At 68.9% G+C, this 55,169-nt stretch carries 56 protein-coding genes and 1 other RNA gene (2 of these 57 cut by a window edge); 16 read left to right on the forward strand and 41 right to left on the reverse strand.

What is annotated here, in order from left to right; genetic code table 11:
• From BLQ77_RS03580 to BLQ77_RS03590, 3 genes are all read left to right on the forward strand, one after another.
• Positions 1-603: the 3' portion of an adenylosuccinate synthase gene (locus BLQ77_RS03580; protein ID WP_008886173.1), read on the forward strand. It extends 693 nt beyond the left edge of the window; only the last 603 of its 1,296 coding nucleotides appear in the window; its start codon lies beyond the left edge, outside the window; the stop codon is at positions 601-603.
• Positions 603-818 (forward strand): DUF2842 domain-containing protein, encoded by a 216-nt coding sequence (locus BLQ77_RS03585; protein WP_008886148.1) that lies wholly within the window; start codon positions 603-605, stop codon positions 816-818. The genes BLQ77_RS03580 and BLQ77_RS03585 overlap by 1 nt, the downstream gene beginning before the upstream one ends.
• Positions 819-1,154: 336 nt before the next feature.
• On the forward strand, positions 1,155-2,456 hold the full coding sequence (locus BLQ77_RS03590) for an MFS transporter (protein WP_089955527.1): 1,302 nt from the start codon (positions 1,155-1,157) through the stop codon (positions 2,454-2,456).
• A 76-nt stretch (positions 2,457-2,532) separates the two neighbouring features.
• On the opposite strand, the gene BLQ77_RS03595 is transcribed toward BLQ77_RS03590, so the two are convergent.
• Positions 2,533-3,144, reverse strand: a complete 612-nt coding sequence (locus BLQ77_RS03595; RefSeq protein WP_089955531.1) for an inner membrane-spanning protein YciB — start codon at positions 3,142-3,144, stop codon at positions 2,533-2,535.
• Positions 3,145-3,527: 383 nt separating this feature from the next.
• Positions 3,528-4,889, reverse strand: a complete 1,362-nt coding sequence (gene ftsY, locus BLQ77_RS03600; RefSeq protein WP_089955535.1) for a signal recognition particle-docking protein FtsY — start codon at positions 4,887-4,889, stop codon at positions 3,528-3,530.
• 202 nt (positions 4,890-5,091) lie between these two features.
• On the opposite strand from ftsY, the gene BLQ77_RS03605 reads away from it, so the two are divergent.
• Together BLQ77_RS03605 and BLQ77_RS03610 are read left to right on the forward strand one after the other, a co-directional pair.
• A complete protein-coding gene (locus BLQ77_RS03605) occupies positions 5,092-5,961 on the forward strand; it encodes a lytic transglycosylase domain-containing protein (protein ID WP_242661624.1) in 870 nt (289 codons plus the stop codon).
• A 476-nt stretch (positions 5,962-6,437) separates the two neighbouring features.
• Positions 6,438-6,833, forward strand: a complete 396-nt coding sequence (locus BLQ77_RS03610; RefSeq protein ID WP_008885517.1) for a hypothetical protein — start codon at positions 6,438-6,440, stop codon at positions 6,831-6,833.
• Between the two features lie 69 nt (positions 6,834-6,902).
• On the opposite strand, the gene xseA is transcribed toward BLQ77_RS03610, so the two are convergent.
• Positions 6,903-8,375, reverse strand: a complete 1,473-nt coding sequence (gene xseA / locus BLQ77_RS03615; protein WP_089955538.1) for an exodeoxyribonuclease VII large subunit — start codon at positions 8,373-8,375, stop codon at positions 6,903-6,905.
• Between the two features lie 104 nt (positions 8,376-8,479).
• Positions 8,480-8,710 (reverse strand): hypothetical protein, encoded by a 231-nt coding sequence (locus BLQ77_RS03620; RefSeq protein ID WP_089955544.1) that lies wholly within the window; start codon positions 8,708-8,710, stop codon positions 8,480-8,482.
• A 135-nt stretch (positions 8,711-8,845) separates the two neighbouring features.
• Between BLQ77_RS03620 and purD the strand changes: the two genes are divergently transcribed.
• Entirely contained in the window at positions 8,846-10,108 is a 1,263-nt protein-coding gene (gene purD, locus BLQ77_RS03625; protein WP_089955841.1) for a phosphoribosylamine--glycine ligase, read from the forward strand.
• Between the two features lie 330 nt (positions 10,109-10,438).
• Here purD and dps read toward each other — a convergent pair whose 3' ends face one another.
• The 3 genes from dps to mgtE form a co-directional block, all read right to left on the reverse strand.
• A complete protein-coding gene (gene dps / locus BLQ77_RS03630) occupies positions 10,439-10,924 on the reverse strand; it encodes a DNA starvation/stationary phase protection protein Dps (RefSeq protein ID WP_008885160.1) in 486 nt (161 codons plus the stop codon).
• 113 nt (positions 10,925-11,037) lie between these two features.
• On the reverse strand, positions 11,038-11,601 hold the full coding sequence (locus BLQ77_RS03635; RefSeq protein WP_008884440.1) for a 5-formyltetrahydrofolate cyclo-ligase: 564 nt from the start codon (positions 11,599-11,601) through the stop codon (positions 11,038-11,040).
• Positions 11,598-12,995 (reverse strand): magnesium transporter, encoded by a 1,398-nt coding sequence (gene mgtE / locus BLQ77_RS03640; RefSeq protein ID WP_008883697.1) that lies wholly within the window; start codon positions 12,993-12,995, stop codon positions 11,598-11,600. Before mgtE ends, BLQ77_RS03635 begins: the two co-directional genes overlap by 4 nt.
• Positions 12,996-13,135: 140 nt before the next feature.
• Between mgtE and guaD the strand changes: the two genes are divergently transcribed.
• Positions 13,136-14,431, forward strand: a complete 1,296-nt coding sequence (gene guaD, locus BLQ77_RS03645; RefSeq protein ID WP_089955547.1) for a guanine deaminase — start codon at positions 13,136-13,138, stop codon at positions 14,429-14,431.
• An 18-nt stretch (positions 14,432-14,449) separates the two neighbouring features.
• Here guaD and BLQ77_RS03650 read toward each other — a convergent pair whose 3' ends face one another.
• From BLQ77_RS03650 to BLQ77_RS03670, 5 genes are all read right to left on the reverse strand, one after another.
• Entirely contained in the window at positions 14,450-14,983 is a 534-nt protein-coding gene (locus BLQ77_RS03650; RefSeq protein ID WP_089955549.1) for a CAP domain-containing protein, read from the reverse strand.
• A 111-nt stretch (positions 14,984-15,094) separates the two neighbouring features.
• Positions 15,095-15,571: a CAP domain-containing protein gene (locus BLQ77_RS03655; RefSeq protein ID WP_242661625.1), complete on the reverse strand. Its 477-nt coding sequence runs from the start codon at positions 15,569-15,571 to the stop codon at positions 15,095-15,097.
• A gap of 93 nt (positions 15,572-15,664) precedes the next feature.
• Positions 15,665-16,999: an 8-oxoguanine deaminase gene (locus tag BLQ77_RS03660; RefSeq protein ID WP_089955552.1), complete on the reverse strand. Its 1,335-nt coding sequence runs from the start codon at positions 16,997-16,999 to the stop codon at positions 15,665-15,667.
• Between the two features lie 84 nt (positions 17,000-17,083).
• Positions 17,084-17,884 carry a histidinol-phosphatase gene (gene hisN, locus BLQ77_RS03665; RefSeq protein WP_089955554.1) on the reverse strand — a complete coding sequence of 267 codons (801 nt, stop codon included), beginning with the start codon at positions 17,882-17,884 and terminating at the stop codon, positions 17,084-17,086.
• 55 nt (positions 17,885-17,939) lie between these two features.
• Entirely contained in the window at positions 17,940-18,311 is a 372-nt protein-coding gene (locus tag BLQ77_RS03670; RefSeq protein ID WP_089955557.1) for a helix-turn-helix domain-containing protein, read from the reverse strand.
• A 306-nt stretch (positions 18,312-18,617) separates the two neighbouring features.
• Here BLQ77_RS03670 and BLQ77_RS03675 point away from each other — a divergent pair, with 306 nt between their 5' ends.
• Positions 18,618-19,583, forward strand: a complete 966-nt coding sequence (locus BLQ77_RS03675; protein WP_089955559.1) for an NADPH:quinone oxidoreductase family protein — start codon at positions 18,618-18,620, stop codon at positions 19,581-19,583.
• A 25-nt stretch (positions 19,584-19,608) separates the two neighbouring features.
• Here the strand turns inward: BLQ77_RS03675 and BLQ77_RS03680 are convergent, their stop codons facing one another.
• Positions 19,609-20,481, reverse strand: coding sequence for a LysR family transcriptional regulator (locus tag BLQ77_RS03680; protein ID WP_089955561.1), 873 nt, complete (start codon positions 20,479-20,481; stop codon positions 19,609-19,611).
• A gap of 125 nt (positions 20,482-20,606) precedes the next feature.
• Between BLQ77_RS03680 and BLQ77_RS03685 the strand changes: the two genes are divergently transcribed.
• Together BLQ77_RS03685 and BLQ77_RS03690 are read left to right on the forward strand one after the other, a co-directional pair.
• A complete protein-coding gene (locus BLQ77_RS03685) occupies positions 20,607-20,837 on the forward strand; it encodes a DUF1127 domain-containing protein (protein ID WP_008883780.1) in 231 nt (76 codons plus the stop codon).
• Between the two features lie 164 nt (positions 20,838-21,001).
• On the forward strand, positions 21,002-21,742 hold the full coding sequence (locus tag BLQ77_RS03690) for a Bax inhibitor-1/YccA family protein (protein ID WP_089955564.1): 741 nt from the start codon (positions 21,002-21,004) through the stop codon (positions 21,740-21,742).
• A gap of 106 nt (positions 21,743-21,848) precedes the next feature.
• Here the strand turns inward: BLQ77_RS03690 and BLQ77_RS03695 are convergent, their stop codons facing one another.
• From BLQ77_RS03695 to BLQ77_RS03735, 9 genes are all read right to left on the reverse strand, one after another.
• Positions 21,849-22,508, reverse strand: coding sequence for an aminotransferase class IV family protein (locus BLQ77_RS03695; protein ID WP_089955565.1), 660 nt, complete (start codon positions 22,506-22,508; stop codon positions 21,849-21,851).
• Positions 22,469-23,614, reverse strand: a complete 1,146-nt coding sequence (locus tag BLQ77_RS03700; protein ID WP_089955568.1) for an aminodeoxychorismate synthase component I — start codon at positions 23,612-23,614, stop codon at positions 22,469-22,471. Before BLQ77_RS03700 ends, BLQ77_RS03695 begins: the two co-directional genes overlap by 40 nt.
• Before the next feature lie 95 nt (positions 23,615-23,709).
• Positions 23,710-23,877, reverse strand: coding sequence for a 50S ribosomal protein L33 (gene rpmG, locus BLQ77_RS03705; RefSeq protein ID WP_008885060.1), 168 nt, complete (start codon positions 23,875-23,877; stop codon positions 23,710-23,712).
• 115 nt (positions 23,878-23,992) lie between these two features.
• Positions 23,993-24,399, reverse strand: an RNA gene (gene rnpB / locus BLQ77_RS03710) — RNase P RNA component class A.
• A 43-nt stretch (positions 24,400-24,442) separates the two neighbouring features.
• Complete coding sequence (locus BLQ77_RS03715) at positions 24,443-25,153, reverse strand: alpha/beta fold hydrolase (protein ID WP_089955571.1); 711 nt, start codon at positions 25,151-25,153, stop codon at positions 24,443-24,445.
• A gap of 311 nt (positions 25,154-25,464) precedes the next feature.
• Positions 25,465-26,481, reverse strand: coding sequence for an ester cyclase (locus BLQ77_RS03720; RefSeq protein WP_089955848.1), 1,017 nt, complete (start codon positions 26,479-26,481; stop codon positions 25,465-25,467).
• A gap of 371 nt (positions 26,482-26,852) precedes the next feature.
• Entirely contained in the window at positions 26,853-27,290 is a 438-nt protein-coding gene (locus BLQ77_RS03725; RefSeq protein ID WP_008883682.1) for a VOC family protein, read from the reverse strand.
• Position 27,291: 1 nt separating this feature from the next.
• Positions 27,292-27,894 (reverse strand): histidine phosphatase family protein, encoded by a 603-nt coding sequence (locus BLQ77_RS03730; RefSeq protein WP_089955572.1) that lies wholly within the window; start codon positions 27,892-27,894, stop codon positions 27,292-27,294.
• A complete protein-coding gene (locus tag BLQ77_RS03735) occupies positions 27,891-28,643 on the reverse strand; it encodes an alpha/beta fold hydrolase (protein WP_089955574.1) in 753 nt (250 codons plus the stop codon). The genes BLQ77_RS03730 and BLQ77_RS03735 overlap by 4 nt, the downstream gene beginning before the upstream one ends.
• Before the next feature lie 312 nt (positions 28,644-28,955).
• On the opposite strand from BLQ77_RS03735, the gene BLQ77_RS03740 reads away from it, so the two are divergent.
• On the forward strand, positions 28,956-29,303 hold the full coding sequence (locus tag BLQ77_RS03740) for a hypothetical protein (protein ID WP_089955850.1): 348 nt from the start codon (positions 28,956-28,958) through the stop codon (positions 29,301-29,303).
• Between the two features lie 198 nt (positions 29,304-29,501).
• Here the strand turns inward: BLQ77_RS03740 and BLQ77_RS03745 are convergent, their stop codons facing one another.
• The 3 genes from BLQ77_RS03745 to BLQ77_RS03755 form a co-directional block, all read right to left on the reverse strand.
• A complete protein-coding gene (locus BLQ77_RS03745) occupies positions 29,502-30,242 on the reverse strand; it encodes a YebC/PmpR family DNA-binding transcriptional regulator (RefSeq protein ID WP_089955577.1) in 741 nt (246 codons plus the stop codon).
• A gap of 136 nt (positions 30,243-30,378) precedes the next feature.
• Positions 30,379-31,476 (reverse strand): transporter substrate-binding domain-containing protein, encoded by a 1,098-nt coding sequence (locus BLQ77_RS03750; RefSeq protein ID WP_008885825.1) that lies wholly within the window; start codon positions 31,474-31,476, stop codon positions 30,379-30,381.
• A gap of 19 nt (positions 31,477-31,495) precedes the next feature.
• Positions 31,496-33,202, reverse strand: coding sequence for a hypothetical protein (locus BLQ77_RS03755; RefSeq protein WP_089955579.1), 1,707 nt, complete (start codon positions 33,200-33,202; stop codon positions 31,496-31,498).
• Positions 33,203-33,550: 348 nt separating this feature from the next.
• Between BLQ77_RS03755 and BLQ77_RS03760 the strand changes: the two genes are divergently transcribed.
• Complete coding sequence (locus BLQ77_RS03760; protein WP_089955582.1) at positions 33,551-34,285, forward strand: glutamine amidotransferase; 735 nt, start codon at positions 33,551-33,553, stop codon at positions 34,283-34,285.
• A 152-nt stretch (positions 34,286-34,437) separates the two neighbouring features.
• Here BLQ77_RS03760 and BLQ77_RS03765 read toward each other — a convergent pair whose 3' ends face one another.
• The 7 genes from BLQ77_RS03765 to BLQ77_RS03795 form a co-directional block, all read right to left on the reverse strand.
• Positions 34,438-34,752, reverse strand: coding sequence for a hypothetical protein (locus BLQ77_RS03765; protein ID WP_089955585.1), 315 nt, complete (start codon positions 34,750-34,752; stop codon positions 34,438-34,440).
• A gap of 7 nt (positions 34,753-34,759) precedes the next feature.
• A complete protein-coding gene (locus BLQ77_RS03770; protein ID WP_089955587.1) occupies positions 34,760-35,182 on the reverse strand; it encodes a helix-turn-helix domain-containing protein in 423 nt (140 codons plus the stop codon).
• A 116-nt stretch (positions 35,183-35,298) separates the two neighbouring features.
• On the reverse strand, positions 35,299-35,802 hold the full coding sequence (locus BLQ77_RS03775; protein WP_008886266.1) for a hypothetical protein: 504 nt from the start codon (positions 35,800-35,802) through the stop codon (positions 35,299-35,301).
• A 68-nt stretch (positions 35,803-35,870) separates the two neighbouring features.
• Positions 35,871-37,649, reverse strand: coding sequence for an SLC13 family permease (locus BLQ77_RS03780; protein ID WP_008884214.1), 1,779 nt, complete (start codon positions 37,647-37,649; stop codon positions 35,871-35,873).
• Between the two features lie 247 nt (positions 37,650-37,896).
• Positions 37,897-38,709: a TIGR00282 family metallophosphoesterase gene (locus tag BLQ77_RS03785; protein ID WP_089955590.1), complete on the reverse strand. Its 813-nt coding sequence runs from the start codon at positions 38,707-38,709 to the stop codon at positions 37,897-37,899.
• 136 nt (positions 38,710-38,845) lie between these two features.
• The gene (locus BLQ77_RS03790; RefSeq protein ID WP_089955593.1) at positions 38,846-39,532 is read right to left on the reverse strand and encodes a hypothetical protein; all 687 of its coding nucleotides are present in this window, start codon (positions 39,530-39,532) and stop codon (positions 38,846-38,848) included.
• 68 nt (positions 39,533-39,600) lie between these two features.
• Positions 39,601-39,924, reverse strand: coding sequence for a 2Fe-2S iron-sulfur cluster-binding protein (locus BLQ77_RS03795; RefSeq protein ID WP_008883776.1), 324 nt, complete (start codon positions 39,922-39,924; stop codon positions 39,601-39,603).
• A gap of 243 nt (positions 39,925-40,167) precedes the next feature.
• On the opposite strand from BLQ77_RS03795, the gene BLQ77_RS03800 reads away from it, so the two are divergent.
• Positions 40,168-40,692: a peptidoglycan-binding domain-containing protein gene (locus BLQ77_RS03800; RefSeq protein WP_242661626.1), complete on the forward strand. Its 525-nt coding sequence runs from the start codon at positions 40,168-40,170 to the stop codon at positions 40,690-40,692.
• 88 nt (positions 40,693-40,780) lie between these two features.
• Positions 40,781-41,722 (forward strand): hypothetical protein, encoded by a 942-nt coding sequence (locus tag BLQ77_RS03805; protein ID WP_089955598.1) that lies wholly within the window; start codon positions 40,781-40,783, stop codon positions 41,720-41,722.
• 89 nt (positions 41,723-41,811) lie between these two features.
• On the opposite strand, the gene BLQ77_RS03810 is transcribed toward BLQ77_RS03805, so the two are convergent.
• Positions 41,812-43,290 carry a DegQ family serine endoprotease gene (locus BLQ77_RS03810; protein WP_089955600.1) on the reverse strand — a complete coding sequence of 493 codons (1,479 nt, stop codon included), beginning with the start codon at positions 43,288-43,290 and terminating at the stop codon, positions 41,812-41,814.
• Between the two features lie 236 nt (positions 43,291-43,526).
• Between BLQ77_RS03810 and BLQ77_RS03815 the strand changes: the two genes are divergently transcribed.
• A complete protein-coding gene (locus tag BLQ77_RS03815; RefSeq protein WP_089955603.1) occupies positions 43,527-44,990 on the forward strand; it encodes a methyl-accepting chemotaxis protein in 1,464 nt (487 codons plus the stop codon).
• Between the two features lie 75 nt (positions 44,991-45,065).
• On the opposite strand, the gene BLQ77_RS03820 is transcribed toward BLQ77_RS03815, so the two are convergent.
• The 5 genes from BLQ77_RS03820 to rpiA all read right to left on the reverse strand — a co-directional run bounded on the left by BLQ77_RS03820 (position 45,066) and on the right by rpiA (position 50,049).
• Positions 45,066-45,257 (reverse strand): DUF2065 domain-containing protein, encoded by a 192-nt coding sequence (locus BLQ77_RS03820; RefSeq protein WP_008884965.1) that lies wholly within the window; start codon positions 45,255-45,257, stop codon positions 45,066-45,068.
• Complete coding sequence (hflC, locus tag BLQ77_RS03825; RefSeq protein ID WP_089955606.1) at positions 45,254-46,339, reverse strand: protease modulator HflC; 1,086 nt, start codon at positions 46,337-46,339, stop codon at positions 45,254-45,256. The genes BLQ77_RS03820 and hflC overlap by 4 nt, the downstream gene beginning before the upstream one ends.
• Positions 46,340-46,342: 3 nt before the next feature.
• Positions 46,343-47,494 (reverse strand): FtsH protease activity modulator HflK, encoded by a 1,152-nt coding sequence (gene hflK / locus BLQ77_RS03830; protein WP_008884167.1) that lies wholly within the window; start codon positions 47,492-47,494, stop codon positions 46,343-46,345.
• Positions 47,495-47,619: 125 nt separating this feature from the next.
• Positions 47,620-49,071: an FAD-dependent oxidoreductase gene (locus tag BLQ77_RS03835; RefSeq protein ID WP_089955608.1), complete on the reverse strand. Its 1,452-nt coding sequence runs from the start codon at positions 49,069-49,071 to the stop codon at positions 47,620-47,622.
• Positions 49,072-49,266: 195 nt separating this feature from the next.
• Positions 49,267-50,049 (reverse strand): ribose-5-phosphate isomerase RpiA, encoded by a 783-nt coding sequence (gene rpiA, locus BLQ77_RS03840; RefSeq protein WP_089955611.1) that lies wholly within the window; start codon positions 50,047-50,049, stop codon positions 49,267-49,269.
• A gap of 197 nt (positions 50,050-50,246) precedes the next feature.
• On the opposite strand from rpiA, the gene BLQ77_RS03845 reads away from it, so the two are divergent.
• On the forward strand, positions 50,247-51,620 hold the full coding sequence (locus tag BLQ77_RS03845; RefSeq protein ID WP_089955613.1) for an L-serine ammonia-lyase: 1,374 nt from the start codon (positions 50,247-50,249) through the stop codon (positions 51,618-51,620).
• A 153-nt stretch (positions 51,621-51,773) separates the two neighbouring features.
• Here BLQ77_RS03845 and BLQ77_RS03850 read toward each other — a convergent pair whose 3' ends face one another.
• The 3 genes from BLQ77_RS03850 to BLQ77_RS03860 all read right to left on the reverse strand — a co-directional run.
• Positions 51,774-53,066 (reverse strand): DEAD/DEAH box helicase, encoded by a 1,293-nt coding sequence (locus BLQ77_RS03850; RefSeq protein ID WP_008886161.1) that lies wholly within the window; start codon positions 53,064-53,066, stop codon positions 51,774-51,776.
• A gap of 380 nt (positions 53,067-53,446) precedes the next feature.
• The gene (locus BLQ77_RS03855) at positions 53,447-54,841 is read right to left on the reverse strand and encodes an amidase family protein (protein ID WP_089955616.1); all 1,395 of its coding nucleotides are present in this window, start codon (positions 54,839-54,841) and stop codon (positions 53,447-53,449) included.
• 36 nt (positions 54,842-54,877) lie between these two features.
• On the reverse strand, positions 54,878-55,169 hold the 3' portion of the coding sequence (locus BLQ77_RS03860; protein WP_089955619.1) for a 2-hydroxyacid dehydrogenase. 614 nt of this gene lie beyond the right edge of the window; only the last 292 of its 906 coding nucleotides appear in the window; its start codon lies beyond the right edge, outside the window; it ends in the stop codon at positions 54,878-54,880.

Genomic DNA, 55,169 nt, shown 5'->3' on the forward strand with positions numbered 1-55,169 from the left:
GATTTCGGGACCTACCCCTTCGTCACCTCGTCGAACGTGATCGCGGGTCAGGCCGCCACCGGCACCGGCATCGGCCCGGGCGGCATCGACTTCGTGCTCGGCATCGTGAAGGCCTACACCACCCGCGTCGGCGAAGGCCCCTTCCCGACCGAGCTGGATGACGACGACGGCCAGCGCCTCGGCGAGCGTGGCCGCGAGTTCGGCACCGTGACGGGCCGCAAACGCCGCTGCGGCTGGTTCGACGCGGTGCTGGTGCGCCAGACCTGCGCCACCTCGGGCATGAACGGCATCTCGCTGACCAAGCTCGACGTGCTGGACGGGTTCGAGAAGATCAAGATCTGCACCGGCTACCAGCTCGACGGCGAGATCCTCGACCACCTGCCGATCGCCACCGAGCAGCAGGAACGCTGCGTGCCGGTCTACGAGGAGATGGAAGGCTGGAGCGAGTCGACCGAGGGCGCGCGCTCGTGGAACGACCTGCCCGGCGCCGCGGTGAAATACGTGCGCCGCATCGAAGAGCTGATCGGCTGCCCGGTCGCCATGCTCTCGACCTCGCCCGAGCGCGAGGACACCATCCTCGTCACCGACCCGTTCGAGGACTGATGGCACTCAAGCACAAGACGCGGAAGCGGCTCTCGCTGCTTCTGCTCGTGGTCTGGCTGCCGCTCTATATCGTGGCGGCAGTCAGCATCGTGAACGCTCTCGACCGGCCGCCGATCTGGGCGGAACTCCTCGTTTACGTGGCACTCGGGTTCCTCTGGGCCGTGCCGTTCCGCTTCGTCTTCAAGGGCGTCGGCCGCGAAGACCCCGACGCCTGAGCGCATGGCCCCCGCGGCCAAAGGGTCCGGCAGAGGGCCTTGCCGAGAGATAAATGTCGCCTTGCGGCGGCGACAGGGCCTTTGCGAAGGCCCTTCATCTTTCTGATAACGCTCAAAAAAACACGCCCTTTCCCGACATGATCAAGGCGTGACTGGCCCTGCGGCCAGCTCACTCCGCCCCAGGAAGCGGCGCGCTGGCGCGACCGGGCCATGCGCCATGGGCATGGCGGGGCTGTCAAATCAACAGGTGCACGCCCGCTGACTCCGCCCGCCGTTCGCGTTAACGGAACCTCTCGAAAAAATAAGTGTCTCAAGCGCGAACGGAAAAGTAATAAAATGACTGACAGCACCGCCGATTTTGAAACGGCGGCCTCAAAGGGCCAGCCGGTTCTCAACTCCCCCGCCAAGGTTCTGACTGCGAGCCTCGTCGGCACCACCATCGAGTTCTTCGATTTCTACGTGTATGCCACGGCGGCCGTGCTGGTATTCCCCGCGCTGTTCTTCCCCAACAGCGATCCGATGACGGCGCTGCTGGCCTCCTTCGCGACCTTCTCCATCGCCTTCTTCGCGCGCCCGCTCGGCGCCGTGGTCTTCGGCCACTTCGGTGACCGCATCGGCCGCAAGGCGACGCTGGTCGCCGCCCTGCTCACCATGGGCATCTCGACCGTCGTCATCGGTCTGCTGCCCACCTACGAGCAGATCGGCGTCGTGGCGCCGCTGCTGCTGGCGCTCTGCCGCTTCGGCCAGGGCTTCGGTCTTGGCGGCGAATGGGGCGGCGCGGTGCTCATGGCGACCGAGAACGCCCCCGAGGGCAAGAAGAACTGGTACGGCATGTTCCCGCAGCTCGGCGCTCCGGTCGGCCTCTTCCTGTCGTCAGGCCTGTTCTGGATCCTGCTCCAGTTCATGCCGCAGGAGACCCTCCTGAGCTGGGGCTGGCGCATTCCCTTCGTCGCCTCGCTGGTGCTGATCATCGTCGGCCTCTGGGTGCGCCTGTCGATCACCGAGACTCCGGACTTCCAGAAGGCCATCGAGAACGAGGAGCGCGTCGCCGTCCCGGTCATCGAGCTCTTCGCCAAGCACAAGGTCTCGATCGTTCTTGGAACCTTCGTGGCGCTGGCGACCTTCGTGCTGTTCTACATCTCGACCGCCTACCTGCTCAGCTACAACGTCAAGGTCGTGAAGATCCCCTTCACCGACGCGCTGGCGATCCAGATCTGGGGCTCCATCGTCTTCGGCATCTTCATCCCGATCGCCGGCCTCTCGGCGGAACGCTTCGGCCGCCGCGAGGTGCTGATCGCGACCACCCTCGCCATCGCCGCCTTCTCGTTCCTCGTGCCGGTGCTGATGGTCGCGAACGAGGCCCGCATCCTTGGCTTCGTGACGCTGGGCATGGCGCTGATGGGCATGACCTACGGCCTGATCGGCACCGCGCTGGCCGCCCCCTTCCCGACCCGGGTGCGCTACACCGGATCGTCGATCACCTTCAACTTCGCGGGCATCTTCGGGGCCTCGCTGGCGCCCTACATCGCGACCTGGCTGCAGGCCAACCACGGCATCGCCTACGTCGGCTACTACCTCTGCGCCGCCGCGCTGATCACCCTGCTCTGCATCTTCGCGAGCGCCCGAGGCAAGGTCTGAAGACCGGCCTGTCCCGAGAAACGAAAGCGGCGGACCCGAGGGCCCGCCGCTTTATTCTGTCCGGTGCTCAGGGGGGCTATTCCGCCTTCCCCTCGGCCTCTTCGATGCCGTAGCGCTTGAAGAGCTTGCCCTGCGTCATGAAGAAGGCAAACACCGCGGCGGTGAGGCCGAAAGTCTTGAAATAGACCCAGCTCTCGGTGCTCATCGTGCGCCAGATCACCTCGTTCAGCAGCGCGAGCCCGAAGAACAGCGCCGTGACGCGCCTGGTGAGGATCATCCAGCCCTCGCGCTTGAGCGGCATCACCCCCTCCATCACGGTCCGCAGGTAGCTTTCGCCCCGCAACAGGCCGATGCCGAGCGCAGTGCCGAAGAGCAGGTAGATCAGCGTGGGCTTCATCTTGAAGAAACGGTCGTCGTTGAGCCAGACCGAGAGCCCGCCGAAGACCACGATCAGCACCGAGGTGACGATCTGCATCGGGCTCAGGTGACCGGTGAGCTTCCAGAGCGCCGCGGTGCAGGCCAGCATCAGCGGGATGAAGCCTGCGGTGACGAGGATGAAGCCCTGATACTCGGTGCCGCCGAGAGTGAAGGTCCGGTCCTTCAGGAGCAGGTAGGCGGCGAAGAAGACGAGGATCGGGCCGATCTCGAGCGCCGACTTCAGGAAAGGGTTGATCTGTTTCGCGGCCATGCGGCTCTCCCGTTGTTTGCACGAGAGATAGCCGCGGCGGCGCCGGTTCTCAATGGCAGGCGGTGCACTGTCGGAGGTGGCGGGATGCCTCCGGCGGGAGTTTATCTTGCAAGATGAAGGAGCGGGGGCTGGTGCGGAGTGCCGGTGCGCGATGACGGGCGCTTCGCGGGCGGAGGCGGCAGGACGCCTCCGGCGGGAGTTTATCTGGCAAGATGAAGGAGGGGGTGCTCCTTGCCGAGGGGCGTGCCTGTGTTGGCGGTCCGTGTGCCGTGGTCGCTTGGGGCGCGGCGCATGGGAGGAGGAGGTTTGGCGGCGCCGCTCGGGCGGTGTGTCCGAGCGGTGTGAGGGGCCGGGCGCGCATTTGGGCGCGCGCCCGGGCCCTGTCAGCCGTTGTCGAGGCCAGTGAGGGCCGCGGCGAATTCCTCGGGATCGAAGGGGGCGAGGTCGTCGATCTGTTCGCCCACGCCGATGGCGTGGATCGGCAGGCCGAAGCGGTCGGCCAGCGCCACCAGCACGCCGCCCTTGGCGGTGCCGTCGAGCTTGGTCATGACCAGCCCCGAGACGTCCGCCACCTGCCGGAAGATCTCGACCTGGTTGAGCGCGTTCTGGCCGGTGGTGGCGTCGAGCACCAGGAGCGTGTTGTGCGGGGCGTCTGGGTCCTTCTTGCGGATCACGCGGACAATCTTGGCCAGCTCCTCCATCAGGTCCTGGCGGTTCTGCAGGCGGCCTGCGGTGTCGATCATCAGCAGGTCCGCGCCCTCGGCCTGGGCCTTGCTCATGGCGTCGAAGGCGAGGCTCGCCGGGTCCGAGCCCTCGGGCGCGGTCAGCACCGGCACGCCGGCGCGCTGGCCCCAGACCTGAAGCTGCTCGACGGCGGCGGCGCGGAAGGTGTCACCGGCCGCGATCACCACCGACTTGCCCGCAGCACGGAACTGCGAGGCGAGCTTGCCGATGGTCGTTGTCTTGCCCGAGCCGTTCACGCCGACCACCAGCACCACCTGCGGCTTTTTGGGGTAGAGCGGCAGCGGCCGCGCCACCGGCTCCATGATCCGGGCGACCTCGCCGGCGAGCGCCTGCTTGATCTCCTGCGTCGAGACGCGCTTGCCGAAGCGCCCCTCGGCGATGTTGGCGGACACCCGCAGCGCCGTGTCGACGCCCATGTCGGCGGCGATCAGCAGCTCCTCGAGGCTTTCCAGCATCTCGTCGTCGAGCACGCGGCGCACCACAGGGGCGCCCGCCGGTTCGCGGCCGAAGAGGCGCCCGAGGAAGCCGCTGCGCGGGGTCTCGGTCGGAGTCTCGGTCGGGGTCTCGACCGGCGGGGACACCGGTTCGGGGTCGCGCGGCACCGGCATCTCGAGCGGCGGCGGCGGTGCGATCTCGGGCGCGGGCGCGGGCATCGGATCGGCGGGCGGCGTCGCGTCGGGGCCCGGAGCCGGGGTCCCGGCCGGGGTCGGCGCGGGATCGGACGGGGGAACGATCTCGCCCGGGGTCTGCGGCGGCGTCTCGCTGGGCGTGGGCGCCGGCGTCTCGACCGGGGGCTCGGGCGTCTCGGCGGGCGGCGGCGGCACGTCCGCCGGGGCGGGCGTCGGGGTCGCCGGTTGCGGCGTGGGCGTCGGCGTCGGCGTCGGCGAGGACGGCTCGGGCGCGTCCTCGGTGCCGCCCTCCTGCATGATGGCGTCGAGCCCTTCCTCGAGTTTCGAGGAGGACTTGAAGAGCTTGTTCTTGAGCTTGCCGAAGAAGGACATGGACGGGACCCCTGATCTGCCGTTCCCCCTCAGATAGAGCGTTTCGGGCGGAAGCTAAAGCACCCGGCGGCGGTTTGTGTCTTAGATGCCGTTCAGCACCCGCGCGGGGCCGCCCGCGACGAAACTGTGAGTTGACCTCCGGCGGCGGGCGCGGCCAAGTGACGGCATGTGGCGGGTGGTGCTCCTCTTCGGATTTCTGGCCATGGCCGCCCCGCTGCGGGCCGGCCCCGAGGCGCCACTTCCCGAGCCCGGCACCCTGTGCTCGCCCGGCACCTTCGGGCCCGTCGAGTGCATCCGGCCGAGCCAGGTCGTGCACGACACCTGCCAGGCCATCGAGCATTTCGCCCTGCGTAACGGGCTCGAGCCCGGCTTCTTCGCGCGGCTGCTCTGGCAGGAGAGCCGCTTCGATCCCAACGCGCTGAGCCACGCCAACGCGCAGGGCATCGCGCAGTTCATCCCCTCGACCGCGAGGCTGCGCGGGCTCCACGACCCGTACAATCCCGCCGAGGCGATGGAGTATTCCGCCGAGTACCTGGGCGAGCTGGTGCGGCGCTACGGCAACCCCGGGCTTGCGGCGGTGGCCTACAATGGCGGCGAGCGCCGCGCCGAGGCGCTGATGGCGCAGGACGCCGCCCTGCCCCGCGAGACCGTCGATTACGTGCGCATCGTCACCGGTGTCGATGCCGGGACATGGGCCGAGGATCCGCCCGAGGCGCATGACTACCGCTTGCAGCCCGGCGTGCCCTTCGCAGAGGCCTGCCACGATCTCGCCCGCAACCGCCGCCTCACCGCCTATCCCGAGCCGGAACCGGCGCGGGCGCCGTTCGGGGTGCAGATGGCTTACGGCACCACCAAGGCGCGGGCGCTCGAACAGTACCGGGTGCGGGTAAGGTCCTGCGCCGCGCTGGTGGCGGAAGAGGATCCGGAGCTGGTCTGGCAGAAGAGCCGCGCCAGCCCGCGCGGCGGCTACTGGATGGCAAGGATCGGCCGCGACAGCCTCGCAGAGGGCTGGCGCTACTGCACGAAGCTCAAGGCGCGGGGCTGCGCCTGCGCGGTCTACGCCAACGGTTGAGCGCCTGTGCGTCGCCGCGTGGCCTGACGTTTGGTCGGCACGGGATTGGCGTAACGCATGGTCGGCGCAGGACGGTCTGTTGCTTGATAGGCGCAGCATGGCCTGCCAATCGGTGGAAGCGGCATGGCGTGACACGGCGGTCGCCGCGGCGCCGCCCGTCTCGAGGTCAGGCGGGCGTGAACCGGCGCAGGACAGGGGCAGGCGGCGGGCGCGACGACGCTGCCGGAAATGGTGCGCCGGAGGCAAAGGCGTCGAGGACGGGCGAGCGCTGCGTCGCGGCCCCGCACGACAGCCCCTGATCGCGTTGGCGAGCTTACCTGCATTCCAAAACCGTGGCAGCGGATGACAGCCCGGTGCGCGTCAGGGCCGACCCGGGCCGGAGCTCTCGCGGGCCGCTCCGGATGTTTCCAAATCCCACCCCTCGGCGCGGGGCCTGCGCCCTTCCCTCGGGGGGCGAGGTCTGGCAGGGTGCTGGCATGCGTGCGCTGCTGCCCCTCCTTCTGACCGTCCTCGCGTCGCCCCTCGCGGCGGCGCAGCCGATGTCCGCCTCCGAGTTCGAATCCTACGTGCAGGGCAAGACGCTCTACTTCGGCCAGGAAGGCACCGCCTACGGGGTCGAGGAATACCTGCCCGACCGGCAGGTGCGCTGGTCGTTCCTCGACGGCCAGTGCAAGGACGGGTTCTGGTACGACGAGGCCGGCATGATCTGCTTCGTCTACGAGGACCAGCCGGCACCGCAGTGCTGGAGCTTCTTCCGCGAGGGCGGCAAGCTCCGCGCGGTGTTCGAGAACGATCCCGACAGCACGGTGCTCTACGAGGCGCAGCAGGACGACCAGCCGATGATGTGCCTCGGCCCGGACGTCGGCGTCTGAGCCCACCCCCACAAGCGCACGGCGCGGGCAGCGCGCTTTTCCCGACGACCTACGCGCATGAACAGGCGCTCAGAGCAGGCTGCCCTGCTCCGGCGCCGGTGTGTCCTTGCGCTTGGGACGGGCCTTGCCGCCCAGCGTGAAACGGCCGTCGCTGAACTCGATCTCGAGCCCGGCGGCGTTCTGGGCTGCGGCCTTGTGGGTGAGGATCGTGCCCTCGGCACTGCGCACCACCGCGTAGCCGCGCGCCAGCGTGCCCTTGTAGCTCAGCGTCTCGAGCAGCCGCGACAGCCCGTCGAGCTTGCGGGCCGGATCGTCGAGCCGGCGGGTGGCACTTTCTTCCAGCCGGCGCGAGAGCGTGGCGAGCCGGTCGCGGCCCTGCGCGATCTCGCGCTCGATCGGGCGCAGCGACAGCCGGTCGGTGCGCCGTCCCAGCGATTCGCGGCCATGGGCGATGACCCGGGTCAGCAGCGACGGGCGCAGGGCGCCGGCCACATCGGAAAGCGCCACGCGCCGCTGCTCGGTGCCGCGGATCAGCGCGCGGGGCAGCCGGTCGCCCAGCAGGTCGAGCCGCTGACGCGGCTGGTCGAGCAGGGTCTCGGCGCGCGGCAGGGCGCGGGAGAGGTCGCGCAGGCGCTGCGAACGCACCTCGATCCGCTGGCCCATGGCGCGGGTCATGCGGACGCCCGCCTCGCCGGTCCAGGACAGCAGCTCCATGCGCACCGGCACCGCGATCTCGGCGGCGGCGGTGGGCGTGGGCGCGCGCCGGTCGGACACGAAGTCGATGAGCGTGGTGTCGGTCTCGTGCCCCACCGCCGAGATCAGCGGGATCTGCGAGGCGGCGGCGGCGCGGGCGACCGCCTCTTCATTGAAGCCCCAGAGATCCTCGACCGAGCCGCCGCCACGGGCCACGATCAGCAGGTCCGGGCGCGGCAGGGCGCCGCCGGGGCTGAGCGCGTTAAAGCCCTCGATGGCGCGCACCACCTCGGGGGCGCAGTTCTGCCCCTGCACCGCCACCGGCCAGATCAGCACCTTGCGCGGGAAACGGTCGCGCAGCCGGTGCAGGATGTCGCGGATCACCGCCCCCGAGGGCGAGGTCACCACGCCGATCACCTCGGGCAGGTAGGGCAGCGGCCGCTTGCGGGAGGCGTCGAAGAGCCCCTCGGCCTGCAACAGCGCCTTGCGCTTCTCGAGCATCGCCATCAGCGCGCCGAGGCCCGCCGGGCGGATGTCCTCGATGACGATCTGGTACTTGGACTGGCCGGGGAAGGTGGTGAGGCGCCCGGTGGCCACCACCTCCATGCCCTCCTCGGGCTGGGTCTCGAGCCGGGCGGCGACGCCCTTCCAGACGATGCCGGCGATCACCGACCGGTCGTCCTTGAGGTCGAGGTAGATGTGCCCCGAGCGCGGGCGCGACACGCGGCCGACCTCGCCCTTGACGCGGACATGGCCGAACTCGCCCTCGATCACCCGCTTGACCGCGCCCGAGAGCTCGGAGACGGAGAATTCCGGGGTGTTGCCGCTGTCGTCGTCGAGAAGGTCCATGCCGCGGTGCCTCGTGCCTCATATGCTCTTGCCCCGATGGTAACGGGCGGCGGCGGCAAGGGAAAGGCCGCGGCGCAGCGGCGACCACGCCTTGGCGAAACGCCTCAGGCGGCCTCGGACTGCGCCACGTTGCGGCAGCGCGGGCAGCACAGCGCGCAGGCCTCGACCGCGCGGAAGCGCTCGCGGGCGGCGTCCATCGCCGGGGCGCAGCGCTCGAAGGCACCGAGCCGGTCGAGCCGGGCCCGGTCGGGCAGCACCTGGCAGTCCTCTGTATGCACGAAATGCAGATCGTCGAGATCCTTGTCGCGCGTCACGAGATAGCTCTTCTCGATCATCGGGACGGGTCTCCTGTTGCCGTTGCGGGCAGAACGTCCCCCGAAGCGAGCGGTTCCGGCTGTTGCGCAGTTCCCCTGCCCCCGCTAGAGACCGGGGCGAGACACGGGCGGGCGATGGCGAAAGGTGGCACGACGATGAACATTCTCATTCTCGGCGGCGGCGGGCGCGAACACGCGCTGGCATGGGCGGTGATGCAGAACCCCAAGTGCGACAAGCTGATCGTCGCGCCGGGCAATGCCGGCATCGCGCAGATCGCGGAATGCGCGGCGCTCGACACCGAGGACGGCGGCGCGGTGACCGAGTTCGCGGGCGAGCACGCCATCGACCTGGTGATCGTGGGCCCCGAGGCGCCGCTGGCTGCGGGCGTCGCCGACCGGCTGCGCGAGGCGGGCTTCCTGGTCTTCGGACCGTCGCAGGCGGCAGCCGAGCTCGAGGCCTCGAAGAGCTTCACCAAGGCGATCTGCGACGCGGCGCACGCGCCCACCGCGGCCTATGGCCATTTCACCGACGCCGAGGCCGCCAAGGCCTATGTGCGGGCGCAGGGCGCGCCCATCGTGGTCAAGGCGGACGGGCTCGCGGCGGGCAAGGGCGTGATCATCGCCGAGACGGTCGACGAGGCCTGCGCCGCCATCGACGACATGTTCGGGGGCGCCTTCGGCGGGGCCGGCGCCGAGGTGGTGATCGAGGAGTTCATGACCGGCGAGGAAGCCTCGTTCTTCGTGCTGGTCGACGGCGAGGACGTGCTGCCCATCGGCACCGCGCAGGACCACAAGCGCGTGGGCGAAGGCGACACCGGCCCCAACACCGGCGGCATGGGCGCCTATTCCCCGGCCCCGGTGCTGACCGACGAGATCGCGCAGAAGGCGCTCGACCGCATCGTCAAGCCGACCATGGCCGAGATGGCGCGGCGCGGCACGCCCTATTCCGGCGTGCTCTACGCCGGGCTGATGATCGAGAACGGCGAGCCCCGGCTGGTCGAGTACAACGTGCGCTTCGGCGATCCGGAATGCCAGGTGCTGATGATGCGGCTGGGCGCGCAGGCGCTCGACCTCATCCACGCCTGCGCCGAGGGCCGTCTGGCGGATGCGCGGGTGGACTGGGCCGAGGATCACGCGATGACCGTGGTGCTGGCCGCCGAGGGCTATCCCGGCAGCTACCGCAAGGGCACGGTGATCGGCGGCCTCGACGGGCTGCCCGAGGACAGCTTCCACCAGATGTTCCACGCGGGCACCGCGCAGCAGGACGGCAAGGTCGTGGCCACCGGTGGCCGCGTGCTCAACGCCACGGCGCGCGGCGCGACGCTGGCCGAGGCCGCCGAGCGCGCCTATGCGCTGGTCGATGCGGTGGACTGGCCCGAGGGCTTCTGCCGCCGCGACATCGGCTGGCGGGCGCTCTGAGCCCAGTTTCGCGACGGTCCCTGACTCTGGCGGGCTGAGGCCTGGCCCGCCATGGCTCCGGGAAGGTGTCGCGATCCCTGCCAGGCGGGTACGGGCGACGGCGAACGCCTCTCCGGGACCAACCAAGGGGGTATCCTCCGAGACCAACCGGCAGCGTCCGCCCCGCTGGCAGAAGCCTGCCCCGCAAACGCGACAGGTCCTGCTCAAACCGGACGCCTCCCTCACCAACGCGACGGGACCCCAGAAAACCGAACCCATCCCCGCAAACGCAACGCGGCGCCCCCGCAGGGACGCCGCGCGTGTCTGTCACTGGTGTGAGCCGGTGTCGGCTCAGGCGGCCTTGGCACTGTTCGAGCCGATGAACCACGCGTCCTTCTCGGCGGTGCGGCTCACTTCGGTGAACAGGTCGGCGCTGTCCTCGTCTCCGGCCTCGTCCGCAGCCTCGATGGCCTTGCGCACGTTGGTCGAATACTCGTTGAAGCGCTTCACCAGCTCTTTCACGTGATCCTCGACCGACACGATATCGGTGGGATAGGCGGTGAGCGAGGACTTCTCGGCCACCGTCTCCGAGGTGCCCTGGGCCATTCCGCCCATCATGGCGACGCGCTCGGCCATCATGTCCGCACCGTCGCGCAGGTGCGCCGCCACGTCGTCGAGCAGCTCGTGCACGCCGATGAAGCCGACACCCTTGAGGTTCCAGTGCGCCTGCTTCACGGCGTTGGTCAGGTCGATGGTGTCGACCAGACGCTCGTTGAGAAGCGCGATCATGTCCTTGCGGGCGTTTTCCTTGAGGAAGGGAACGAAGTTCTGCGGCATGTCTCTCTCCATTCTTTCTTGCAACATAAAGGCGCGGCCTTGCCGGCCCGCGCCGCCCGGGAGTTCTGTCCGGGTTTCAGCAAAAGAACGTCCGCATGCCCGCGCGGGTTCCGTCACTGAGGAGAAATCACCTCGGACTCGGTGACGATGAGATCGAGTGGCTGGTCGTTGGGATCGTGCGGCAGCTCGGGGGCCTCCTGCGCGGCGTAGGCGAAGCCGATGGCGAAGACCGGCCCCCTGCCCCGCAGCGCCTGAAGCGTGCGGTCGTAGTAGCCGCCGCCGTAGCCCAGACGGTGGCCCGCTCGGGTGAAGGCCACCAGCGGCACCACGACGATCTCGGGGGTCACGAACTCGGGCCGCTCGGGGATGCGGGCGCCGAACGGGCCCGGGACCAGCGCCATGTCGGGCTCCCACAGGGCGAAGCGCAGAGGCGTCGCCTCGGCCTCGATCACCGGGACCGAAACCGGGCCATAGGCCGAGGCCTCGGCCATCGCCGGCAGCGGGTCGATCTCGGAACGGATCGGCACGTAGCCCGCCAGCGGCACGCCGCGATGGCCCGCCAGCAGCTCGGAGAGGCGCCCGGCGGCGCTGCCCGCATCGGCGGCATGGGCGGCGGCACGGCGGGCATAGGCGGCAGTCCGTGCCGCCTGCTTGGCGGCGGCCAGCGCGTCGCTCACAGCAGCACCGCCGAGGCAAGGCCGAGGAAGGCGAAGAAGCCCACCACGTCGGTCACCGTGGTCACGAAGGTGCCCGAGGCCAGCGCCGGGTCGACGCCGAAGCGTTCCAGCACCACCGGCACCCCGATCCCGGCAAGCCCCGCGATCACGAGGTTGATGATCATCGCGATGGCGATCACCAGCCCCAGCACCGGTGAGCCGAACCAGATCAGCGCGAGAATGCCCATCACCACGGCGAAGCAGAGCCCGTTGATCAGCCCCACCGTCAGTTCACGCAGGATGATGCGCCAGACGTTGCTCGAGGTCAGGTCCTTGGTGGCCAGCGAACGCACCGCGACGGTCAGCGCCTGCGTGCCGGCGTTGCCGCCCATTGAGGCCACGATGGGCATCAGCACCGCCAGCGCCACCACGGTGGCCAGCACGTCCTCGAACTGCGCGATGACCAGCGAGGCCAGCACCGCGGTCGCAAGGTTGACGGCAAGCCACGGCAGGCGCTGCCGCACCGTCTCGACCGTGCCGTCCGAGAGGCGGCTCTCCTCGCCCACACCGGCGAGGCGCAGGATGTCCTCCTCGTGCTCCTCGTCTAGCACGGCCATGGCATCGTCGATGGTGATGACACCGACCAGCCGCTCGTTCTCGTCCACGACGGGCGCCGAGATCAGGTGATACTGGTTGAAGGCATAGGCCACCTCGCCCTCGGGGCGGGTCACCGGGAAGACGTGGAACGTGTCCGAGATGATCGAGCGCAGCAGCACCTCGCGGCGCGATGCCATGAGCCGCCCCAGCGCCACGTTGCCGATGGGCCGCAGCTTCGGGTCGACCAGCACGATGTGGTAGAACTGGTCCGGCAGGTCCTCGGTCGAGCGCAGGTAGTCGATGGCCTCGCCCACGTTCCAGTGCTCGGGGGCCATGACCACCTCGCGCTGCATGAGACGGCCGGCGGAGTATTCGGGATAGGTCAGCGACTGCTCGACGGCGACCCGGTCGCTGTCCTCGAGCACCTCGAGGATGGCTTCCTGCTGGGCCTGGTCGAGGTCTTCCAGAAGGTCGACCACGTCGTCCGATTCGAGCTCGCGCACGGCCTCGGCCAGAACCGCCGGATGCAGGGCGCGGATCACGTCCTCGCGGATCGATTCGTCCAGTTCGGACAGGATCTCGCCGTCGAATTCCTTGTCGTAGAGCTTGATCAGACGCATCCGGTCGAAGGCGTTGATCTGTTCGAGAAGGTCGGCGATGTCGGCGGCGTGAAGCGGCTCCATCAGCTCGACGAGCTTCTCCCGGTCGCCGACGTCGACCGCATAGAGGATGGCCGCCACGCTCTTGGGCTGGAGCGCGTAGGCGTCTTCGTCGTCGCGGGTCTCTTCGACCACGGCGTTTTCGGTGTCTTCGGTCATGCCTGCTCCGCGGTCTTGCCTTCGCCTCAGAGTTTAGGGCATCGCGGAAAGATGCAACAGGGCGCATTGAGTTTCGCGGCCCGCATCGCCATTCTGGCGCGCGGCCACAACCGGCCCGACGCGCGGACAGGGAACAGGACATGGCGACGCTGCATCTCGGACAGATCCTGAGCTTCGACGGCTCGCCCTTCGACGAGGGCCACGACGCCGTCTGGCACGAGCGGCGCGGCGGGCTGGCGGTCGAGGATGGCAAGGTTCTGGCGCTCGGCCCCGCCGACGCGATGCGCGCCTCGCACCCGCAGGCCGAGGTGGTGGATCATGGCGAAGGGCTGATCCTGCCGGGCTTCGTCGACGCCCACGCCCACTACCCGCAGACCGGCATGATCGCGAGCTGGGGCAAGCGGCTGATCGACTGGCTGAACCACTACACCTTCCCCGAGGAGATGCGCTTTGCCGACCCCGCCTACGCGCGGGACGTGGCGGCGCGGTACCTCGACCTGCTGCTGGCCCATGGCACGACCTCGGTCTGTTCCTACTGCACCATCCACCCGGCCTCGGTCGACGCGCTCTTCGAGGCCGCCGAGGCGCGCGGAATGCGGGTCTTCGCGGGCCGCACCTGCATGGACCGGGACACCGCGCCCGAGGGGCTGCGCGACACCGCCCAAAGCGCCTATGACGAAAGCCTCGCGCTGCTGCGGCGCTGGCACGGCACCGGCCGCGCCTCCTATGTCATCACGCCGCGCTTCTCGCCCACCTCGACCGTGGCGCAGCTCGAGGCGCTGGGGGCGCTCTGGGCCGAGCATCCGGATTGCCTGATGCAGACCCACCTCAGCGAGCAGACCGACGAGATCGCCTGGGTGAAGTCGCTCTACCCCTCGGCCCGCGACTACCTCGACACCTACGAGGCTCACGGGCTGCTGGGTGCCGGTGGGCTCTACGGCCATGCCATCCACCTCGAGCCGCGCGAACGCGACCGGCTGCGCGAGGTGGGGGCGGCGCTGGTGCATTGCCCGACCTCGAACACCTTCATCGGCTCGGGGCTCTTCGACATGGACGGGCTCACGAAGGAGGGTCAGGTCATCGGGCTTGCCACAGACACCGGCGGCGGCTCGTCCTTCTCGATGCTGCGCACGATGGCCGCAGCCTACGAGATCGCGCAGCTGCGCCATCGCCCGCTGCACGCCTCGGAACTTCTCTGGCTGGCGACGCAGGGCTCGGCCCGGGCGCTGCGCTGCGACGACCGCATCGGCAACCTCGCACCCGGCATGGAGGCGGATTTCGTGGTGCTGGACCTCGCCTCGACGCCCGCCATCGCGCAACGCGTGGCGCAGGCAGACACCATCTGGGAAGCGGTCTTCCCGACCATCATGATGGGCGATGACCGCGCCGTTGACTCGACCTGGGTGGCGGGACGCAAGGCCGCGCCGCTCGGCTGACGGCCTTGCGGCGGGCGCTTACTGTGAGCGGCCCACCATCAGCACCCAGTACTGACCCGAACGCGCCAGACCGTACTGGTCGACGTCGCGCAGCTGCAGGGTCTCGCGGTGGCTGGGCGAGTCGTCCCAGACCTGCATCACCGTCGGGAAGCCGCGCGCGGTCCAGGCGACGTTCTCGGCAATGCGGGCATAGCGGTAGCCCTCGGCGCGCGCGCGGTCGCCGATGGAGCTGCCGTCCGAGCCGGTGTGGGTGACCTTGCCCATGCGCGCCACGTCGCGGGCGTGGCCCTGCGCGGCAGCGGTGAGCTTTTTGGATTTCCTCAGCTTCGAAAGCCCGTGCGCGGTGCGGTATTCGTTGAGCGCCGTGCCGGGATCGACATTGGCATCCGCCGGCGTACTGGCCGAGCCATACTGGTAGAAAAGCCCGTCGCTCTTGGTGCCGCTGCGGGCCGATGAACTGGCGGCGGGCGTCGCCGCGGCATCGCTCACGTCGACCTCGAGGCATCCCGCAAGCGGAAGGATCAACAGGGCGGCAAGGCTTGCGAGTTTCATGGCGTCTCCGGCGGTTTCAGTCTTTCGCAGATCGAACACCAGATAGCACGAGCTGCGCAAGTCACCAGACGCCCGGCCCTGCCACGGCGCGTTTCAGCCGAGGCGCGGCGCTCAGCGCCGGCGCGCAACGACCAGCGCGTAATAGTCGCCGTTTCGCGCCATGCCATAGTGCGTCACGTCCTTGATCAGCATATTGCGGCGGTGCGACGGCGAGTTGATCCATAGATCCATGACACGGTCCGGGCCGCGCCCGGTCTCGGCGATGTTCTCTGCCACGCGGCCAAAGCGGTAGCCCTGTTGCAGCACCCGGTCCGAGACCTCGCTGCCGTTGGAGCCGCGGTGCGTCATGCGGCCCATCCGCGCCATATCGCGGGCGTGGGCCTCGGCGGCGGCCTGCAGTCGCGGCGAGCGCTTCAGCGCCTGGCGGCCGTTGGTGGTGCGGAAGTCGTTCAGTGACACGGAGGGGGCCGGGGCGGCGGCAAGCCGCAGGGTCCCCTGCGATTTCCCCTGCGATGCAACTTCGGGGGTCGAGGTCGATACGGCACATCCCGCGGCCATGAGGCCCGCGGCCAGCATCATCCAACGCATGGTTCGTCTCCTGGTCGTTCTGGTCCTGTCACCGCGCCTTGTCTTCCGGGCCTTTGCGGCGCGTTTCGGAAGATCGTGTGGCAAGGCGGTGCATTACTGCGATAGTTGTAGAGCTAACGTGTTCTGACGCGATATGGTTGCATCCAGATCGATCGTGGCGAGCAACCCGTCGCGCACCACCTGCCTTCCCTCGACGAACAGGTGCCGCACCCGCTGCGGTCCCGCGAGCAGCAGCGCGGCGCGGTCCCAGCTCCCGGCGCTGTCGATGCCGCTCACGTCCCAGAGCGCCAGATCGGCGCGCTTGCCCACCGTCACCTGCCCGCAATCGTAGCGGCCGAGCACCTCGGCGCCACCACGGGTCGCCAGCCGCAGCGCCTCGCGCGCGCTCATGGCGTCGGCGCCGCGGGTCACACGCTGCAGCAGCATCGCCTGCCGGGCCTCGGCCACGAGGTTCGAGCCGTCGTTGCTGGCCGAGCCGTCCACCCCCAGCCCCACCGGCACGCCCGCGTCGATCATCGCCCGCACCGGCGCGATGCCCGAGCCCAGCCGGCAGTTGGAACAGGGGCAATGGGCGACGCCGGTCCGGGTGTCGGCGAAGAGATCGATCTCGGCGCCGTCGAGCTTCACGCAATGGGCGTGCCAGACGTCGGGGCCGGTCCAGCCCAGCTCTTCGGCGTATTGCCCCGGGCGGCAGCCAAAGGTCGCGAGCGAATAGGCGATGTCCTCGTCGTTCTCGGCGAGGTGGGTGTGCATCATCACGCCCTTGTCGCGGGCCAGCAGCGCCGCGTCGCGCATCAGCTCGCGGGTCACCGAGAACGGCGAGCAGGGGGCGACGCCTATGCGCACCATGGCGCCCTCGCGCGGGTCGTGGAAAGCGTCGACGACGCGGATGCAGTCCTCGAGAATCGCCTCCTCGCGCTCGACCAGCGAATCCGGCGGCAGGCCGCCGTCGCTTTCGCGGATGCTCATGGCGCCGCGGGTGGCGTGGAAGCGCAGCCCGATCTCCTGCGCCGCGTCGATGGTATCGTCGAGCCGGGCGCCGTTGGGATAGAGGTAGAGGTGGTCCGAGGTCAGCGTGCAGCCCGAGAGCGCCAGTTCGGCCAGCCCGGTGAGGGCCGAGATCCGGATCTCCTCGGGGCCGAAACGCGCCCAGATCGGGTAGAGCGTCTTGAGCCAGCCGAAGAGCAGCGCGTCCTGCCCGCCCGGCACGGCGCGGGTCAGCGTCTGGTAGAGATGGTGGTGGGTGTTCACCAGCCCCGGCGTCACCACGCAGCGCGAGGCGTCGACCACCTCGCCCCCGGTCCGCAACCCGCGCCCGATGGCCGCGATGACGCCGTCGCGCAGCAGGATGTCCGTGCCCTCGAGCTCGCGCCCGTCGTCATCCATGGTGAGGATCGTCTGGGCGTTGCGGATCAGGGTTTCCGGCATGGCGGTCGCTCCGTCTGGGGTCGCCGAAAGCGTGGCCCGGCCCGCGCGGAATGAAAAGCCCCCGCGCGACGGGGCCGGCGGGTCTCAGCCGTTGAGCAGCCGCAGCGCCTCGGCATGCAGCGCCGGGTTGGCCGCCGCCAGAGCCCGTCCGCCGTTGTGCGCCGGGCCGCCCTCCCAGTCGGTGACCACGCCGCCCGCGGCCTCGATCACCGCGATGGGCGCCTGGATGTCGTAGGGGTGCAGCCCCGCCTCGACCACGAGGTCGATCTGCCCTGCCGCGACCAGCGCGTAGGCGTAGCAATCCATGCCGTAGCGGGTCAGCCGCGCGGCGTCGCGCACCCGGCCAAAGGCCGCACGGTCGGCCTCGGTGCCGATCTCGGGGAAGGTGGTGAAGAGGATCGCCTCGTCAAGCCCGCGCGGCGCACGGGTCCTGAGGCCACGCGGTCCCAGCGGGCCGGTCATGTCGGCGCGCCCGAGCCCGCCGCAGAACCGTTCGCCGGTGTAGGGCTGGTCGATCACCCCGAGCCGCGGCCCGGTCTCGTCGGAAAGCGCGATCAGCACGCCCCAGGTGGGCGTGCCGGCCAGGAAGCCACGGGTGCCGTCGATGGGGTCGAGAACCCAGGTCAGGCCGCTGGTGCCAGCGGCGTTGCCGAATTCCTCGCCGAGGATGCCGTCCTGCGGCCGCATCTCGGCCAGCACGGCGCGCATCGCCTCTTCGGCGGCGCGGTCGGCGACGGTGACCGGGTCAAAGCCCTCGGCCAGCTTGTTCTCCGCATTCAGTCCCGCAGACCGGAAGTGCGGAAGAATCGAAGCACGCGCGGCATCTGCCAGCGCGTGCGCCGTAGTCCAAAGCTCTTCAGAAAGCTTGTCCGAAAACTCGGCCATGGTGCCCGCCCCGCTTGTTGATCCGAGGATCGCCTAGCGCAGCGGGCCGTCAGGCTCAAGCCACGTCGGACAGGACGCGCGCCAGTTCGAACAGGCGGCGACGCTGGTTTTCCGGAATCGCGTAATAGGAGCGCACCAGGTCCAGTGCTTCCTTGTCGCCGAGGATGTCGGACGGCATGGCAGCGGCGGAGTCAGGGGCGTCCTGTTCGGTTTCGAGTCCTTCGAAGAAGAAGCTCACGGAGACGTCCAGGGCGTCGGCGATGTCCCAGAGACGGGAAGCACTGACGCGGTTTGCACCGGTTTCGTACTTCTGGATCTGCTGGAACTTGATCCCGACCTGTTCGGCAAGTTGCTGCTGAGTCATGCCCACCAGCCAGCGGCGGTGACGAATGCGTTTGCCAACATGGACGTCGACGGGATGCGTCATCGGTTGTTCCTTCTACCACACCCCTTTTGGGGGTGACTTCTTGTATATGTTATTGACAACGGCGACGCCTGAACAAATGCAGAACGCATACCTGTCACGAGTAAGCCCCAGCTCCCGGATGACGGGACGCTACATCGCTAGCGCGCCGGAAATCAAGCTTTTTGCGCCCGGAGGCGTAGACACAGTTAACTGAATGCACTCATCGGTTGAAACAAACCACGGTAATTTAATAGCTTTTTTCGGATACTTGACTTTTCGCGACGTTGCGGCAAGCCCTTCACGAATATGTCACCCCGGAGGAGAACAATGCGCGCACTGCACCTTACGTCACATGAGTCGCCCCCCGCCCTGAGCGAACTGCCCGTGCCGCAGCCCGGACCGGGGCAGATCGGGGTGCGGATCGGGGCCTGTGGGCTGAATTTCGCCGATCTCCTGATGATGCAGGGCCGCTACCAGGACACCCCGCCCCTGCCCTTCACCCTCGGGATGGAGATCGCGGGCACCGTCGAGACCCTTGGCGAGGGCGTCACCGGGCTTGCCCCCGGCGACCGGGTCGCGGTCTACGGTGGCCGCGACGGGCTTGCAGAGTATGGCGTCTTCGATGCCACGCGCGCAGTGCGGATGCCCGAGAGCATGAGCCTCGAGGATGCCGCGGCCTTCCAGATCGCCTATGGCACCAGCCACCTCGCGCTCGACCACCGGGCGCGGCTGCAGCCGGGCGAGACGCTGCTGGTGCTGGGGGCCGCGGGCGGCGTCGGTCTGACCGCGGTCGAGATCGGCAAGCTGATGGGCGCCCGCGTCATCGCCTGTGCCCGCGGCGCCGAGAAGCTCGAGGTCGCGCGGGCGGCCGGGGCCGATCACCTGATCGACGCCCGCTCCCAAGACATCCGCGAGGCGGTGCTGGCGCTCGGCGGCGCCGACGTGGTCTATGACGCGGTGGGCGGCGACCAGTTCACCGCCGCCTTCCGCTCGGCGAGGCCCGAGGCGCGGATCCTGACCATCGGCTTCGCCAGCGGCGAGGTCCCGCAGATCAAGGCCAACCACCTTCTGGTGAAGAACCTGACGGTGATGGGGCTCTACTGGGGCGGCTACCTGAGCTTCCGGCCCGAGGCGCTGACCGGCTCGCTGGCGACGCTCTTCGGCTGGTACGCCGAGGGGCGGATCAAACCGCACATCAGCCACGTGCTGCCGCTCGACCGGGCGATGGAGGGCATGGAACTGCTGCGCTCGCGCGCCTCCACCGGCAAGGTGGTCATCCGGATCCCGGGCTGACGCGCACCCGTCAGGACCCGGTGCCCTACTGCGCGGCCAGGTCGCTGCGGCCGCGCAGGGAGCAGAACTCGTTGCGCAGCATCTCGACCAGCGGCTCGACGATGCGCGGCCGGGCGCTGGCGGCGTAGAGGCAGATCTTCTGCATCCCCAGCTCCGGCAGCACCCCGTTCGGCACCAGCTCGAAATGCGCCGGCGCATGGCCCTCGAGGACCGGCGTCACCGCGAGATCGGCCGAGACCGAGACCTCGATGGTGCGGTCGCTCTCGGAATCCACCGACAGCTCCCAGTCGAACTGCTCGCGCTCCATCAGCGCGATGGCCACCGGGCGGAACCCGCAACGGCGCGAAAACGCGATGCGCAGCGGCCGGGTCTTCCACGCAGTGCCGTTGGGCGCGCCATACCAGCGCAGCGGCACGTCGAGCAGCCCCTCGCCGCCCTCGCCCGGCTCGGCCTCGGTTGTCAGGATCACGTCGACGGCGCCTCGGGCGAACAGGTCCTTGAGCTCGGACGTATAGGAGCTGAGCAGCTGCAGCCGCACCCGCGGGAAATCGCGCTGCATCTTCTTCATGATACGCGGGATCACCGGGTAGACGATGTCATGCGGCACCCCGAGGACGATCTCGCCCTCCCAGTCGGTCATGGTGAGCCGGGAATAGATCTCGTCGTTGAGATCGACCATCCGGCGGGCATATTTCAGCAGCTGCTCGCCAGCAGGCGTGAGGCTCACGCCGCGACCGCTGCGGTCGAGCAGCGCCAGCCCCAGCATGTCCTCGAGCCGCTTGAGCTGCATCGAGACCGCCGACTGGGTGAGGTTGAGAAAGCCCGCAGCCCGGGTGACGCCGCCGGCATCGGCGACCGCGACGAAGGAACGGAGCGTGGTGATGTCGAGATTGCGCATGAATCGGATTTCGTGATGGAGGGCTTCAGGGATATTCGTTTTACAGATCGGTCGCTGGCCAGCATACCAATCACACAAGACGATGAAAACGAATAATTCCATCACGACCTGTGAAGGAGGCCATCATGCCCCGTGACACTGCACAGACCTGCGCCGCCCCCGTCGCGATCCGCCGCCCCCGTGGCGCACGCGCGCTGCTGACCCGGCTCCTCGATCTTCAGGCGCTCTGGCGCCAGCGCCGCCGGCTGGCCGAGCTGGACGACGCCGCGCTGCGCGACATGGGTCTCACCCGCTCGGAGGCGCTGCACGAGGCGCGCCGGCCGGTCTGGGACGCCCCCGCGCACTGGCGAAACTGACGCGTCCGGGGCGCCGCATCCCGCTGCGATCCCGCAACCCCGTGCAAGCGCGCACGAAAAGCGTCGGAATCGCGCTCTCGGCTTCTTGAATTGCCTCTTGGCTCTGCCAATATGGGAAAGGAAAGTGTATCATTTCCCCGTCGTTACACAGCTTGGAGGTATAGATGGCTCAATACAGAACAATCCGGACCGCCACCGGACCAACCAGCGCGGCCCAGATTGACGAGGGTCTGCGCGCCCACATGAACAAGGTCTACGGGACCATGTCCGTGGGGATGCTGCTGACTTTCGCGGTTGCCTGGGCCGTCGGCACTAGCCCCGAACTTCTCAGCGTCTTCCGCGACCCGGCGACGCTTCAGCCGAACATCCTGGGCTGGATCGTGATGTTCGCCCCGCTGATCATGGCCTTCGCCTTCGGAGCGGCGCTCAGCCGCATCTCCGCCGCCGGCGCACAGCTGTTCTTCTTCGCCTTCGCGGCGGTGATGGGCCTGTCGCTGAGCTGGATCTTCGTGGCCTTCACCGGCTTCTCTATCGCGCAGGTGTTCCTTGTGACCGCCATCGCCTTTGCCGGCCTGTCGCTCTGGGGTTACACCACCAAGAAGGACATCTCCGGCTGGGGGTCGTTCCTGATCATGGGCGTGATCGGCATTCTCGTGGCGTCGATCATCAACATCTTCCTCGGCTCGCCGGCGATCTACTTCGCCATCTCGATCCTGGGTGTGCTGATCTTCGCGGGCCTCACCGCCTACGACACGCAGAAAATCAAGAACACCTACCTGCAGCATGCGGCGCATGGTGACAGCGAGTGGCTCGGCAAGGCCGCCATCATGGGCGCGCTGAACCTCTACCTCGATTTCATCAACATGTTCATGTTCCTGCTGCAACTGCTTGGCAACCGTGAGTAAGAACACCCGGCCTTCCGGCCAGCATGTCAGGCCCCGCCCCACCGGCGGGGCCTTTTTCATGGCAGCGCGACGCCCTCGGCCTCAAGGCAGCGTGACGCCTTCGGCGTCAAGGCAGCGCGACGCCCTCGGCCAGCGCCGCCCGGCGCAGACCGCGCAGCGAGTTGCCGATCCAGATCGCCTCGGCCCCCGCCAGATCCCGGGGCGTGAGCACCGCCTCGGACACCTCGCCCGAGCGCAGCAGGCTCTCGCGCAGCACCCCCGGCAGCAGTCCGCAGCCAAGCGCAGGCGTCACCAGACGCCCGCCGAGAGTGAGGAAGAGGTTGGTGTAGGCGCCCTCGCAGAGCTCTCCCCTGGTGTTGAGGAACAGCACCTCGTCCACGCCTGCGGGCTTCTCGCGCAGGGTCCGGTCATAGAGCGCGCGGCGCGTGGTCTTGATCCGCAGGAACGGGTCCTCGGGGTCGAGCCGCTCGGGCGAGACCTCCAGCACCGCGGGCGCCACGGCACCGCCCACGAAGGGCTGGTGCGTGATCTCGACGTCGCCATCCCGCCCGATCGTCATGCGCAGCCGCACCGGACTCGGTTCATCGAGCCCGGCCAGCGCCTCGGACACCGCCGTCCCGTCCCAGACGAAGCCCAGGACAGCGCAGGTCCGCTCGGCCCGCGCAAGGTGCAGCACGCCGCGCTGGAGGCCCTCACCGGGCCGCCAGAGCATGGTCTCGATGATCCTCAGCCCGGGATCAGCCCGGTCGCGAAGCGTGCCTTCCACAGCGCCTCCTGATATTCCGCGTCACAATCGCTGTCATGCACGATGCCACCGCCGACGCCCATCAGCGCCTCGCCCGGGCCGGTGACGGTCAGCGTCCGAATCGCCACATTGAACTGCGCCCGCCCGTCCGGAGCCATCCAGCCGATGGCACCGCAATAGGCCCCACGCTCCCACCGTTCGAGCGCGTGGATCGCCCGCATCGCGGCGATCTTGGGCGCACCGGTGATCGAGCCGCAGGGGAAGAGCGCGCCCAGAAGCTCGGGCAGCGCCGGCGCGTCCGAGAGCCGCGCCTCGACCTGCGACACCATCTGGTGCACCGTCTCGTAGGTCTCGACCCGCAGCAGGTCCGGCACGCGCACCGAGCCCACGCGCGAGATCCGCGCGAGGTCGTTGCGCATCAGGTCGACAATCATGATGTTCTCGGCGCGGTTCTTTGGATCGCGCGCCAGAGCGTCACGAAGGGCCATATCGGCCCCGGGCGTGTCGCCACGGGGGGCCGTGCCCTTCATCGGCGCGACGGTGATGGCGCCATCTCCGGCCAGCGCAAAGAAGAGTTCCGGCGAGCGCGACAGCACCACATGCCCGCCCAGCGACAGCGCCGCCCCATGGCCCACCGGCTGCAGCGCCCGCATCGCGCCCCATAGCGCCAGCGGCGTGCCCCCGAAGCGCAGCGCGACGGGCATGGTGAGGTTGACCTGATAAAGGTCCCCCCGCGCGATCATGCGCTTGATCTCGTGAAATCTCTCGGCGTAGGCGGCGCGGTCCCAGAGCGGTGTCGCAGAGCGCATCTCCGCCCTGCCCTCGCCCGCCTCGCGCAGCAGCGGCGCGGCGTCCCGGGGTCCGTCGAAGATACCGAAGCAGAGCAGCGGGCCGGTCACGCCCTGCAGCAGGGCCTCCAGCGCGGGTTCCAGCGCGACGCCAAGCTCGTAGGCGGCAAAACCGGCGATCCAATGCCCGGCCCGGCGGGCAGCTTCGAGCCGCGCCAGCGCCACGCGGGCGCTCTCGGCGTCAGAGGCGGTGAGGGTCTCCAGCGCACCGTCGAACAGCGCGGGACGGCCCCCGGGGCCTGCCTCGACCAGCACGCCGCTGAACCCTGCTGCCGGCATCGCGCCTCCCCGTCTCGCCCCAGCGCATACGACAAGAGACCGCACAGGTAGGGGCCCGCGCGGTCTCTGTCACTGTCCCTCTTACGAGGTAAGGCTTATTTGATCTTGCCTTCTTTGTATTCGACGTGCTTCCGCGCGACCGGGTCGTACTTACGCACGGTCATCTTCTCGGTCATGGTGCGGGCATTTTTCTTGGTCACGTAGAAGTGGCCCGTGCCTGCGGACGAGTTCAGGCGGATCTTGATGGTGGTCGGCTTCGCCATGGTTCTTCTCCTGCGACGGGCAAGCGCGCACAGATGCACGCGCCCCGTGAAATCCTTGAAGCCCGCCTTTTACCGATGCGCGCGCCCGAGTCAACCGGGTTCGCGGCGGAAAATTCTGCGTGGAGGGCCTGTAAGCCGGATTCTGTCCAGGGCGGGTCTCCCCACCCCTGTGCGACCATTCCTCTAGGCCCGCGATTGCCCGCGGGCTCGTGCTGCCAACCCGGACGTCTCGGGCCGAAGCAGCCCTGCGGCGATATCCCCGAAGAGATCATGCCCCGCGCGAAGTCCCTATTTGGCATTGCTCCCGGTGGGGCTTGCCATGCGGGTCCGGTTGCCCGTCCCCCGGTGGGCTCTTACCCCACCGTTTCACCCTTGCTCCGGCGAACCGGAGCGGTCTGTTCTCTGTGGCGCTGTCCGTCAGGTTGCCCCGCCCGGGCGTTACCCGGCACCGGCGCTTCGGCGAGTCCGGACTTTCCTCTCCCGACGGGTCACCCCGCCGGCAGCGGCCGCCCGGCCCTCCACGCGTGCCCCACATAGGCGCCCGTCCGGGGCACGTCAATGCGGCTCAGCGCGGGAGCATGGGCGCCTGCAGCCAGTCACGGATGGCGTCGCTCACCGCGTCGGGCGCCTCGAGCGGCGGCAGGTGGCCCGCGTCCTCGATCACCTCGAGCCGCGCGCCGGGGATCAGCTCGGCGAGGAAGGCGTGGCGCTTGACCGGCAGGGTGATGTCATGGGCACCGCAGAGCACGGTGACCGGCACCCGCAGCTTGCGCAGGGCGCTCTGCTGGTCGCGGCGGCGCTGCAGGACGCGGATCTGGCGGGTGAAGACGTCGACGCCAAGCCCCTCGGCCATCTCGTCGAGCATGGCCTGGATCTCCATGCGGAACGGCCCCGGCGCAAGGCTGTCGACCGGGCGCAGCGCCCGCACCGCCTCGCGCAGGCGGCCGGTGCGGGCCTTGATGATCAGCGGATCGAGCTCGGCCGCCTGCTGCGGCGTCTCGGCCAGCGGCGTGGTGCTGATGAGCATGAGCCGCGCCACCCGGTCGGGCGCCCGGCGCTGCAGCTCCATGGCGACCATGCCGCCAAGTCCCAGCCCCACCAGCGCGAAGCGCCGCGGCAGCACGTCGAGCAGCGCCGAGGCCACTTCCTCGACCCGCTCACCACTGCTCACGGGCGCGACGGTGACCGCGATCTCGCGGGACAGATCCGCGATCTGCGGCCCGAAGAGCCGCGCGTCGCACATGAGATCGGGCAGCAGAACCAGCGGTTCAGCCATGCCGTCCCAAGCCGTGCCAACGCCGCCCCTGCGCGGAGACCGCCATACCCTGCCCCGTTATCATGTGTTGCCTCGACCGCGAATCTATCAGGTCGTTCGGCGAGGAAAAGGCGGAAAGCTCCGCGCGGCGGCCCTCCGCCCACCCGCTCACGCGAGGGTGATCACAAGCGCGCTGCCGACCGCACATCATGTGCCCTATACCGACCCAAAGGCGCCGCCCGCGGCTTCATCTTGCCCCTAAACTCCACGGGGGTCCGGGGGTGTGAAACCCCCGGTCCTGCCCTGACCAGACGCACAGCGCCGACACCGCCTCACTCCGCCGCCAACACCCCCTCGGGCCGCGCCGACGACGCCCCTGCAGAGATCTGCATACACACCGCGGCCTCGTCGTAGAGCGTCCATTCCCGGCGCAGCCCGTCCGGGCCGAACTCGGCATGGCTGATGCCCATGACATGCACCCGGGCGCCCGACGGGGCCCCGAACGCGCCCCAGCCCGCGTGGCGCCCGTCGAGCGACCAGCGCAGCGCAGCGCGGGGCGGCATGAGGCGGTCCTCGCGGCCGATGACGTGGTGAATGGTGAAGCGGGCGTCCGGGAAGGCCGCGCGCAGACCGAACCAGAAACGCTCGGCGCCGCCCGCGCCTTCGTCGAGGACCCCGCCCGGATAGGCCAGCCGCGCGGCGGGATCGTATTGCGCGGCGATTTCCGAGAACCCCATGCCCATCACCCGCTCGAGCAGCGCGGCGAAGGCGAGGCCCCACTGGTTGCCGTTGCCCTGCCCGGTGTAGGGTCCGGGCTGGTCCTGTGCCGGGCGGAACGGGCCGTCGCCCGTCTCGGCCCCGATCCGCTCCGCCGCCCAGCGGCGCGGGCAGAGCCCGAGCTGGCGCAGGATGGCGCCGCTGTCGCGCACGGCCCAAAGCTCGCAGAGCCGACCGTCCTTGGCATAGATATCCGCCAGCACCCGGAACCGCAGCCGCCGCCGCGAGGGCTCGCCGAAGACCCCGCCGCCCGTGTGGCTGCCATTCAGATGCAAACGCTGCGCCCCGAGCATTCCAACCCGTGGCGTGCCCGAGCAGATCACGTCCTCGGTCCGGGCAGAGATGTCCGGCAGGGCCGCCAGCAGCTCGAGCGCCTCGCCCCGCAGCGCCTCGGCGCCGTAGCCCATGCCGAGCGCCTGGCGATGGATGAGCTGCGGGTGGCAGAGCCCGCCGAGTTCGGCATCAAGCGCGCGGCGGTTCCAGAGCGTACCCGCCACGCCGCGCAGGAACTCCGGGTAGTCGTGATCGCCGGTGTCGCGCCCGGCCTGCGCCTGCCTGACTTGCATGGCCATCATGGCCCCTCCCCGCGCCCCGCGCCGGGGCGGCACGGGGGAACGGCCACGAGACTGGCGCGTCATGGTTAGGAAATAGTTGAAGCCGACATGTGGCGCCCACCGGCGCCGACGCCACGGGCCGCCATCGCGTTCAAGAAGGTTCAGCCCCGGCCGTCAAGCAGTGAGCAGTGAGCAGTGAGCAGTGAGCAGTGAGCAGTGAGCAGTGAGCAGTGAGCAGTGAGCAGTGAGCAGTGAGCAGTGAGCAGTGAGCAGTCTCAGTCCCCTGACCCGGCCCGTCAAGCTGCGATCAGCCTCCTCCCTCCAACCTCGCCGGCAGACCAGCATTCATCCGAAGACCTCGGCCCTCACCTGCCGACCGGCAAGCAGCCTCAGTCCTCGGGGTAGCCCTGCCAGCGGAAGGCGCCGTCGCCCGCGCGCAGGGGCGAGAGCGGGTTGTGCGCGATTTCCCAGACGTGGCCCTCGGGGTCGGCGAAATAGCCGTGGTAGCCGCCCCAGAACACCTCCTGCGCGGGCTTCAGGATCGTCGCCCCGGCCGCCTCGGCGCGGGAGAGCAGGTCTTCGACCTCGGCCCGGCTGCGCAGGTTGTGGGCGAGCGTCAGACCGCCGTGGCCCAGCGTCTCGACCGGCACGCCAATGTCCTTGGCCAGGTCCTCGAGCCCGAAGAGCCCCAAGGTCTGGCCGAGCAGGTCATAGGCAATGACCCCCTCGGGGCCCGGCGCGCGCTGCCAGCCGAGCGCGTCGTAGAATGCCGCGGCGCGGGCCTTGTCGCGCACGCCGAGCGTGATCAGGCTGATCCTCTGTTCCATGTCAGTGCTCCTCTGTCTCGTCCCAGACACTGCGGAACTGCTCCATCGGCGTCCAGCCCTCGACCAGCGACCAGTCCGGCAGGGCGACCCGCAGCACGTTGCCGCCGCCCGCGGGCTGGTCGTGGCTGCGGTCGATGGATTGGCCCAGCAGGTGTGCCCGCAGGAGCGCGCCGACGCCGCCGTGACCGATCACCGCGATGCTGCCGCCGCGGTCGTCCTGCGCTACCAGACGGCGCAGCGCCCGCATCACCCGCGCCTGCGCATCGACCGCGCGCTCCCAGCCCTCGACGCTGTCCTCGGGCCGCGCGAAGAAGGCGTCGGCCATGCGCTTAAAGGCCTCGGACGGCAGGTAGCCGGTGGCCGAGCGGTCGTTCTCGTGCAGCGCGTCGATCACCTGCACGTCGAGCTCGAGCGTCGCCGCCATGATCTCGGCTCCGTCGCGGGCCTTGCGCTCGTTGCTGCAGTAGATCGAGGTCACGCCGGGGCAGCGCTCGGCAAAGCGGGCGTGGCGCGACCGCCCGCGGGCCGAGAGGCGCCAGTCGGGCACCGGCACCGCGGGGGCGATGTCGACCTCGGCATGCGAGATGTAGATCAGCTGCCTCATGCGGCGGGCGCGCCCAGCACGTCGAGGATCGCCGCTTCGATCATCGCGAGGTTCCCGGGCTCGGAGAAGCGGTGATCGGCGCCCTTCACGAGGCTCAGCCGCAGGTCCGGGCTGTCGATGTGGTCGAAGAGCGCCAGCAGCGTCTCGCGCGTGACGGCCTCGTCCCCGGAGCCCTGCAGCAGCCGCACCGGGTAGGGCATCGGCAGCGGCGCGCGCAGCACGAGGTTGTCGCGCCCGTCCTCGATCAGCCGCCGGGTCACCGCGTAGGGGTCGCCATAGGCGGACGGCAGGTAGGTCACGCCCTCTTCCATCACCTTCGTACGCTCCTCTTCGGAAAAGCCCGCCCAGAACCCGTCCTCGGTGAAATCCGGCGCCGCGGCGATGCCGACGAAGCCCGCCACACGGGCGCCCAACCGCTGCGTCAGGAGGCTGGCGATCCAGCCGCCCATGGACGAGCCCACCAGCAGCAGCGGCCCCTCGGTCACCGCCTCGATCACCGCCTGCGCATCCGCGGCCCAGTCGCCGATGCAACCCTCTTCGAAGACGCCGCCGGACTGGCCATGACCCGAGTAGTCGAGCCGCAGGAAGGCGCGGCCCCGCGCCTCGGCCCAGGCTTCGAGATGCACCGCCTTGGTGCCTTCCATGTCGGACTTGTAGCCCGAGAGGAACACCACCACCGGCCCGGAACCGGGCGTGAAGGCATAGGCGAGGCGCGCGTTCGGCCCGTCGAGAAAGGCTGTTTCCGCCATGGCAATTTCCTCGTGACTCGGTCGCCGCGAGAGTGGCCCCGGTATGCCGCCGGATGCAACCGGCTTTCCGCGCGCCGGCCCGCGCCGCACCGGATCCCGGTTTTCCGCCCGGGCTCAGTCACTTGCGCGTAGCGCGGTACTTTCGGCGCACAAAACCTGCATTTGAAGCGTTGTTTTCATCGCATGGCCGGCATTCTGGATTGTCGGTTTCGGTCACCGCCCCGACGTGGAATGCTGCAGCGCAGAAAATCCAGACGAAGCAATCCAGACGAAGCGGAGTGCCTTCGTCACGCGAACACGAAGGTAATGACCATGAAAGCCCTGACCCTCGCGGCCCTGATCGCCGCAGCCCCCGTCGCCACGCTTGCCGACACGCTGACCCTCACCGCCCCGCTTGCCGGCGGCACGCTGCACACCGACGCCGTCGACATGTCGGTCTACTACACCGCAGCCGAAGGCGATGCCTTCGACGTCACCGCCAAGTATGTCGCCAAGGGCGGCGAGAGCGAGCCCCGCACCCTGCGCATGCGCCTCGAAGAGGGCGACAGCGTCGTCTTCGGCCTGCCCGGCCACAGCGGTGCAAGCTGGAACTTTGCCCGCAGCAACGGCGCGCTCACCGTGGCGGCGGAGCCGCTCTACAGCCAGCTCGCCCTGAACTGAGCCCGCTGAGCCCATCGGGCTGAGCTGATTAGAGGGCCCGGATCCCCGGAGGCACGCCGCCGGAACCGGGCCTGCTCCCTTTCCCCTTCCGAAGCACACCCACGGACCCGGAAACGGCAAGGCCCGGAGCATGCCCTCATACGGCATGCTCCGGGCCTTTTGTCTTGTCGGAGGCGGCACGGGGCCGCCGGCGCGGGCTCAGAGCTGCGCCATGACCTCGTCGGAGGCTTCGAAGTTGGTGGTGACGCGCTGAACGTCGTCATCGTCCTCGAGCGCGTCGACCAGCTTCATCAGCGTCTGCATCGAGTCGAGATCGAGCTCGGTGGTGGTGGTCGGCTTCCAGATCAGCTTGGTGCTTTCCGACTCACCGAGCGCGGCCTCAAGCGCGGTGGCGACCTCGTTCAGGTCGGTGTCGGCGCAGTAGATGACGTGCTCTTCCTCGTCGCTCTCGACATCCTCGGCGCCCGCTTCGATCGCGGCCATCATGATGGTGTCGGCATCACCGGCGGCGATCTTGTAGATGATCTCACCCTTGCGCTCGAACATGAAGGCGACCGAGCCGGTCTCGCCCAGGTTGCCGCCGTTCTTGGTAAAGGTCGAGCGCACGTTCGACGCGGTGCGGTTGCGATTGTCGGTCATCGCCTCGACGATGATCGCCACGCCGTTCGGGCCGTAGCCCTCGTAGCGGATTTCCTCGTAATCGTCGCCGTCACCGCCCATGGCCTTCTTGATGGCCCGCTCGATGTTGTCCTTCGGCATGGACTGGCTCTTGGCTTCCTTGACGGCAAGCCGCAGGCGCGGGTTCTTGTCGGGATCGGGATCGCCCATCTTGGCGGCGATGGTGATCTCCTTGGAGAATTTCGAGAACAGCTTTGCGCGAACCGCGTCCTGGCGGCCCTTGCGGTGCTGGATGTTTGCCCATTTGGAATGGCCGGCCATGGATGCCTCTTGCCTTGCTATGCTTGGAATTGGAGGCTCATTACCCCATGCGATGGAGGGCTGGCAAGCCTGCGGGCCGAGAGAGGCCCCCGGCACGCCCCGGCAGGCGGTTTGCGGGCGGCGGGAGGACGGGGGATCACTCGGCTCCGGCCACCACACTCCAGAGGAAGATGTCGAGCGACTGCGAGATCCGCGAGCGGTCGAAATTGTCGGCGAAGCTGCGCACGAGGATCGAGTCGTAGCCCTTGTGGATCTCGATGGAGAGCTGGCGCAGGAAGGCGAGCGCAAGCCGGTCGCTGCGGTCCAGCTCCTCCGAGATATGCACGAAGATGCCGTAGCGTTCCTCTGAGAAGACCTGCGGATCGACCCGGGCGGTGCAGTCCCGGAATTCGGTCTCGCGGATCGCAGCGATGGCGCGCGACACGATCTCAAGATCGCCGACGGAATAGTAGATCTCGCCGCTGCAGAGCGCCCGCGCCAGCGTCCGGTGGTCGGGATAGCTGCGTACCGCGACCGCCGCCGACGGGTCGGTCAGCGCCGGGTCGGGGTTGGTGTAGGGGGCGAGGGTCTCGGGATCCCTGCCGAACTTCTCCGCCGCCGCGGCGCAGCGGGTAAGGTCGTTGGCCTCGCTCTCGCTGAGCACGACCTTGTCCACGTCGGGGTGACGCTGCACCACCTCCGAGAAGGTCTCGCCGAAGCCGAACTGGTCGGCCATCAGCTTCACCGCGCGCGGTGCCGTGGTGCCATTGACCACGCCCACCACCGGCCCGACACAGGGCCAGTGCGCCACCCATTGCCGCTCGCTGACCTGCGCGCGCCCCACACCCGAAAGATAGACCGGCGGCGAGACGTAGACGTTCTCTCCGGCGAGCCGCTCGCGGGTGATGGTGGCGGGATCGCAGAGGATGTCGATGCGGCCCGCGCGCAGTTCCTCGAAGCGGTCGGGGGCATCCACCGCGAGGTACTCGACGGTGAAGGTCTCGCGCTTGCGCAGCTCCTCCAGCGCGCCGGTGCAGACGTTGACCATGTAGCCGGTGAAGACCATGTCTCCCTGCCCCGAGGGCGCATCCACCGTCATCCGCCCCTCGGTCCGGCGCGGCCCGAGATAGGCGAAGGGCGGCGCGTCGCTGCGCACCCCCACGATCAGGTCGGCCTGCGCCCGGGCACGGACGCCCGGCAGGCAGAGCAGCACGGCGGCGAAGAGCGCAACGGCAAGGCTTCGGCAGGACATCATCGGGGCCTCTCGGATCGGCTCAGGTCTGACGGCCACGGAAGGGCTGGCCCACCGCGGTGAACACGCGCTTCATCGACTCGGTCTCGGCAAACTCGGCGGCGCTGGCGTAGAGCAGCAGGAAGATCGAGAAGGGCAGCGTCACCATGATCGTCATGTCGGCGCGCGTCACCAGCCCCGGGGGCGCTATGCCGAAGAGGCTCGCGGCGAGGTTGGCGACCATCCAGAGGAAGGCCGAGAGCACCAGTGCCACGCCAAGCGTCACGAACCAGCGCAGCCGGTCGTGCTGGTCCGCGAGGAACAGCAGCCCGCAGGCGCAGACGTAGGACATCAGGAAGATGCGCGGCAGCTGCTCGACCTCGGTGGCGAGGAAGGCGAGCCCCGCCCCCACCGCCTTGCTGCCCTCGCCCGCAAGGATGTGGCGGGCGACGCCGTCGGCACAGAGGCAGGTCACGAGGCCGTAGAGCACGCTGGCGCAGAGCGCCGGCCAGAAGGCGAGCTTGGCGTAATCCCAGAACGGGATCTGCGCGGTTTCTGGCCGCGGCCAGGCGCCCTGGTCGATGCGCAGGTGGCGGAACAGGATGGTGAGAAAGGCCAGCAGCACCAGCGCCGGCAGCAGCGGGATCAGCATGGCGGCGGCGACGACGCGGACCTCCTCGGCCTCGTCGAAGGCACCGACGCCGCTTGCGACCAGCGCGTATTTCTCGACCAGCACGTAGCTGAAGACGGCGCCGAATATGCTTGCGAGCGTGATGTCGTGCAGCGACTGCGCGGTGCTCTCGCCCGCCACCTTCTCGATGATCTCGGCGGTGGGCGTGTCGCGCAGCGCCTCGGGGATGCGGCGCGAGCGGATGGCATAAAGCGCGAACAGGCACTGCATGGAATCGGCCAGCGTCACCGCCTCGTCCTGCAGCTCCTGCAGCGCCTCGTCGTTGCTGTGCAGCTCGCTGATCTTGTTGGCGAGCAGGTTGTAGCGGGCCCGCAGGTCGTCGATGCGCGCGAGCGGCGCGTCGTCGTTGAAAAGCTGGCGGAAGGCCGAGCGCTGCGGCCCGATGATCGGCGCCTGAAGCAGGTCGATGCAGCGCAGCGAGCTCTCGATGCTCTGCACGGTGCCGCGCAGGATCGGGTTTGCGGGATGCGCCTCGAGCCGCTCGCAGAAGGCCTGCAGCAGCGGCATCTGAGCGTCCTCGCCGAAGTGGCCGTAGTTGAGCTCTTCCAGCGACTGCAGCACCCGGAAGATGTTGCGCGGGACGCCTGCGAAGAAATAGGCGATGGCGCGGATCTTGCGCTCGATCACCTGGAAGGTGGGCGAGGTCGCCCCGAGCGTGATCGACATGGCAAGCCAGAACGGCAGCGCGGTGCTGTTGGTCAGCGCCCCCTGCGCCGCGCCGTCCTCGCCGCGGTTGACGATCGAGCGGGCGATGGTGCTGGCGCCGCCGCTCACGGTCTCGGCCTGGCTGCTGCCGGCGATGAAGGCGGTGACCAGCTCGGGCGACAGCAGCAGCACGGCGTAGAGCCCGATGAAGAATATCATGTAGATGAGAAGCCCGCGCCGGTGCTCGGACCGGGTGGTGAGCGCCGACATGCGGACGTTCTCGAGCTCCTTGCGCGAGGTCTGGTTGTTCGACTTCAGATTGTCGACGGCATCGGCGGTGGTGTATTCCTTGTAGGCTTCGAAAAGCAGGATCACCGCGCCCAGGGCAATCGCCCAGATGGCATAGTTCTGCATGAGACCGGCTCGCTTGGCTGTGGCGTCCCCCGAACGCGTGAAAGGAGCTATGTCAGGTGACCGGGGTCACCAGGAGCACTTCTGGAACTCGGGATTGCACGATGTATTGGCGAGCACGGGGCCGGGGCCAGCGGAGAAGGTCACCGCGGCCGCGAGCAGCAGGGCAAGAAGACTGTGTTGCATGGGTTCGTTCTTCTAAATCAAAGGTCAAATCCGTAACGGGGAGAGTTTCCCCGAGAGTATATCTACCATAGGTAGCACAAATTCCCGAATCGCGCAACTTTCGCACCCGCGCCCGCGCCGTCCAGACTTTTTCTTTCGCGCGCGAAGGGCTACCTCGGGAAGATCATGAGCCGCTTTCTGATCCTCCAGCTGCGCCCCGAAACCGAGGCCAGCGACGACGAGTTCGAGGCCATCCTGCGCAAGGGCGGTCTCGCCGAGGAGGACGTGCACCGCCTCTGTCTCGACCGCGAGGATCTGCCGCCGGATCTCGATCCGCGCGATTATGCCGGGGTGATCGTTGGCGGCGGTCCCGGCTGCGTGTCCGATCCGCCCGAGAATAAATCGCCGGTCGAGGCGCGGATCGAGGCGGCCTGCCTGTCGCTGATGCCCGCGATCACCCGCCATGACGTGTCCTATCTCGGCTGCTGCTACGGCATCGGCATCCTGGCCCATCACCTCGGCGCCGAGGTCGGCAAGGCGCGCTACGGCGAGCCGGTGGGCGCCGTCCCCTGCCGCGTCACCGAAGATGGCGCGCGCGATCCCCTGCTTGACGGGCTGCCCGAGTGCTTCGACGCCTTTGTCGGCCACAAGGAGGCGGTGCAGTCGCTGGCGCCGGGGCTCGTGCACCTGCTCGAGGGCGCGGCCTGTCCGTTCCAGATGATCCGACACGGCGCCAACGTCTACGCCACGCAGTTCCACCCCGAGGCCGATGCCGCGGGCTTCGAGACGCGCATCCGCATCTACCGCCACCGCGGCTATTTCGCGCCCGAAGAGGCGGAGGGTCTTATCGGGATGTGTCGCGAGGCCGAGGTCATCTGGCCCGAACGGATCCTGAGCAACTTCGTGCAGCGCTTCCGCTGACAGCGGGGGCTGGCGACGGGGATGTGGGCGACGAAGGCCCGGGTCGCACAGGTCCAGGTGTCAGCTGCCCGGGCGTCGGAGGCTCACGTGGCGGGGCCCGAATGTCGGAGGTCCGAGTGACGGAGTTCAACGTTGACCGCCCCCCGCGCGGCTCAGCCCGCGCAGGAGGTCTTTGCGACCTCCACCGCGATGCGCAGCAGCAGTGCCACGCCCGACACCACCACGACCCAGGTCGGCGGCTTCGACAGCGGTCCGTCGAGGAGCCCCGCCTTGATGCGACCGTCGGCCTCGTCGAGGCTGGCCCGCGCCGCGATGTCCAGATCGCCCGACCGCGCCCGCGCCGCACGCAGGGCCCGCGCCTCGTGCCAGCGGGCGCGCAGCGGCACGCCCACGGTCCAGATCCCGCCGACGAGGAAACAGGCGATGAGCAGCCATCCGGCCACATCCAGCGGAAGGGAGCAGATCATGCCCGGTTCAGCCCTCGGGCAGGCTCAGCGGCACGCCCCCGGCCTGCGACAGCGCGATCAGCGTCCAGAGCGCCGGGCCGGTGCCGCGCGCGCCTGTGGCCAGCCGCGAGATCGTGCCGACGGCAACGCCGCTGCGCTTGGACAGCTCGTCGAGCGTCATGCCGCTGTGCTTCTGGATGTTGCGCACGATCTGCATGCCCATGAGCCGCGCCGTCTCCTTGGCGGCTCCGGCCTCGGCGCGGCCGATGTCGCGTTCGCTCAGCACGCCCTCGAGTTCCGAGAGCAGCGCCGCCTCGGCGATGCGCGCCTGCTTCACCGGGTCGACGGCGCCCCCCGAAAGGGACTGCGCCGGCTCGCCGAAGCCGTTGATGGAACCGTCGTCGGCCTCGGCCGCCACCGCGCCATGCGATTCGAAATCCGTATGTGCCATGTCCACCTCTCCTGATCGCATCCGTGGATTGACGTGTAAGTCAATATAGGCAGGTTTGACGTCAAAGTCAATTTTACCAGAGCCCGTGCCCCACCCTGCCGCGCGTGGGCCCCGGATCAGCCCTGCCTGGGAAAGCGCGTGACCTCGCGCCAGAGCCGGTCGAAGCGCAGCGGATCGGCCCGCAGCGCCTCTACCGCGGCCTCGGCATCCTCGCGCATGCCGCGCCAGAAGAAGCCCAGCCGCGTGCCCTTGGTCTCGGTGTAGAGCGCCGCCGCGCCCACCTGCAGGTCCGGGTAGAGCAGCGCCAGCGCGTAGGCCTCGGGGTCGCGGGAGCTTGCGGAGCTGCCGGGAGGCGCCGGCACCACGTGCTCGAACCGGCTCTGGATCGCGGCGACGTCAGGCAGATCACGCTGATCGAGCGCCGGGGCGGCCTTGGCGTCGGCGATACCGTGGCGGCGCAGCGCATCCTCCGGGGTCAGCGGCGACAGCAACCGCGAGAGCTGGCCGATGCGCTTGTGCAGGGTAAGCTCGGCCAGCGCCAGCTTGCGCGCCTCGCCGGGCAGCAGTCCGACCTTGTCGATGGGCTGGGCGTAGGACGACAGGACGAAGAGGGAAAACACGTCTGGGGCCTCGAAATTCCTGCGGCGGAGTTAAGCGGCCCGCGCGGGCCGCTGTCAATCGCCGCGCCCTAGAGCGGCCAGATCAGCGGGATCAGCAGCGACGAGAGAATGCCCACGGTGATGTTGAGCGGCACGCCGACCCGCAGGAAGTCCGAGAAGCGGTAGCCGCCCGGGCCATAGACCAGCGTGTTGGTCTGGTAGCCGATGGGCGTGGCGAAGCTGCAGGAGGCCGCCACCATCACCGCCACCACCAGCGGACGCGGGTCGATACCGAGCGCGTTGGCGAGCGAGATCGCGATGGGCGTCACCACCACCGCCACGGCGTTGTTCGAGACCGCCTCGGTCAGCACCGAGGTCAGCACGAAGACCGCCCAGATCAGCAGCGGCCCCGGCAACACTTCCATAAACGGCGCCAGCGCGCCCACGATGAGCTCGACCGCGCCGGAATGCTCCAGCGCTGCGCCGATTGCCAGCATGGCGAAGATCAGCGCCAGCAGCTGGCCCTCGATGAACGAGAATGCCTCGTCGGCGTCGATGCAGCGCGCCAGCAGCACGACCGCGACGGCGACCACCGCAAGCGCCAGGATCGGGGCCACCCCGAGCGCCGCAAGCACGACGATCCCCGCCATGGCACCGATGGCGATGGGCGCATGGCCGCGCCGGAAGGCACGGGCCGAGGGGTGGGACACGTCCACCAGCTCCATCTCGTCCGCCAGCCGCTTGATGTCCTCGGGCGAGCCCTCGAGCAGCAGCGTGTCGCCCACCCGCACCACGAGATCGTCGAGCTTGCGACCGATGTTCTGGTTCCGACGGTGCACCGCCAGCGGGTAGACGCCGTAGCGCCGCCGCAGGCGCAGGGCGCCCAGCGAGCGGCCGACCATCTTGCAGCCGGGCGAGATCAGCACCTCGACCGTGGTGGTCTCGCGCGCCGAGATCTGGTCCACGCGTTTCAGCGACTTGTCGCGCTGCAGGCTGAGCAGCTCGGTCATCTGGGTGCGCAGCACGACGCGGTCGCCGACCTCGAGCGTGACGCCCTGCAGCTCGCGCCGCAGCGACTCGTCGCCGCGCACCACGTCGATCAGCCTCACGCCCTCGCGCTTGAAGAGCTGCACGCCAAGCACATCGCGACCGATGAGGTTGCTGTCCGGCGGGATCACCGCCTCGGTGAAGAACTTCATCCGCGAGCGGTCCGACAGCATCCCCGCCATCGAATGGCGTTCCGGCAGCAGGAAGCGCCCCGCCACGACGAGGTAGAACATGCCCCATGCGACGAGGATGATCGCCAGCGGCGTGACCTCGAAGATCGAGAACGGCTCGAGCCCGGCACTGCGCGCGACGCCATCGACAAGCAGGTTGGTCGAGGTCCCGATCAGCGTGGTGGTGCCGCCGAGGATGGCGGCATAGCTGAGCGGAATCAGAAGCTTGGAGGGCTGGATGCCGAGCGAATGCGAGATCTGCACGAAGATCGGCAGCATCATCACCACGACCGGCGTGTTGTTCATGAAGGCCGAGGCGATGATCACCACCAGCATGATCAGCGCCATGGCCTGGCGCGGGCGCCGCGCCACCTGAGCCTGGGCGAAATGCGCGAAGGCGTCGAGCGCGCCGGTGCGCACCATTGCCCCCATCACCACGAACATCGCCACGATGGTCCAGGGTGCGGGGTTCGACAGGACGGCCAGCCCGGCGTCATAGGGCAGCACGCCCATGAACAGCAGGAAGGCGACGCCGCCGATCGCCACCACCTCGGTGGGATAGCGTTCCCGAACGAACATGATGAACATGGCCACAACCGTGGCAATGGCTACCCACGCCTGGGCCGTCTGGCTCAGTTCGAAGACTTGCATGGCTTATTGCCCATCGCTGCTCAATCCGACGCATTCTTACGCTGCACTGCAGCTAACACAAGCGCGGCCCCGACGCCCGCCTGCTCACGTGCTTTTCCGATCACGTCCAACGCCGAATCGCGCCAAATTTCATGCGCATCTTCAGGGCGTTGGAGCGTTCCATTTCCCGAGACCCCTGGCCCGGAGGCCGCGCGAACACGAGGCGGAAAGCCCGTGTGCGAGACCACTCCGGAGGGGCCTCCCGGCCTCAAGGCCCCGAGGACTCCAGCCTGCCGCCCTGCCGCACCATCTTCACGGTCACCGCCTTGCCGGTGCGGTCGTCGGTCTCGACATAAAGCCCCGACAACGTCGCCTCGCCAAGCGCCGGCTGGAAGCGCGTCTTGCCCATGCCGGTGATGAAGCGCCGCATCGGCTCGACCTTGTCCATGCCGATGACCGAATCGTAATCGCCGCACATGCCGGCGTCGCTGAGATAGCCCGTGCCCTTGGGCAGCACCTGCGCGTCGCCGGTGGGCACGTGGGTGTGGGTCCCCGCCACGAGGCTGGCGCGGCCGTCGCAGAAATGGCCCATCGCCATCTTCTCGGAGGTCGCCTCGCAATGCACGTCGACCATGACGGCCTGCGCCATGCCGCCAAGCTTGTAGCGGTTCAGCACCGCGTCCATGGCCGAGAACGGATCGTCGAAGGGGCGCTTCATGAACACCTGGCCCAGCACCTGCGTCACCAGCACCTTGCGCCCGCGCCGGTCCTCGAAGAGCCCGGCGCCGCGTCCGGGCGCCTGCTTGGCGAAGTTCAGCGGCCGGATCACCCGGGGCTCGGACTCGATGAAGGTCAGCATGTCCTTCTGGTCGAAGGAATGGTCTCCGAGCGTCACCACGTCGGCGCCGGCGCCGAGGATGAGCTTGGCGTGTTCGCCGGTAAGCCCCGCCCCGTTCGAGGCGTTCTCGCCGTTCACCACGACGAAATCGAGCTTCCAGTCCTCGCGCAGGCGGGGCAGGTTTTCGGCGATGGCGGTGCGCCCGGCGCGCCCCATCACGTCCCCAAGAAATAGCAGTCTCATGTCCGAATGCCTAAGCCGCTGCGCGCGAAAAGCAAAGCGTGATTTGCGCGTGATCGCCGGACCGGTGCGGCGGTCGGCCTGCGCCGCGCACGTCCTCCTTCGGGAAACTCCCCCGCCATTGTCCCGCCGCGAGCGCCTAGCGACACGCCAGCGCCGCTTCAATCGCCGCCTCGTCATAGGGACCGAGTGCGCGCGTCTCGATCCTGCCCGCCACGAGGGACGAGGCCATGATCCGCTGCCAGTCGCCGTCCGCGGTGATCATCTCGGGCCCCTGCCCGCAATCGCGCAGCCCTCCGGCGATGTGATCCCAGCCGATGCGGTGGTTGGTGAAGCCCGGGCGCGACGCCACTTCCTGCAGCGCGGGGTTGCCCGGGACATAGCGCCAGACCCGGAGCACGCGGGCGAGGTGCGGACGGTCGACCCAGGCGATCTCGACCTGTCCGTCGCCGTCGAGATCCGCCGCCCCGACCGGGGCAAGCCAGCGGTAGGGCTGGCCGATGAAAGGCCCTGCGGCCAGCACACCCTCGGAGGTGTAGAGCGCCAGCCGGGCGCCGTGGGCGGCATCGGTCTCGATCACCATGGCCGCGCGTTGCCCTCCGAGATCGACGAGCCGGGGCGCGAGATCCTCGAACACCCGCGTCTCCGGCAGGCGCAACAGAACGTCGCGGGTGCCGCCGTCCGCCTCGCGCAGGCGCAACCGCAGCGCGCCCCATTCGACGCCGTCGCCCAGCACCGCATGGCCGTAGCGGGTGGTGGGCTCGAGATAGCCGGCGCCGGTCAGGACCGGCTCGGCCAGTGCGGGGGCCGCCGCCCCGAGGCACACCGCAAGCCACGCACAGAGGACCCGCCCACGCGCGGGGCGCCGGCGCGGATCCGGGTGCGTGGAGCAGATCAGATCTGCTTCTCCGGCATCTGCACGACGAGACCGTCCAGCGCGTCGGAGACCTTGAGCTGGCAGGTCAGCCGCGAGCGGGTGGGATCGGGCTCGAAGGCGAAGTCGAGCATGTCCTCTTCCATGTCGTCCTTGGCGGGCAGCTTCTCGACCCAGTCGGGATGGACGTAGACATGGCAGGTCGAGCAGGCGCAGGCGCCACCGCAATCGGCGTCGATGCCGGGGATGTTGTTGTCACGCGCGCCCTCCATCACCGTCATGCCGGTGGCAACCTCGACCACGTGTTCGGTGCCGTTGTGCTCGATATAGGTAATCTTAGCCATTGCCTGATCGTTCCTCGTTCCAGAAGTCCCGCCATTCCTAGTGCTGCCCCGCGTCCATTTCCAGCCCCTTCGCCATGCCTGCCGCCACGCCCGGCGCGGTTGCCCTAATCGACGGCAGGCGCAGGCGCTTTAAAGCCTGCGGCAAACCCGTTAAGATCCGCCGCAAAACGGTCGCCGCCATGACATGGTCCACGACACGACCATGACACGACCATGACGCCCCAGAGAAGAAGACCCGAGCAGATGATCCGCCCGCCCCTCCTGGCCGCCGTGCTTGCGTCGAGCCTTGCCGCCTGCAGCGCCCCCGCCCCGGCGGACAACCCTTGGCCCGACATCGACGCGCCGCGCCCCGAGCGGCTCGCCGACGGCACCTGCCAGGCCCGCGAGGTCACGCCTGCGGTCTACGAGCATGTCATGGGAGAGGTGCAGGTGGTGCAGGCCGAGATCGCCGAAGATGGCACCGTGCTGCGCCCGCCGGTCTACCGCCGCGCCCCGGTGCCCCGCGTCGTCACCCCGCGCGAGGAGCTGATCTTCGCGAGCCCCTGCCCCGAGGAATTCACCACCGAGTTCGTCTCGACCGTGCAGCGCGCGCTGGCCGCTCGCGGCGTCTTCCGGGGCAGCGTCACCGGGCGCCTCGATGCGCCGACCACGGCGGCGATCCGCCGCTGGCAGACCGAGCGCGGCCTGCCGAGCGGGCAGCTCTCGCTCGAGACCGCGCGGGCGCTCGGCATCGTGGCCACGCCGCTCGATCAGGTCGAAAGCCTTTGAAGCAGTTTCCCGCCCGCCGCGGCGCGATCTGAAGCAAACATTAACCGAAGCACCGGCATCCTGCGCTCACCCGAAAGGAGCATTGCCGATGTCGCTTGCCGCCTCCCTCCCGCCCGCCGCATTCCCGGGCCACCAGCTTCCGGTCCAGCAGCTTCCAGGCCAGCAGCCCCTGTCGCAGGGCAGCAGTCGCGCCCTGCAGGTGACGGTGGTGAGCATCACGCAGACTTCCGGGCACAGCGCGCCTCCCGCGCCCGAGGCCGGCGACGACGTTCCCCTCGGCACCTACGACGATCCGGCGCGGACCCGGGCTGTCGGCGCCCCCCTCACCACCACCGACCTTTTGCGCGGGCTCGTCGACGAGATGTCGGCCCGCGGCAACGACATCCTCGACAATCTTGAGCTTCGGATCCGCGGCGTCATGGCCGAGGCGATGGGCGTCGCCTTCGATCCCGCCGACGAGGCCGCACCCAGCCTCGCCGATCTGCGCGCCATGGCCGAAGAGCAGGACCTGCCGATCCTCGTGCTCGCCGCCGACACCTTCCAGGGCCACAGGGACAGCTTCAACGCCGCCATCGCCACCATGCACGCCGGCATCGACCGGATGGCGCAGTCCCCGCTGCCCGAGACCCGGCACCTCGGCATCGTCAAGCACGCCGTCCGCGAGCTGGTCTCGGCGCAGTACGAACCCGAGGCGCTGCGCATCGACCTCGACGCCCTGCGCGGGGCGGCGCTGCTCAAGCTCACCGGCGCGCTGAACGGGCCGCTGGAACGCGACATCGGCCAGCGCCGCGCCGACGGCCACGCCGAACTTCGCGGCAAGCGCGAGGGGATGTTCCGGCACCTGATGCGCGACTACCAACAGGGCGGCCTGTCCGTCGTGGTCTCGACCATGACCGCCTGGGCGGACCAGGGCACGATCACCGACGGCGACAGCACCCTGAGCGACACAAGAAGCTACGCCTCCTACGCCAGCGCATCCTTCACCATCGGCGCCCCCCCGGAGCCACACACAACGCTCGCCCGGTACTGAGCCCGGAACACGAAAAGGGCGCGGCCTTGCGGTCGCGCCCCTCGTCTTTCCGTCTGCTCCGGGCGGTACGCCCGGCCGGAAGCCGTGGATCAGTTCTGCTCTTCGAGCGACAGCGCCACGAAGCGCGGGTCGCCGCCGCGACGGACCAGCAGCAGGAGCGACTTGCGGCCGGCGTCCCTGGCTTCGTCCACCTTGGTCTCGAGATCGGAGATGCTCAGCACCTCGGACTGGCCGGCCTCGGTGATCACGTCCCCCTGGCGCAGGCCTTTCTCGAAGGCTTCCGAGCTCTCGTCGACGTTCACCACCGCAAGGCCCTTGGCGCTGTCGGGGAGGCTCAGCTCCTCGCGCAGGTCCTGGGTCAGCGGGCTGAGCGTCAGCCCCATGAGCTCGCTCTGCGACGGCTCGCCCGGGGTCACTTCCTGGCTCGCCGGGAAGGTGGTCTCGGCGTCCTCGCGGCGACCGAGGGTCACCAGCAGCGTCTCGGAGTTGCCGTTGCGGTTCACCACCACGCGGACCGACTTGCCGACATCGGTGTTGCCGACGATCCGCACGAGCTGGCGGGTGTCCTGCACCTCCTTGCCGTCGAAGCTGGTGATCACGTCACCGGCCTGCATGCCGGAGTCCTTGGCCGGGCCGTCCGGCACGTCGGAAACCAGCGCGCCCTCGGCGGAAGCGAGGCCGAGCGCCTCGACCATGTCGTCGGTCACGTCCTGGATGCGCACTCCGAGCCAGCCGCGGCGGGTCTCGCCGAACTCGCGAAGCTGGTCGACCACCTTGGTCACGACGTTCGAGGCCATCGAGAAGCCGATGCCGATCGAGCCGCCGTTGGGCGACAGGATCGCGGTGTTCACGCCGATCACCTCGCCGTTCATGTTGAACAGCGGACCGCCCGAGTTGCCGCGATTGATGGCGGCGTCGGTCTGGATGTAATCGTCATAGGTGCCCGAGAGCGCCCGGTTGCGGGCCGAGACGATACCGGCCGAGACCGAGAAACCCTGCCCCAGCGGGTTGCCCATGGCCATAACCCAGTCGCCGACCTTGGCGTTGTCCGAGTTGCCGAAGGACACGAACTTGAGCGGGCTGTCCGCCTCGACCTTGAGCAGCGCGATGTCGGTGTTGGGATCGGTGCCGACCAGGGTTGCGGGCAGCGAAAAGCCCTCGAAGAACTCGATCTCGATTTCGTCCGCGCCCTCGATGACGTGGTTGTTGGTGACGATATAGCCGTCCTCGGAAATCACGAAGCCGGACCCCAGCGCCGAAGAGCGGCGCGGGCGGTCTTCACCCGGGCCGCCGTTGCGGTCCTGAAACTCACGGAAGAAATCCTCGAAGGGCGAGCCCTCGGGCACGATGCCCTGCGGGCCGGTACGGCCGGCGACCATGGTCGACGTGGTAATGTTCACCACCGAGGGGCTGACTTTTTCGGCAAGGACCGAAAAGCTCTGCGGCGCGCCCTGCGCGCTGGCCATCAGCGCCTGGGAGACGATCATGAACATCGACAGCGTGGCAAGCCAGAACAGCCGCAGCGGTCTGGCGTTGTCGCGTGTTGCAGCGAATGCTTCGGGTTTCACATGGAACTCCTTCTATGCGGCAGTCGCCCGTGCCGGAGCGTTCGCGGCGCCCTGCCTCCTCATCGTGAAGCTAACATAGGAGCTCGGGAGCAACACCAAAGAAAAGGTTGCAGCCTATCAAGCGCATGTGAAACGGCGGTGAGAATGGGTGAAAGGCGGCCTCCGGGCGTCCGTTCGTCTCTTGTAAAGGATTGCGCGGTAGAGCGTTCGGGGAGGGATCAACCGAAGGCAGGCGCATGGCACGGGAACAGCTCGAACGGTTCAGGCTCGTCGACCAGGCGCAGGAGGATCTGCGCAGTGCCGGGCGCATGCTGATCCCCGATCTCGACGCGGTGCTCGAGGCGTTCTACCGCCGCGCGCTGGCCGATCCGGTCGCCGCAGCCTTCTTCGCCGATGACAGCCGCGTGGCCCATGCCCGCGCCGCCCAGAAGGCGCACTGGACGAGGCTGCTCTCGGGCGATCTGGGCGAGGCGTATTTCACCTCGATCGAACATATCGGCCGGGTGCACGCGGCCATCGACCTGCCGCTCGAGCTTTTCGTGTCCTCCTATGCGCTGGCCTCCAGCGACTTGCTCGAACGGTTGCTCGCCAAGCTCGGCCTGCGGTTGGTGGGTCCCTCCGCCGCACGCTCCCGCCGCATCGTCAGCGCCGTGACCCGCGCCTTCATGCTCGACATCGAGCAGGTCACCGACGTCACCTTCCGGGTCTGGGGCGAAGAGCAGAAGAAGGCCTTCGACCATCTCGAGGCCGCGATCGACGAGCTCGCCGACGGCAACCTCACCCACGCGGTGCCGGGCCCGGGCGAAAGCGACTTCCCCGCCGCCTACGACGACGTGCGGGTCAAGCTGAACGGCGCCGCGCGCAATCTCGAGGCGCTGTTCGCGCGCGTCGCCCTGTCGATGGAGGATCTGCTGAACATCGTGCAGACAGTCAGCGGCTCGGCGGACGAGCTCTCGCGCCGCACCAGCAGCCAGGCCGCCTCGCTGGAAGAGACCACCGCCGCGATGCAGATGATCAACGAGAGCGTTCGCTCCACCAGCGAGCGCACCTCCGAGACGCGGGGCATCTTCGACAGCGCCAGGCGCGAGATGTACGAGAGCTCGCAGGTTGCTGGCAACGCCGCCGACGTGATGGGCGAGATCAAGACCTCCTCCGAGAAGATCGCCCAGATCATCGGGCTGATCGACGACATCGCCTTCCAGACCAACCTGCTGGCCCTCAACGCAGGCGTCGAGGCCGCGCGCGCCGGCGAGGCCGGGCGCGGCTTCGCGGTGGTGGCGGGCGAGGTGCGGTCGCTGGCGGCCAACTCATCGGACGCCGCGCGCGAGATCCGGGCGCTGATCCAGTCGAGTTCGGATCAGGTCAAGCACGGCGCGGTGCTGGTCGAAAACGCCCGCAGCTCGCTCGAGCGGGTGGTCTCGGGCTTCTCGTCGATGTTCGACGTGGTCAGCAGCATCGCCGAGTCCTCGACCGAACAGTCCAAGGGCATGCAGGAGATCAGCCAGAGCATCATCGAGCTCGACCGCATCACCCAGAGCAATGCCTCGATGGTGGACCAGACCTCGGACGCCATGGACGGCATCCGCCGCATGGCCGAGGACACCCGCACCCAACTCGGCTCCCTGCGCTTCCGCCAGCAGGGCGGCAGCATGGAGATCGGCTGGGGCGATGGCGATGAGGACCTGCAGCGCACCGGCTGATCGCGCGGTGCGGCGCACTTGTGGCGGGCGGCACAGCTCCGGGCAGAATGACAGCCGCCTTGTGCGGCCCCTGCCCTACCCGTGCAGGATCCAGAGCAGGATCAGACCGGTCACCACCGTCAGCAGCCCGAGGTTGCGGCGCATCTCGAGCGGCAGCTCGCGGAGCGCCTCGAGCAGGCGCTCCACAAGCGAAGGGGCCAGTGCATAGACCAGCCCCTCGAGGATGAGGACCATCGCGATCCCCGTGCCGATGTCGGTCAGCGTCACTCGCTGGCCGGCGGCGTGTCGTCCGCCGGCTCGGAGCCGGAGGCCGGGGCCTCGGGCGCCGGGGCCGTGTCTGCCGTCGGTTCGTCAACGGCCGGTGCGTCCTCAGCTGCCGGCGCCGCTTCGGACCCGGGGGCTTCGGATGCCGCCGCTCCCGGCACGTCCGAAGACGCCTCCGCACCTGCTTCCGCACCTGCTTCCGCAGCCCGTCCGGTACCGTCCTGGTTGTTGAAATAGGTGAAGAATTGCGACCCCGGCGTCATCACGATGGTCGAATTCTCGCCGGTGAGCGACGCCTCGTAAGCCTGAAGCGAGCGGTAGAAGGCGAAGAACTCGGGATCGGCGCCATAGGATTCGGCGAAGATGCCGTTGCGCTCGGCGTCGGCCTCGCCTCGGATCACGTTGGCGTCGCGTTCGGCCTCGGAGCGGGTCTCGACCACGGTCCGGTCGGCCAGCGCGCGGACCCGCTGCGCGGCCTCGTTACCGCGGGCGATCTCGTCGGCCGCTTCCCGTTCCCGCTCGGCGCGCATCCGGGCGAAGGTCGCCTCGAGGTTCTGCGACGGCAGGTTGGTCTGCTTCAGTCGCACGTCCACCACGTCGAGCCCCAGCGACCGTGCAGAAGCACGGGCCTGGTCACGGATGCGGTTGGTGAGCGCCCGGCGGTCCTCGGAGAGGATCACGTCCGAGGTCACCTGGTCGGCACCCAGCACTTCGCGGATCTGCGCGTTGAGGATGCCCGAGAGCCGGTCCTCGGCGGTGCGCACACCGCCCACGCCGACAGCCTGGCGGAACTGCACCACGTCGGCGATGCGGTAGCGCGCGAAGGCGTCGACCACGAGGCGACGGTCGTCCGACGGCGTCACCTCGATGGTGTCGGTGTCGAGCGAGAGGATGCGGTCATCGTATTTCACCACCTCCTGGATGAAGGGGATCTTGAAGGCGAGCCCGGGCTCTTCCTTCACCGACTTGATCTGGCCGAACTGCAGCACCAGCGCCTTTTCACGCTCGTCCACGACGAAGATCGAGGACAGCAGAAGCACCAGCACGATGACGATGGCCGGAAGGATATAGGTCGTCTTGCGCATGGATCAGTTCCCCCCCGTCGTCGTGCGCGAGCGGTTCAGCTCGTTGAGCGGCAGGTAGGGCACCACGCCGCCGTCGGATCCGGTCAGCGCCTCGTCGAGGATGGTCTTGTCCACGTCGCCCAGCACCCGTTCCATGGTCTCGAGGTAGAGACGGCGGCGGGTCACCTCGGGCGCCTTGGCGTATTCCTCGAGCACGGCGGTGAAGCGCGACGCCTCACCCAGCGCGTCGTTCACGACCTGCGCACGGTAGCCTTCGGACTGCTCGCGGATCTGCGCCGCGTCGCCGCGGGCCTCGGCAACCACGCGGTTGGCGTAGGCGTCGGCCTGACGTTCGAGACGGTCGCGTTCCTGCTCGGCGGCCTGCACCTCGCGGAAGGCGTCGATCACCTCGCGTGGCGGGTCGGCGGTGTCGAGGTTGATCCGGACGATGGTGATGCCGCTCTCGTACTCGTCGAGCGTCGCCTGGATCTGCTCGAGCGCGGTGTCGGCGATGATGCCACGGTCGCGGTTGAGGATCGGCGCAAGGTTCGACGCAGCGATGATCTCGCGCATCACGGCCTCGGAGACCGCCTGGACCGTCAGCTGCGGGTCACGGATGTTGAACAGCAGTTTCGCCGGGTCCGAGATGTTCCAGACCACCTGGAACTCGATGTCCACGATGTTGGCGTCGGTGGTCAGCATCAGGCCGTCGGCATCGCGACCGGCGCCGATGGTCTCGGTCCGCTCGGAGGTCACGTTGACCACTTCGGCGCTCACGAAGGGCCATGGCGCGAAGTTCAGACCGGGGTTGCCGGTCGAGCTGTACTTGCCGAGGAACAGTTCCACCGACTGCTCTTCGGGCTTCACGGTGTAGAAGCTCATGTAGCCCCAGAGCCCCACAGCCACCAGCGCCGCGATGGCCACGGTGCCCTTCGTGATGCCGGGGCCGCCCGAGCCGCCGCTGCCGCCCGAGGGCGTGCCGCCGCCGTTGCCGCCGCGCCCGCCCATGAGCACGCGCAGACGCTCCTGGCCTTTTTTCATCAGCTCGTCGATCTCGGGGATCTGCGGGTCGTCGGGCTTGCGCCCGCCGTTTCCTCCTCCGCCACCGTTCGGCGGCCTGCCACCACCGCCACGATTGCCACCGCCGCCCCAGGGGCCGCCGCTGTTTCCTGCCATGAAGCTCTTTCCCTTCCCCTCAGTTCTTGTCCGTTGCCCGCGTTCGGGCCTGTCCTGTCGTCCCGGGACCCAGCGCGCTCCGCGCGCCGGACATCCGGCAGAATCTGGGTATTCTGACCGCAGATTCAATAGCTCCGGGTCGGTTTGCGCATGGTTACAATCTCTTCCGACATGGTCGGATGAACGGCAACCGTGCGGTCGAAGTCCTCTTTGGTCGCGCCCATCTTCACCGCGATACCGGCCAGCTGGATCATCTCGCCCGCGCCGGGTGCGACGATGTGACAGCCAAGCACCTTGCGGGTCTCCTTCGAGACCACGAGCTTCATCAGCACCCGGTCGGGGCGGCCGGCGAAGGCGCTCTGCATCGGGCGGAAGGAGGTCGAGTAGATCTCGACCGGCTCGCGGTCGCGGGCCTCTTCTTCGGAGATGCCGACGGTGCCGAATTCGGGCTGGGTGAACACCGCCGAGGGGATCAGCTCGTGATCCACCGGGGTCGGGTTGCCCTTGAACACGGTCTCGACGAAGGCCATCCCCTCGCGGATCGCCACCGGGGTCAGGTTCACCCGGTCGGTGGCATCGCCGATGCAGTAGATCGACGGCACCGAGGTCTGGCTGTACTCGTCCACCAGCACCTCGCCGCGGCGGCCGAGCTTCACGCCGACCTCCTCGAGTCCCATGTGGTCGGTGTTGGGGCGGCGGCCGGTGGCGAAGAACACCTGGTCGAAGACCTTCGCGTCGCCGTTGGTCGCTTTGACGAGGATCGGGCCGGAGCTGTCGCTGCCCTCGGGGGCCACTTCGCCGCTTTCCAGCATCGGCGCGCCGAGCACGCCCTCGGAGCCGCCGGTCATGTCCTCGGGCGTGGCGCAGCGCATCTCGACCAGGTCGGTGCCGACATGCAGCTTGATGCCGCGCTCGGTCATGCTGTCGGCGATGAGACCGCGGGCTTCCTCGTCGAAGCCACGCAGGATCTGGGCGCCGCGATAGTATTGCGTCACCTCGACCCCGAGCCCGTGCAGGATGCAGGCGAATTCGCAGGCGATATAGCCGCCACCGACGATGAGCACGCTCTTGGGCAGGCGCTCGAGGTGGAAGATGTCGTCCGAGACGAGGCCCAGATCGGCGTTCGTCAGATCGGGCCGCACCGGGCGGCCGCCGGTGGCGATGAGGATGTGCTTGGCGGTGAAGGTCTCGCCGGTCGAAAGCTCGACCGTGTGCGCGTCCTTGATCGTGGCGCGGGCGTCGTAGCTGTCGACGCCGGAATTCTTCAGCAGCGAGCGGTAGACGGACTCGAGCCGATCAAGCTCGGCGTTGAGCTTGTCCTTGAACCCGGACCAGCCGAAGCTGCCGGCCCCGATGTCCCAGCCGTAGCTCCGGGCATCCTCGACCAAGTCACCGTATTCGCTGGCAAAAACCATCAGCTTCTTGGGCACGCAGCCGCGGATGACGCAGGTCCCGCCGTACCGGTCGGCTTCCGCGAGCGCCACCTTGGCACTGGCCTCGCCCGCCGCGACGCGGGCCGCGCGCACGCCGCCGGATCCGCCACCGATGACGAAGAGATCGTAGTCGAAATCGCTCATCACGCACTTCCTGTTCTGGTGTTGCCCCGGGTATCCCACAGCCCCGCCCGGATGACCAGACGTACCGGGCCCGCATGGCGCGCCGCGCAGGGGCGCAGCGCCCCCCCCCCTGCCCCGCAGGCCACCCCCGGAAACGAAACCGCCCGGCAGGGGCCTGCCGGGCAGTGCGTTCCTGTGGCGCGCGAGGCGCCGGGATCAGATGTCGCGGAACAGGTTGTCGTTCTCGGCGAGCGCGATCTGCTCCTCCGAGGTGGTGCCCGCGTTGATGTCGCGCACCTCGACCCGGCCGTCGCCGTAGCCGATCACCACCTGGTCGCAGATGTCGATGAAGAGTCCGTTCTCGACCACGCCCGGGATCTGGTTCAGGATCAGCGCCAGCTGGCGCGGGTTGCCGATGCGGGTCAGGTGCAGGTCCAGGATGAAGTTGCCCTCGTCCGTGCGGTAGGCGGCGTCGCCGTCCATCCGCAGCGTGATCTGGCGGCCCATCACGTCCATCGAGACCAGCGCCTCTTCGATGAGCGCCTGCGACGCGGTCCAGCCGAAGGGAATGACCTCGACCGGCAGCGGGAAGGCGCCCAGCGTCCCGACCTCCTTGGCGGCGTCGGCGATGACGACCATCTGGTCCGAGGCGGTGGCCACGATCTTTTCCTGCAGCAGCGCGCCGCCGCCGCCCTTGATCAGGCTCAGCTCGCCGTCGAACTCGTCGGCGCCGTCGATGGTGAGGTCGAGCCAGCGCGCCTCTTCCAGCGTGATCACCTCGATGCCAACCTCGCGGGCCAGCTCTGCCGTGCGGGTCGAGGTCGGAACGCCGCGGAACTTCAGCCCCTCCTCGCGCACCTTCTCGCCAAGGCAGCGGACGAGCCAGGCGGCAGTGGAGCCGGTGCCGAGCCCGACCCGCATCCCGTCCTCGACGAATTCGGCGGCGCGCTTGGCTGCGACGAACTTGGCCTTGTCGATCGGCGAAAGCTCTCCGGTCATGGTGATCCCCCAAGAATCTCTGTTTGCGCGGCCTTATAGTCAGCCCGGTGCCACCGCGCGACAACATATTCGGATGCCGTGAAGGCTTTTCCGCCGCCAAGGCTTATCTGTACGGCGCAATGACGCATTCATCCTGTTCGGCCACCCCCGACCTGCGCTACCAAGAAACGGATTTTCCGCGAACAGGGGGCCCGCGCATGTTCCTTTCCGTCTTCGACATGTTCAAGATCGGCATCGGCCCGTCATCCTCGCACACCATGGGGCCGATGGTGGCCGCCGCGCGCTTCCTCGACACGCTGCGCGCCGCGCCCTTCGAGCCGTATGGCCTGCGCGCGTCGCTGCACGGCTCGCTCGCCTTCACCGGCGTCGGCCACGCGACCGACCGGGCCACGATCCTCGGGCTCGCGGGGTTCACCCCCGAGGGCTACGAGGCCGAGGCCGCCGAGACCGAGATGGCGCGCATCGCCGCCGAAAAGCAGGTGACCCCCGAGGGGCTGCCGCCGCTGGTCTTCGACCCGGCCACCGACCTGCGCTTCGACTACGAGCACAACCTTCCCGGCCATGCCAACGGCATGATGCTGCACGCCACCGACGCGCAGGGCGACGTGATCCTGTCCGAGACCTACTACTCGGTCGGCGGCGGCTTCGTCCTGACCGCGGCCGAGCTCGAGGCGGGCGATGACGTGGACCACGGGCCGCGCGTCCCCTACCCGTTCCGCTCTGCCGCCGAGATGCTCGAGATGGCCAATGCATCAGGGCTGGGCATCGCCGAGATGAAGCGCCGCAACGAGCTGTCGCGCCGTCCAGCGGCGCATCTAGACGAGGGGCTCGAGCGGATCTGGGAGGTCATGAACGGCTGCCTCAACCGCGGGCTGGCCTCGGACGGCGAGTTGCCGGGCGGGCTGCGGGTGAAGCGCCGCGCCAAGGGCATTCATGACGCGCTCAAGGAAGAATACGGCCGCAACCTCACCGCGCCCCATGTCATCAACGACTGGATGAGCTGCTACGCCATGGCGGTGAACGAGGAGAACGCCGCCATGGGCCAGGTCGTGACCGCGCCCACCAACGGCGCCGCCGGCGTGGTGCCCGCGGTGATCCGCTACTGGCTGGATTTCGTGCCGGGCGCGCATTCGAGCCGGGTGCCCGAGTTCCTGCTCACCGCCGCCGCCATCGGCGGGCTGGTGAAGTACAACGCCTCGATCTCGGGCGCCGAGGCCGGATGCCAGGCCGAGGTCGGCAGCGCCGCGGCGATGGCGGCGGCCGGGCTCTGCGCGGTGCTGGGCGGCACGCCCGCACAGATCGAGAACGCGGCCGAGATCGCGCTCGAGCATCACCTCGGCATGACCTGCGACCCGGTAAAAGGCCTGGTGCAGGTGCCCTGCATCGAGCGCAACGGGCTCGGCGCAATCAAGGCGGTGTCGGCGGCCTCGCTGAGCCTGCGCGGCGACGGCACCCACCTCGTCCCGCTCGACGCCTGCATCGAGACCATGCGGCAAACCGGGCGCGACATGGCCCGGGAATACAAGGAAACCTCGCTCGGCGGGCTCGCGGTCAACGTCCCCAACTGTTGAGCGCCACGCCCGCTCAACGCTTCGCCTCGCGACATGAAAAGACCGGTCCCCAAGGCGATTGAGGGCCGGTCTTTCTCGTATCGCTTTTCGTATCGCTGCCGTGCCGGTCAGCAAACAGCGCCGCCCGTGGGCGACGCTGCGGCGATGTCAGCCTCAGGCGGCGCGACGGCGCGGACGGCGTCCACGACCCTCGCTGCCACCGGGCTTGCCATGCGCGGCGGGCTTGAAGCCGCCCTTGCCGGGGCCGCCGCGGCCACGACCGCCACCGCCGCCGCCACCACGACGACGGCTCTGGCCGCCGCCCTCGGTCAGCGCCGTGGGAGCCTCGCCCGAGGCCACGGGGATCTCGATCTTCATCAGCCTCTGGATCTGGCGCAGCAGGTCCGCCTCATCCGGAGCGCAGAAGGCGATGGCCTCGCCCTCGCGGCCGGCACGCGCGGTGCGGCCGATGCGGTGGACGTAGTTGTCGGGCACCTCGGGCAGGTCGTAGTTCACCACGTAGGCCACGCCCGGAATGTCGATGCCGCGCGCGGCGACGTCGGTCGCCACCAGCACGTTGATGTCACCGTCGCGAAACGCCTTGATGGCGCGGTCGCGCTGGCCCTGGCTCTTGTTGCCGTGGATCGAGGCCGCGTTGAAGCCGTCGGCGACGAGTCCCTTCATCAGCCGCTCGGCGCCGTGCTTGGTGCGCGAGAACACCAGCGTCAGCGCGTCCAAGTCCTGGCGCAGGACCTCACGCAGCTTGCGCGGCTTGTCGTCCTTGCCGAGGAAGTGCACCGACTGGGTGATCTTGTCGGCGGCCTTGCCCGGAGGCGAGACCTGCACCCGGCGCGGGTTGGTCAGGTAGGCGGCCGAGAGCTCTTCCATCTGCTTCGGCATGGTGGCCGAGAACAGCATGGTCTGGCGCGGCGTGCCGAGCTTGGGCGCGATCTTGCGCAGCGCGTGGATGAAGCCCAGGTCGAGCATCTGGTCGGCCTCGTCCAGCACCAGCTGGCGGGTCTGCGACAGGTCGACGGACTTGCGGTCCATCAGGTCGATGAGACGGCCGGGCGTGGCGACGAGGATGTCGGTGCCGCGCGACAGGAAGTTGATCTGGCGGTTGATCGACTGTCCGCCGACGACGGTGCCGACGCGCAGCTTGGTGCCTTCGGTCAGCTGGCGCAGGCTCTCGGCGATCTGGTTCACCAGTTCGCGGGTCGGGGCCAGCACCAGCGCCTTGACGGTCTTGGGCAGGGGCTTGCCGGGCTGGGCCAGCAGCGCGTCGATCAGCGGCAGGCCGAAGGCCAGCGTCTTGCCGGTGCCGGTCTGGGCGAGGCCAAGCACGTCATGACCTTCGAGCGCCAGTGGAATGGCCTGGTTCTGGATCGGGGTGGGTTCGGAGAAACCGTTGCGCTTCAGAGCGTCGGAGAGGGTCGGCGCGAGGCCGAGCATGTCGAAATCGAACAAGAAGTATCCTTTGCGGAACCGCGCCCCCGCTTGGGACACGGCATGGCGCCACCCGCCTTGCAGGGCGGTGTGGACAGGGTGCCGCGCGGCCTCGGGACAGGCGGGCGTCTCCCGCCGCGTCTGGCCGTCGCGTTCAGAACCCTGCGTGATGGGGAACCTTTAGGTGGCAACGCTGTTGCGCCCGACCCGTCCCGTCGTTCGGGACCGATCGTTCATGGCGCGGCTAGTTCACGCGGCAGCGCAGCGTTACCGCCCATGTGGGGCAAAACCGTCCACAAGTCAAGCACGGTGCGTCACGATGATTGACCCTTTCGCCCGCCCGCGCCCCGGGACGGGGCCGGACAGGCGTTGATTTTCCGCAATCCCGGGCCGGTTGCGCCTCAGGACACCAGCGCCGGGGCGCCGAAGCCCTGCTCGAGCAGCTCGCCCGCCTCGAAGCAGATGTCCTCACGCCACGGCGCCGTCACGAGCTGCACCCCCGAGGGCACGCCGTCGATGACCCCGGACGAGATCGAGATGCCCGGCAGCGCCAGCAGCGGGATGGCGATCTGCGGAAGCTGCGCCTCCCAGAGCCGCGCGACGGCGTCGCCGCCCTCGAGATCCGCGTCCTGCCTGAACGGCAGATCCGCCGAGACCGGCATCAGCACCACCGGGTAGTCCTGCAGGAAGCCGCGCCACGCCCGGATCAGCGCCGAGCGGCGCATGAACACCTCGCTGAAGCGCTTCACGTCCACCGCCGCGGCGCGCGCGGCGTAATGCGAGAGCAGCGCGATGGCGCCGGGATCGCCCTCGGCCTGCGCTGCGGCCATCTTGTCGGCGTGGCCGTCCGAGAGCCAGAGGTCGATCTGCAGCTCCACTGCCTCGCGGATCTCGGGGATCTCGGAGGGCTCGTCGACCTCCCACCCCGCGAGGCGGAAGATGTTCGCGGCACGCTCGAGATCGTCGAGGATGCGCGGGTCGGTGTCGATGCCGCCCGGACGCTTCACCAGCGCCACGCGGCGCCGGTAGCGCGGCCCCTCGAGCGGCACCGGCGCGCTCCAGGGATCGTCCGCGGCGTAGCCCGCCATGCCTTCGAGCCCGAGGCGCAGGTCGTCGACCCGGCGCGCGATGGGGCCCGAGACCGCCATGATCTGCGGCCCGATGCCCCGGTCGGGCGAGGAGTGGTTGAACGTCGGCACCCGCCCCAGCGTCGGGCGCAGCCCCTGCACGCCGCAGGCATAGGCGGGGTAGCGGATCGAGCCCGCGATATCGGTGCCGTGGGCGATGTGGCCCATGCCGGTCGCCACCGCGGCCCCTGCCCCGCCCGACGATCCGCCGGCGGTCAGCGCCGGGTTATGCGGGTTCCTGGTCTCGCCGTAGAAGTTGTTGGTGGTGAACCAGCGGTACGAGAAGGCGGGCGTGTTGGTGCGCCCGATGGCGATGGCGTCGTGCTGGCGCATGTGGCGCAGGAACGGGTTGTCCTGCGTCGCCACGACGTTCTCGAAGATCCGGCAGCTGTTGGTCGAGGCATAGCCCTTCTGGTCCGACAGTACCTTGATGGTCACCGGCACGCCTGCCAGCGCGCCGATCTGCTCGCCACGGGCGATGCGGGCGTCCAGCGCCTCGGCCTCGCCCATGGCGTCCTCGCTGCAATCCTGCACGATGGCATTCACCTGCGGGTTTAGCCTGGCCACGCGGTCGAGCGTGTCGCGGATGACGTCGGCGGCCTTCAGCTCGCCACGGCGGATGCGCGCGGCGAGCTCGCGCGCGGAAAGGGTGTTCGGATCGGTGCTCATTTCAGGGGGACTTTCGAGAAGACGGGAAATACGGGATCAGGCCGGCTGCAGGTCGAGCATGCGCGCGCGGATGGCGAGGACGACGTTTTCGGGCACGGGAATGCTGGCGACATGCGGCGTGATGAAGATCCTGGGGTGGGACCAGAACGGGTGGCCCTGCGGCAGCGGCTCGGTCTCGAACACGTCCACCGAGGCGCCCGAGAGGTGGCCGCTGTCGATGGCCTCGACCAGCGCGGTCTCGTCCACCTGCCCGCCCCGCCCGATGTGGATGATCGCGGCGCCCTGCGGCAGCTTCGCCATCAGCTCGGCGCCGATCATCCCTTGCGTC

The organism is Salipiger thiooxidans (assembly GCF_900102075.1).
In the GTDB taxonomy this organism is placed as follows: Bacteria; Pseudomonadota; Alphaproteobacteria; order Rhodobacterales; family Rhodobacteraceae; genus Salipiger; species Salipiger thiooxidans.

Coding starts and splice junctions, on each gene's coding strand:
- BLQ77_RS03585 (WP_008886148.1), top strand. CDS start 603: ATGGCACTCAAGCACAAGACGCGGAAGCGGCTCTCGCTGCTTCTGCTC.
- BLQ77_RS03590 (WP_089955527.1), top strand. CDS start 1,155: ATGACTGACAGCACCGCCGATTTTGAAACGGCGGCCTCAAAGGGCCAG.
- BLQ77_RS03595 (WP_089955531.1), bottom strand. CDS start 3,144: ATGGCCGCGAAACAGATCAACCCTTTCCTGAAGTCGGCGCTCGAGATC.
- ftsY (WP_089955535.1), bottom strand. CDS start 4,889: ATGTCCTTCTTCGGCAAGCTCAAGAACAAGCTCTTCAAGTCCTCCTCG.
- BLQ77_RS03605 (WP_242661624.1), top strand. CDS start 5,092: ATGGCCGCCCCGCTGCGGGCCGGCCCCGAGGCGCCACTTCCCGAGCCC.
- BLQ77_RS03610 (WP_008885517.1), top strand. CDS start 6,438: ATGCGTGCGCTGCTGCCCCTCCTTCTGACCGTCCTCGCGTCGCCCCTC.
- xseA (WP_089955538.1), bottom strand. CDS start 8,375: ATGGACCTTCTCGACGACGACAGCGGCAACACCCCGGAATTCTCCGTC.
- BLQ77_RS03620 (WP_089955544.1), bottom strand. CDS start 8,710: ATGATCGAGAAGAGCTATCTCGTGACGCGCGACAAGGATCTCGACGAT.
- purD (WP_089955841.1), top strand. CDS start 8,846: ATGAACATTCTCATTCTCGGCGGCGGCGGGCGCGAACACGCGCTGGCA.
- dps (WP_008885160.1), bottom strand. CDS start 10,924: ATGCCGCAGAACTTCGTTCCCTTCCTCAAGGAAAACGCCCGCAAGGAC.
- mgtE (WP_008883697.1), bottom strand. CDS start 12,995: ATGACCGAAGACACCGAAAACGCCGTGGTCGAAGAGACCCGCGACGAC.
- guaD (WP_089955547.1), top strand. CDS start 13,136: ATGGCGACGCTGCATCTCGGACAGATCCTGAGCTTCGACGGCTCGCCC.
- BLQ77_RS03650 (WP_089955549.1), bottom strand. CDS start 14,983: ATGAAACTCGCAAGCCTTGCCGCCCTGTTGATCCTTCCGCTTGCGGGA.
- BLQ77_RS03655 (WP_242661625.1), bottom strand. CDS start 15,571: ATGCGTTGGATGATGCTGGCCGCGGGCCTCATGGCCGCGGGATGTGCC.
- BLQ77_RS03660 (WP_089955552.1), bottom strand. CDS start 16,999: ATGCCGGAAACCCTGATCCGCAACGCCCAGACGATCCTCACCATGGAT.
- hisN (WP_089955554.1), bottom strand. CDS start 17,884: ATGGCCGAGTTTTCGGACAAGCTTTCTGAAGAGCTTTGGACTACGGCG.
- BLQ77_RS03670 (WP_089955557.1), bottom strand. CDS start 18,311: ATGACGCATCCCGTCGACGTCCATGTTGGCAAACGCATTCGTCACCGC.
- BLQ77_RS03675 (WP_089955559.1), top strand. CDS start 18,618: ATGCGCGCACTGCACCTTACGTCACATGAGTCGCCCCCCGCCCTGAGC.
- BLQ77_RS03680 (WP_089955561.1), bottom strand. CDS start 20,481: ATGCGCAATCTCGACATCACCACGCTCCGTTCCTTCGTCGCGGTCGCC.
- BLQ77_RS03685 (WP_008883780.1), top strand. CDS start 20,607: ATGCCCCGTGACACTGCACAGACCTGCGCCGCCCCCGTCGCGATCCGC.
- BLQ77_RS03690 (WP_089955564.1), top strand. CDS start 21,002: ATGGCTCAATACAGAACAATCCGGACCGCCACCGGACCAACCAGCGCG.
- BLQ77_RS03700 (WP_089955568.1), bottom strand. CDS start 23,614: ATGCCGGCAGCAGGGTTCAGCGGCGTGCTGGTCGAGGCAGGCCCCGGG.
- rpmG (WP_008885060.1), bottom strand. CDS start 23,877: ATGGCGAAGCCGACCACCATCAAGATCCGCCTGAACTCGTCCGCAGGC.
- BLQ77_RS03715 (WP_089955571.1), bottom strand. CDS start 25,153: ATGGCTGAACCGCTGGTTCTGCTGCCCGATCTCATGTGCGACGCGCGG.
- BLQ77_RS03720 (WP_089955848.1), bottom strand. CDS start 26,481: ATGGCCATGCAAGTCAGGCAGGCGCAGGCCGGGCGCGACACCGGCGAT.
- BLQ77_RS03725 (WP_008883682.1), bottom strand. CDS start 27,290: ATGGAACAGAGGATCAGCCTGATCACGCTCGGCGTGCGCGACAAGGCC.
- BLQ77_RS03730 (WP_089955572.1), bottom strand. CDS start 27,894: ATGAGGCAGCTGATCTACATCTCGCATGCCGAGGTCGACATCGCCCCC.
- BLQ77_RS03735 (WP_089955574.1), bottom strand. CDS start 28,643: ATGGCGGAAACAGCCTTTCTCGACGGGCCGAACGCGCGCCTCGCCTAT.
- BLQ77_RS03740 (WP_089955850.1), top strand. CDS start 28,956: ATGAAAGCCCTGACCCTCGCGGCCCTGATCGCCGCAGCCCCCGTCGCC.
- BLQ77_RS03745 (WP_089955577.1), bottom strand. CDS start 30,242: ATGGCCGGCCATTCCAAATGGGCAAACATCCAGCACCGCAAGGGCCGC.
- BLQ77_RS03750 (WP_008885825.1), bottom strand. CDS start 31,476: ATGATGTCCTGCCGAAGCCTTGCCGTTGCGCTCTTCGCCGCCGTGCTG.
- BLQ77_RS03755 (WP_089955579.1), bottom strand. CDS start 33,202: ATGCAGAACTATGCCATCTGGGCGATTGCCCTGGGCGCGGTGATCCTG.
- BLQ77_RS03760 (WP_089955582.1), top strand. CDS start 33,551: ATGAGCCGCTTTCTGATCCTCCAGCTGCGCCCCGAAACCGAGGCCAGC.
- BLQ77_RS03765 (WP_089955585.1), bottom strand. CDS start 34,752: ATGATCTGCTCCCTTCCGCTGGATGTGGCCGGATGGCTGCTCATCGCC.
- BLQ77_RS03770 (WP_089955587.1), bottom strand. CDS start 35,182: ATGGCACATACGGATTTCGAATCGCATGGCGCGGTGGCGGCCGAGGCC.
- BLQ77_RS03780 (WP_008884214.1), bottom strand. CDS start 37,649: ATGCAAGTCTTCGAACTGAGCCAGACGGCCCAGGCGTGGGTAGCCATT.
- BLQ77_RS03785 (WP_089955590.1), bottom strand. CDS start 38,709: ATGAGACTGCTATTTCTTGGGGACGTGATGGGGCGCGCCGGGCGCACC.
- BLQ77_RS03795 (WP_008883776.1), bottom strand. CDS start 39,924: ATGGCTAAGATTACCTATATCGAGCACAACGGCACCGAACACGTGGTC.
- BLQ77_RS03800 (WP_242661626.1), top strand. CDS start 40,168: ATGATCCGCCCGCCCCTCCTGGCCGCCGTGCTTGCGTCGAGCCTTGCC.
- BLQ77_RS03805 (WP_089955598.1), top strand. CDS start 40,781: ATGTCGCTTGCCGCCTCCCTCCCGCCCGCCGCATTCCCGGGCCACCAG.
- BLQ77_RS03815 (WP_089955603.1), top strand. CDS start 43,527: ATGGCACGGGAACAGCTCGAACGGTTCAGGCTCGTCGACCAGGCGCAG.
- hflC (WP_089955606.1), bottom strand. CDS start 46,339: ATGCGCAAGACGACCTATATCCTTCCGGCCATCGTCATCGTGCTGGTG.
- hflK (WP_008884167.1), bottom strand. CDS start 47,494: ATGGCAGGAAACAGCGGCGGCCCCTGGGGCGGCGGTGGCAATCGTGGC.
- BLQ77_RS03835 (WP_089955608.1), bottom strand. CDS start 49,071: ATGAGCGATTTCGACTACGATCTCTTCGTCATCGGTGGCGGATCCGGC.
- rpiA (WP_089955611.1), bottom strand. CDS start 50,049: ATGACCGGAGAGCTTTCGCCGATCGACAAGGCCAAGTTCGTCGCAGCC.
- BLQ77_RS03845 (WP_089955613.1), top strand. CDS start 50,247: ATGTTCCTTTCCGTCTTCGACATGTTCAAGATCGGCATCGGCCCGTCA.
- BLQ77_RS03855 (WP_089955616.1), bottom strand. CDS start 54,841: ATGAGCACCGATCCGAACACCCTTTCCGCGCGCGAGCTCGCCGCGCGC.